Origin of the sequence: Acinetobacter sp. YH12231, from assembly GCF_013417755.1 — a bacterium.
In the GTDB taxonomy this organism is placed as follows: domain Bacteria; phylum Pseudomonadota; class Gammaproteobacteria; order Pseudomonadales; family Moraxellaceae; genus Acinetobacter; species Acinetobacter amyesii.
In genome coordinates, this window is record NZ_VPDJ01000019.1 from 1 (window position 1) to 57,671 (window position 57,671).

54 protein-coding genes, 1 tRNA gene and 3 pseudogenes (1 of these 58 running past the window's edge) are annotated in these 57,671 nt (G+C 39.7%); 33 read left to right on the top strand and 25 right to left on the bottom strand.

The genetic code is table 11. The features are described 5' to 3' along the window. The first annotated feature begins 281 nt into the window (after positions 1 to 281). Positions 282 to 839, top strand: a pseudogene (locus tag FTV11_RS12315) (GNAT family N-acetyltransferase). Positions 840 to 1,086: 247 nt separating this feature from the next. Here the strand turns inward: FTV11_RS12315 and FTV11_RS12320 are convergent. After that, positions 1,087 to 1,410, bottom strand: a complete 324-nt coding sequence (locus FTV11_RS12320; RefSeq protein WP_180007759.1) for a pyrimidine/purine nucleoside phosphorylase — start codon at positions 1,408 to 1,410, stop codon at positions 1,087 to 1,089. Between the two features lie 656 nt (positions 1,411 to 2,066). On the opposite strand from FTV11_RS12320, the gene FTV11_RS12325 reads away from it, so the two are divergent. The 14 genes from FTV11_RS12325 (at position 2,067) to FTV11_RS12390 (ending at position 20,917) form a co-directional block, all read left to right on the top strand. After that, positions 2,067 to 2,939, top strand: coding sequence for a MetQ/NlpA family ABC transporter substrate-binding protein (locus tag FTV11_RS12325; RefSeq protein ID WP_180007758.1), 873 nt, complete (start codon positions 2,067 to 2,069; stop codon positions 2,937 to 2,939). Between the two features lie 75 nt (positions 2,940 to 3,014). After that, positions 3,015 to 4,040 carry a methionine ABC transporter ATP-binding protein gene (locus FTV11_RS12330; RefSeq protein WP_168377623.1) on the top strand — a complete coding sequence of 342 codons (1,026 nt, stop codon included), beginning with the start codon at positions 3,015 to 3,017 and terminating at the stop codon, positions 4,038 to 4,040. Then, complete coding sequence (locus tag FTV11_RS12335; RefSeq protein ID WP_078188742.1) at positions 4,037 to 4,732, top strand: methionine ABC transporter permease; 696 nt, start codon at positions 4,037 to 4,039, stop codon at positions 4,730 to 4,732. The genes FTV11_RS12330 and FTV11_RS12335 overlap by 4 nt, the downstream gene beginning before the upstream one ends. A 365-nt stretch (positions 4,733 to 5,097) precedes the next feature. After that, positions 5,098 to 5,460 (top strand): hypothetical protein, encoded by a 363-nt coding sequence (locus FTV11_RS17170; protein ID WP_257223247.1) that lies wholly within the window; start codon positions 5,098 to 5,100, stop codon positions 5,458 to 5,460. Between the two features lie 273 nt (positions 5,461 to 5,733). Continuing rightward, complete coding sequence (gene dnaE / locus FTV11_RS12345; RefSeq protein WP_180027301.1) at positions 5,734 to 9,306, top strand: DNA polymerase III subunit alpha; 3,573 nt, start codon at positions 5,734 to 5,736, stop codon at positions 9,304 to 9,306. A gap of 51 nt (positions 9,307 to 9,357) precedes the next feature. Continuing rightward, complete coding sequence (locus FTV11_RS12350) at positions 9,358 to 10,200, top strand: RNA methyltransferase (RefSeq protein WP_180027302.1); 843 nt, start codon at positions 9,358 to 9,360, stop codon at positions 10,198 to 10,200. After that, positions 10,193 to 11,002: a serine O-acetyltransferase gene (cysE, locus tag FTV11_RS12355; RefSeq protein WP_111883774.1), complete on the top strand. Its 810-nt coding sequence runs from the start codon at positions 10,193 to 10,195 to the stop codon at positions 11,000 to 11,002. Before FTV11_RS12350 ends, cysE begins: the two co-directional genes overlap by 8 nt. A gap of 106 nt (positions 11,003 to 11,108) precedes the next feature. Beyond that, positions 11,109 to 12,023 (top strand): ABUW_2363 family tetratricopeptide repeat lipoprotein, encoded by a 915-nt coding sequence (locus FTV11_RS12360; RefSeq protein WP_180027303.1) that lies wholly within the window; start codon positions 11,109 to 11,111, stop codon positions 12,021 to 12,023. Between the two features lie 167 nt (positions 12,024 to 12,190). After that, positions 12,191 to 14,158, top strand: coding sequence for an esterase/lipase family protein (locus FTV11_RS12365; protein ID WP_373685425.1), 1,968 nt, complete (start codon positions 12,191 to 12,193; stop codon positions 14,156 to 14,158). A 248-nt stretch (positions 14,159 to 14,406) separates the two neighbouring features. Continuing rightward, complete coding sequence (locus FTV11_RS12370) at positions 14,407 to 15,633, top strand: diguanylate cyclase (protein WP_180074084.1); 1,227 nt, start codon at positions 14,407 to 14,409, stop codon at positions 15,631 to 15,633. 286 nt (positions 15,634 to 15,919) lie between these two features. Continuing rightward, positions 15,920 to 18,550, top strand: coding sequence for a DNA mismatch repair protein MutS (gene mutS, locus FTV11_RS12375; protein ID WP_180074085.1), 2,631 nt, complete (start codon positions 15,920 to 15,922; stop codon positions 18,548 to 18,550). A 385-nt stretch (positions 18,551 to 18,935) separates the two neighbouring features. Further along, entirely contained in the window at positions 18,936 to 19,259 is a 324-nt protein-coding gene (gene fdxA / locus FTV11_RS12380; RefSeq protein ID WP_004651686.1) for a ferredoxin FdxA, read from the top strand. A 138-nt stretch (positions 19,260 to 19,397) separates the two neighbouring features. Further along, the gene (locus FTV11_RS12385) at positions 19,398 to 20,120 is read left to right on the top strand and encodes a D-Ala-D-Ala carboxypeptidase family metallohydrolase (RefSeq protein WP_078188751.1); all 723 of its coding nucleotides are present in this window, start codon (positions 19,398 to 19,400) and stop codon (positions 20,118 to 20,120) included. A 131-nt stretch (positions 20,121 to 20,251) separates the two neighbouring features. Beyond that, positions 20,252 to 20,917 (top strand): O-methyltransferase, encoded by a 666-nt coding sequence (locus tag FTV11_RS12390; RefSeq protein ID WP_168377631.1) that lies wholly within the window; start codon positions 20,252 to 20,254, stop codon positions 20,915 to 20,917. 209 nt (positions 20,918 to 21,126) lie between these two features. Here FTV11_RS12390 and FTV11_RS12395 read toward each other — a convergent pair whose 3' ends face one another. From FTV11_RS12395 to FTV11_RS12430, 8 genes are all read right to left on the bottom strand, one after another. After that, positions 21,127 to 21,969 carry a universal stress protein gene (locus tag FTV11_RS12395; protein ID WP_078188753.1) on the bottom strand — a complete coding sequence of 281 codons (843 nt, stop codon included), beginning with the start codon at positions 21,967 to 21,969 and terminating at the stop codon, positions 21,127 to 21,129. A 130-nt stretch (positions 21,970 to 22,099) separates the two neighbouring features. Continuing rightward, positions 22,100 to 22,717 carry an acyltransferase gene (locus tag FTV11_RS12400; protein ID WP_180074086.1) on the bottom strand — a complete coding sequence of 206 codons (618 nt, stop codon included), beginning with the start codon at positions 22,715 to 22,717 and terminating at the stop codon, positions 22,100 to 22,102. Then, entirely contained in the window at positions 22,710 to 23,309 is a 600-nt protein-coding gene (locus tag FTV11_RS12405; protein WP_180048898.1) for a YigZ family protein, read from the bottom strand. Before FTV11_RS12405 ends, FTV11_RS12400 begins: the two co-directional genes overlap by 8 nt. Before the next feature lie 270 nt (positions 23,310 to 23,579). Then, entirely contained in the window at positions 23,580 to 24,323 is a 744-nt protein-coding gene (gene lptB, locus FTV11_RS12410; protein WP_078188759.1) for an LPS export ABC transporter ATP-binding protein, read from the bottom strand. Beyond that, the gene (gene lptA / locus FTV11_RS12415) at positions 24,323 to 24,889 is read right to left on the bottom strand and encodes a lipopolysaccharide transport periplasmic protein LptA (RefSeq protein WP_111883783.1); all 567 of its coding nucleotides are present in this window, start codon (positions 24,887 to 24,889) and stop codon (positions 24,323 to 24,325) included. The genes lptB and lptA overlap by 1 nt, the downstream gene beginning before the upstream one ends. Further along, positions 24,879 to 25,421, bottom strand: coding sequence for an LPS export ABC transporter periplasmic protein LptC (gene lptC, locus FTV11_RS12420; protein WP_180007749.1), 543 nt, complete (start codon positions 25,419 to 25,421; stop codon positions 24,879 to 24,881). Before lptC ends, lptA begins: the two co-directional genes overlap by 11 nt. Positions 25,422 to 25,456: 35 nt before the next feature. Then, positions 25,457 to 25,996 carry an HAD family hydrolase gene (locus FTV11_RS12425; protein ID WP_180074087.1) on the bottom strand — a complete coding sequence of 180 codons (540 nt, stop codon included), beginning with the start codon at positions 25,994 to 25,996 and terminating at the stop codon, positions 25,457 to 25,459. 4 nt (positions 25,997 to 26,000) lie between these two features. Further along, a complete protein-coding gene (locus FTV11_RS12430; protein ID WP_078188763.1) occupies positions 26,001 to 26,978 on the bottom strand; it encodes an SIS domain-containing protein in 978 nt (325 codons plus the stop codon). A 355-nt stretch (positions 26,979 to 27,333) separates the two neighbouring features. Between FTV11_RS12430 and cysS the strand changes: the two genes are divergently transcribed. The 3 genes from cysS to FTV11_RS12445 all read left to right on the top strand — a co-directional run bounded on the left by cysS (position 27,334) and on the right by FTV11_RS12445 (position 31,619). Further along, positions 27,334 to 28,755 (top strand): cysteine--tRNA ligase, encoded by a 1,422-nt coding sequence (gene cysS / locus FTV11_RS12435; RefSeq protein WP_180074088.1) that lies wholly within the window; start codon positions 27,334 to 27,336, stop codon positions 28,753 to 28,755. 62 nt (positions 28,756 to 28,817) lie between these two features. Then, positions 28,818 to 28,893, top strand: a tRNA-Gly gene (locus tag FTV11_RS12440). 626 nt (positions 28,894 to 29,519) lie between these two features. Next, positions 29,520 to 31,619: a TonB-dependent siderophore receptor gene (locus FTV11_RS12445; protein WP_180074089.1), complete on the top strand. Its 2,100-nt coding sequence runs from the start codon at positions 29,520 to 29,522 to the stop codon at positions 31,617 to 31,619. A gap of 87 nt (positions 31,620 to 31,706) precedes the next feature. Here FTV11_RS12445 and FTV11_RS12450 read toward each other — a convergent pair whose 3' ends face one another. Further along, positions 31,707 to 31,982, bottom strand: coding sequence for a hypothetical protein (locus FTV11_RS12450; protein ID WP_168377639.1), 276 nt, complete (start codon positions 31,980 to 31,982; stop codon positions 31,707 to 31,709). A 419-nt stretch (positions 31,983 to 32,401) separates the two neighbouring features. Here FTV11_RS12450 and FTV11_RS12455 point away from each other — a divergent pair, with 419 nt between their 5' ends. Then, the gene (locus FTV11_RS12455; RefSeq protein ID WP_180074090.1) at positions 32,402 to 33,109 is read left to right on the top strand and encodes a glutamine amidotransferase; all 708 of its coding nucleotides are present in this window, start codon (positions 32,402 to 32,404) and stop codon (positions 33,107 to 33,109) included. Between the two features lie 66 nt (positions 33,110 to 33,175). Beyond that, complete coding sequence (locus FTV11_RS12460) at positions 33,176 to 33,805, top strand: LysE family transporter (RefSeq protein ID WP_180027052.1); 630 nt, start codon at positions 33,176 to 33,178, stop codon at positions 33,803 to 33,805. An 81-nt stretch (positions 33,806 to 33,886) separates the two neighbouring features. Here the strand turns inward: FTV11_RS12460 and FTV11_RS12465 are convergent, their stop codons facing one another. After that, the gene (locus FTV11_RS12465; protein WP_180003836.1) at positions 33,887 to 34,483 is read right to left on the bottom strand and encodes a YceI family protein; all 597 of its coding nucleotides are present in this window, start codon (positions 34,481 to 34,483) and stop codon (positions 33,887 to 33,889) included. Positions 34,484 to 34,852: 369 nt separating this feature from the next. On the opposite strand from FTV11_RS12465, the gene FTV11_RS17175 reads away from it, so the two are divergent. Further along, on the top strand, positions 34,853 to 35,293 hold the full coding sequence (locus FTV11_RS17175) for a hypothetical protein (RefSeq protein ID WP_257223249.1): 441 nt from the start codon (positions 34,853 to 34,855) through the stop codon (positions 35,291 to 35,293). Positions 35,294 to 35,345: 52 nt separating this feature from the next. On the opposite strand, the gene FTV11_RS12475 is transcribed toward FTV11_RS17175, so the two are convergent. The 5 genes and pseudogenes from FTV11_RS12475 to FTV11_RS17335 all read right to left on the bottom strand — a co-directional run. Beyond that, complete coding sequence (locus FTV11_RS12475) at positions 35,346 to 35,789, bottom strand: N-acetyltransferase (protein WP_227591806.1); 444 nt, start codon at positions 35,787 to 35,789, stop codon at positions 35,346 to 35,348. A gap of 187 nt (positions 35,790 to 35,976) precedes the next feature. Further along, positions 35,977 to 36,192 (bottom strand): hypothetical protein, encoded by a 216-nt coding sequence (locus FTV11_RS12480; RefSeq protein WP_078188774.1) that lies wholly within the window; start codon positions 36,190 to 36,192, stop codon positions 35,977 to 35,979. 182 nt (positions 36,193 to 36,374) lie between these two features. Then, on the bottom strand, positions 36,375 to 38,363 hold the full coding sequence (gene tkt, locus FTV11_RS12485) for a transketolase (RefSeq protein WP_180027051.1): 1,989 nt from the start codon (positions 38,361 to 38,363) through the stop codon (positions 36,375 to 36,377). 460 nt (positions 38,364 to 38,823) lie between these two features. Then, a complete protein-coding gene (locus FTV11_RS12490) occupies positions 38,824 to 39,138 on the bottom strand; it encodes a pilin (RefSeq protein WP_257235079.1) in 315 nt (104 codons plus the stop codon). 14 nt (positions 39,139 to 39,152) lie between these two features. Beyond that, positions 39,153 to 39,249: pseudogene (locus FTV11_RS17335) on the bottom strand (prepilin-type N-terminal cleavage/methylation domain-containing protein); the annotation flags it as partial. 444 nt (positions 39,250 to 39,693) lie between these two features. Here FTV11_RS17335 and metK point away from each other — a divergent pair. The 5 genes from metK (at position 39,694) to FTV11_RS12515 (ending at position 44,161) form a co-directional block, all read left to right on the top strand. After that, a complete protein-coding gene (gene metK, locus FTV11_RS12495; protein ID WP_078188779.1) occupies positions 39,694 to 40,860 on the top strand; it encodes a methionine adenosyltransferase in 1,167 nt (388 codons plus the stop codon). Positions 40,861 to 41,029: 169 nt separating this feature from the next. Continuing rightward, the gene (locus tag FTV11_RS12500) at positions 41,030 to 41,470 is read left to right on the top strand and encodes an SMI1/KNR4 family protein (protein WP_180074091.1); all 441 of its coding nucleotides are present in this window, start codon (positions 41,030 to 41,032) and stop codon (positions 41,468 to 41,470) included. Between the two features lie 151 nt (positions 41,471 to 41,621). Beyond that, positions 41,622 to 41,966 carry a hypothetical protein gene (locus FTV11_RS12505; protein WP_078188782.1) on the top strand — a complete coding sequence of 115 codons (345 nt, stop codon included), beginning with the start codon at positions 41,622 to 41,624 and terminating at the stop codon, positions 41,964 to 41,966. Between the two features lie 146 nt (positions 41,967 to 42,112). Next, positions 42,113 to 42,814 carry a VIT family protein gene (locus tag FTV11_RS12510; protein ID WP_180027050.1) on the top strand — a complete coding sequence of 234 codons (702 nt, stop codon included), beginning with the start codon at positions 42,113 to 42,115 and terminating at the stop codon, positions 42,812 to 42,814. 135 nt (positions 42,815 to 42,949) lie between these two features. Then, the gene (locus FTV11_RS12515) at positions 42,950 to 44,161 is read left to right on the top strand and encodes a YeeE/YedE family protein (RefSeq protein WP_180074092.1); all 1,212 of its coding nucleotides are present in this window, start codon (positions 42,950 to 42,952) and stop codon (positions 44,159 to 44,161) included. 37 nt (positions 44,162 to 44,198) lie between these two features. On the opposite strand, the gene FTV11_RS12520 is transcribed toward FTV11_RS12515, so the two are convergent. From FTV11_RS12520 to FTV11_RS12530, 3 genes are all read right to left on the bottom strand, one after another. Then, the gene (locus FTV11_RS12520; protein ID WP_180074093.1) at positions 44,199 to 44,720 is read right to left on the bottom strand and encodes a hypothetical protein; all 522 of its coding nucleotides are present in this window, start codon (positions 44,718 to 44,720) and stop codon (positions 44,199 to 44,201) included. A gap of 65 nt (positions 44,721 to 44,785) precedes the next feature. Continuing rightward, positions 44,786 to 45,565 (bottom strand): TIGR03915 family putative DNA repair protein, encoded by a 780-nt coding sequence (locus FTV11_RS12525; RefSeq protein ID WP_180074094.1) that lies wholly within the window; start codon positions 45,563 to 45,565, stop codon positions 44,786 to 44,788. A 9-nt stretch (positions 45,566 to 45,574) separates the two neighbouring features. Next, entirely contained in the window at positions 45,575 to 46,834 is a 1,260-nt protein-coding gene (locus tag FTV11_RS12530; protein ID WP_180074095.1) for a putative DNA modification/repair radical SAM protein, read from the bottom strand. A 214-nt stretch (positions 46,835 to 47,048) separates the two neighbouring features. On the opposite strand from FTV11_RS12530, the gene FTV11_RS12535 reads away from it, so the two are divergent. Further along, positions 47,049 to 48,092, top strand: a complete 1,044-nt coding sequence (locus FTV11_RS12535) for a nitronate monooxygenase family protein (RefSeq protein ID WP_180003826.1) — start codon at positions 47,049 to 47,051, stop codon at positions 48,090 to 48,092. 219 nt (positions 48,093 to 48,311) lie between these two features. Here FTV11_RS12535 and dusB read toward each other — a convergent pair whose 3' ends face one another. Further along, positions 48,312 to 49,358, bottom strand: a complete 1,047-nt coding sequence (gene dusB / locus FTV11_RS12540; protein ID WP_180074096.1) for a tRNA dihydrouridine synthase DusB — start codon at positions 49,356 to 49,358, stop codon at positions 48,312 to 48,314. 103 nt (positions 49,359 to 49,461) lie between these two features. Between dusB and FTV11_RS17185 the strand changes: the two are divergent. After that, positions 49,462 to 49,817: pseudogene (locus FTV11_RS17185) on the top strand (site-specific integrase); the annotation flags it as partial. Positions 49,818 to 49,833: 16 nt separating this feature from the next. Here FTV11_RS17185 and FTV11_RS12545 read toward each other — a convergent pair. Continuing rightward, positions 49,834 to 50,181, bottom strand: a complete 348-nt coding sequence (locus tag FTV11_RS12545) for a hypothetical protein (protein ID WP_180074097.1) — start codon at positions 50,179 to 50,181, stop codon at positions 49,834 to 49,836. A 564-nt stretch (positions 50,182 to 50,745) separates the two neighbouring features. Between FTV11_RS12545 and FTV11_RS12550 the strand changes: the two genes are divergently transcribed. Further along, the gene (locus FTV11_RS12550; RefSeq protein WP_180074098.1) at positions 50,746 to 51,120 is read left to right on the top strand and encodes a hypothetical protein; all 375 of its coding nucleotides are present in this window, start codon (positions 50,746 to 50,748) and stop codon (positions 51,118 to 51,120) included. Between the two features lie 575 nt (positions 51,121 to 51,695). On the opposite strand, the gene FTV11_RS12555 is transcribed toward FTV11_RS12550, so the two are convergent. After that, on the bottom strand, positions 51,696 to 51,932 hold the full coding sequence (locus FTV11_RS12555; RefSeq protein WP_373685424.1) for an acyl-CoA thioesterase: 237 nt from the start codon (positions 51,930 to 51,932) through the stop codon (positions 51,696 to 51,698). 93 nt (positions 51,933 to 52,025) lie between these two features. Next, complete coding sequence (locus FTV11_RS12560; protein WP_168377709.1) at positions 52,026 to 52,208, bottom strand: hypothetical protein; 183 nt, start codon at positions 52,206 to 52,208, stop codon at positions 52,026 to 52,028. A 275-nt stretch (positions 52,209 to 52,483) separates the two neighbouring features. On the opposite strand from FTV11_RS12560, the gene FTV11_RS12565 reads away from it, so the two are divergent. The 3 genes from FTV11_RS12565 to FTV11_RS12575 all read left to right on the top strand — a co-directional run bounded on the left by FTV11_RS12565 (position 52,484) and on the right by FTV11_RS12575 (position 54,665). After that, positions 52,484 to 53,689: a DUF1615 domain-containing protein gene (locus FTV11_RS12565; RefSeq protein ID WP_180074099.1), complete on the top strand. Its 1,206-nt coding sequence runs from the start codon at positions 52,484 to 52,486 to the stop codon at positions 53,687 to 53,689. Beyond that, on the top strand, positions 53,656 to 54,285 hold the full coding sequence (locus tag FTV11_RS12570) for an HAD-IB family hydrolase (protein ID WP_180048883.1): 630 nt from the start codon (positions 53,656 to 53,658) through the stop codon (positions 54,283 to 54,285). Before FTV11_RS12565 ends, FTV11_RS12570 begins: the two co-directional genes overlap by 34 nt. 176 nt (positions 54,286 to 54,461) lie before the next feature. Next, a complete protein-coding gene (locus FTV11_RS12575; RefSeq protein WP_078188800.1) occupies positions 54,462 to 54,665 on the top strand; it encodes a hypothetical protein in 204 nt (67 codons plus the stop codon). 81 nt (positions 54,666 to 54,746) lie between these two features. Here the strand turns inward: FTV11_RS12575 and FTV11_RS12580 are convergent, their stop codons facing one another. Together FTV11_RS12580 and FTV11_RS12585 are read right to left on the bottom strand one after the other, a co-directional pair. Continuing rightward, positions 54,747 to 55,841: an acyl-CoA desaturase gene (locus FTV11_RS12580; RefSeq protein ID WP_168377711.1), complete on the bottom strand. Its 1,095-nt coding sequence runs from the start codon at positions 55,839 to 55,841 to the stop codon at positions 54,747 to 54,749. An 11-nt stretch (positions 55,842 to 55,852) separates the two neighbouring features. Further along, positions 55,853 to 56,920, bottom strand: coding sequence for a ferredoxin reductase (locus FTV11_RS12585; protein ID WP_180074100.1), 1,068 nt, complete (start codon positions 56,918 to 56,920; stop codon positions 55,853 to 55,855). A gap of 144 nt (positions 56,921 to 57,064) precedes the next feature. Here FTV11_RS12585 and fabR point away from each other — a divergent pair, with 144 nt between their 5' ends. Next, positions 57,065 to 57,671, top strand: partial view of an HTH-type transcriptional repressor FabR gene (gene fabR / locus FTV11_RS12590; RefSeq protein WP_078188804.1) — the 5' portion only. The gene runs 92 nt beyond the window's last position; 607 of the gene's 699 nt are visible here — the first part of the coding sequence; the start codon lies at positions 57,065 to 57,067; the stop codon falls past the right edge of the window.

Below are 57,671 nucleotides of genomic sequence, written 5' to 3' on the forward strand. Positions count from 1 at the left end.
AATGGCTTTTATGGCTTCAGCTTTAAATTCTGCGGTGTAAGTCTTCTGTTTCTTGCTCATGGTAAACTCCTAATGAGTATGTATAGTTTACCAAGTTAAACCCTCCTGTTTTTTAAGCACACATCAGTTGTCTATTTACCAATATATTTACTGCTTATAGAAATGAACGTGCACATAGTGAAGTTGATAAGCCTTATTCACAACAAATACGTGAATTTTTATTGATTAATGAACTATATTTATTAGAAAGCAAAGCAATTAAAAGATAAAGATGAATTAGCATGAATCAGTTTATCGCAACGCCTCGCCTCATCCTCCGCCAATAGAAAGACTCCGACACTGCCCCATTTATCCAAATGTGTGCAGATGACGACGTCATGCGTTATTTTCTAAAAAAACTCGATGCTTCAGAAGCCACCACATTTATGCAGCGCCTACGCGATGCAATAGAAACACGTGGTTGGGGTTTATATGCCGTTGAGTTGAAAGCCACAGGCGAATTTATTGGTTTTATCGGCTTACACGTACACCCACCTGAGTTTGAAATAGTCGATGCACCTGAAATCGGCTGGCGACTACTACCGCAATATTGGCATCAAGGTTATGCCACCGATGGAGCAAAAGCTGTACTCAAACATGCTTTTAGAAACTTAAGACTAGATAAAGTTATTTCCTTCACTGCAAGTTTGAACACACCATCAGAACGTGTGATGCAACGCATTGGTATACAAAAAATCCGTGAATTTAATCATCCACGTGTAGCTGCGGATCACCCATTAAACCGTCATGTACTCTATGAAATACAGCGTAGTGACTATTTACACATTCCATTTTGCTAATTGAATATTTATTCACAGCAAAACCAAAGCACATTAACTCTGCCAAACAGTGGTTATAGATGATGTTAAAAAGCTTAATTTTAGTCACCGCAGGATTTCGTATAAGACAGCAAAATCATTCATGTAATCATATAAAAAACCCCGCTAAGTGCGGGGTTTAAACTCTAAACATAACAATTGCTATGACTTAGAAATAAAAAATCATAAGTTGGAAAGCTGAAGCAACTGCAAACCTGTCTAAGCATGCTTAATCAAAATGGCATACATAATCAACGACATCAGTACATTGCACTTTAAAAATAGAATCTTGTGGAACAATAAAGCTTTCGCCAGACGTATATTGAACAAACTCGCCCTGCTCCCCAATTTGCACGACACACTGCCCAGATGTGATTTCAACACGCTCTTTCACATGTGCCTCAAACGTCATGGGTTGGTTTGATGGCAAAAATACACCGATGGTTTTTTGACTACCATCTTCCATTTTTAAAACATGGCTCACCGATCTACCGCCATCATAATGAACCGTAGGCTTTTTTACAACTGAGACGAAATCAAACTGATTTGACATAGCGTGCCTCACATAGTAATTTATTATGATCAATTATTAAGCAGTTTATATTAAACAATGTAGCGGATTCAATATTCCTCAGATTTAGATCTAAGATTTTGAAAAACCATGAATCAGAGTTGAACTTCAAATATATCAATAAAGATTTCAATGCAGATTAGATTGAAGCTCTCCGTTATTTTCACATATGAATGTTACAAATTTTGTGAATGACAGGACTTATTTCATTTTTATCATATTTTCAGCAATACATTTTAAAATTTGTTATATAGACCTAAACATATACAAATGACGTACTTAAATAGTTTAATTATAAATAATATATTGTTTTTACTTATTAAATTATTTAATTAAACATATTCCATTTACATTTTTGCTGCTAAGCATAACTTTTTAAATCACTATATTGAATAATAAAAAATTGATATGATGCCTAGCGAAATATAGAGATTTACTTTATTAAATCTTTTGTTTACAGCAGCTTGCAATGGCTATCTTTTCCCATTTGGAAATAGACTCAGATCTAATTGTATAAGTCTGTGTAGCATTTTAAATTATTAAGCATCTATCAGCCTGTCTGATAAAAGACTTAAGTAAATCTCTCCATAATATGATTTGTGAATTTATTAATTTTATAAATTTACTCGGGTGAATATATGAAAAAGCTCCTAGGATTAGTTCTCGGTTTATCTGTTGGCCTTTCAGGCTGTGGTAAACAAGAAGCTCCTGCAACTGACGCCGCACAACAAAAAGACACTGCAGAAGTGCAAACCGTTACCATGGCTTCGACTGGTTCAGATGCTGATATTTGGCGCTATATTGCTACGCTTCCTGAAACTAAAGAAGCTGGCATTAAACTTGAAGTGAAAAACTTTACTGACTATGTGTCTATGAACACTGCTGTAGCGAACAAAGAAATTGATGTTAATGCATTCCAGTCATATGCCTATATGGTTGCGTTTAACGACAACAATAAAGATAAAATTGCACCGCTTTCGACAACTTATTTAGAACCAATGGGTATCTATTCAAGCAAAGTTAAAAAACTTGAAGAGTTTAAAACAGGTGCAACCATTGCGATTCCAAATGATGGCGCAAACGAATCACGTGCATTGTTACTACTTCAATCTGCTGGCTTAATCAAACTTAAAGCTGATTTTGACGATGTAAAAGGTACACCTGCTGACGTCACTGAAAATGCGAAGAAAATCGTAATCAAGCCAATCCAAATGGCGACTGCGGTTCGTGTTAAAGACGAAGTTGATGCGATTGTTTTGGGTAATACCCTTGCAATGGAAGGTGGTTTAAACGTACTGAAAGATGCGGTTTACTATGAGCCAATCGATCAAAGTACAAAAATGAACGTGAATATTCTTGCTGTTGCTGCTGACCGTCAAAATGACCCAGTTCTACAAAAAGTGGGCGCGCTTTACCACACTCCAGCAGTTAAAGCTTACATCGATGAACATTTTGGTGGTACTAAAATTGATGTAAACAAACCAACTAGCTACCTCACTGAAGCAAAATAGTAATATAATTTCTTCAAATAAACAGGCAAAGTTTACTTTGCCTGTTTTTTCATTTTTGAACCCTTTTTTGACGCTATGATCCAATTTAAAAATATCTCCAAGCATTTTGAGCTAAAAGGCCAAACCGTTACAGCACTGGATCAGATTAATCTGGACATTCCAGATGGCTGTATTTTCGGTTTAATTGGCTACAGTGGTGCAGGCAAAAGTACCTTAATCCGTTTAATTAATTTGCTAGAACGTCCGAGTGAAGGGCAAATTATTATTCATGATAAAGACTTTACTGCTTTAAATTCGGCAGAGCTGCGTCAAGAAAGAACCAATATTGGCATGATCTTCCAGCACTTCAATTTACTGCAAACCAAAACAGTTGCAGAAAATATTGAAATGCCGCTTAAACTTTTAGGTGTGTCTAAAGCTGAACGCCAAAAACGTTTAGAAGAGTTGCTCGAATTTATTGACTTAAAACATAAGAAAAATGCTTATCCAGATGAGCTCTCTGGTGGTCAAAAACAACGTGTCGGGATTGCCCGTGCGCTTGCCAATCATCCTAAAATTTTACTGTGTGATGAAGCAACATCTGCTCTCGATCCGCAAACCACCAAATCGGTATTGGCGTTATTAAAGAAAATCAATCAAGAACAAGGCATTACCATTGTCATGGTCACCCATGAAATGGATGTGATTGAATCCGTTTGTGATTATGTTGCGGTAATGGAACAAGGGAAAGTCATCGAACATGGCTCAACTTTAGAGATTTTTAGTCAGCCAAAACACAATACAACGAAAAACTTTATTCAAACTGTATTACAGCAACAGCTCCCTGTTAATATTTTAAATAATTTAGAAAATCAAAATCATAACAGTATTTATTGTTTAAAATTCCTCGGCAGTTCGGCACAAGAAACTGTGATTCAGGCGGTAATTAAACAGTTTGATATTAGCCTGAATATTTTGTTTGCCAATATGACTGAAATTAATGGTGCGGTGATTGGACAAATGTTCGTTCAGCTATTAGGTGATACAGCATTGATTCAACAAGCGGTGGCGTTCTTAGAACAACATGGTGTTGAAGTCACTCAAGCAGGAGTTCAGCAATGAGAGATTTAATTGTTCAATGGCTGACTCAAATTACAGCACCCTTTTGGAAAAGTTCTTTGTCTATGGATCAGTTCGTCACTGCCCTACAAGAAACTTTTCACATGGTGTTCTTTGCCATGCTCTTCGGCTGTATTTGGGGTTTTATCCAGGCCGTGATCTTATATGTCTCACGTCCACAAGGCATTTTGCCTAACCGTGTCATCTACCATGGTTTGAACCCGATAGTGAATGCGCTGCGTTCATTGCCATTTATTATCCTCTTGATTGCGGTCATTCCTTTGACCAAAGTCATTGTAGGGACATCAATTGGGACTTGGGCTGCGATTGTTCCGCTCACAATCTATGTTGGTCCTTACATTGGTCGTCTGATTGAAACATCGTTGCTCGAAGTAAATGACGGCATTATTGAGTCTGCTCAAGCAATGGGTGCATCTCCGCTGCAAATCATTACTAAATTTGTCCTACCAGAGTCTCGTAGCTCTTTAATTTTAAACTTAACGACTGCAACCATTAGCTTAATTGGTGCAACAGCCATGGCGGGTGCAGTAGGTGCAGGCGGTATCGGTGATCTTGCCATTTCTTATGGTTATCAACGTTTTGATAGTAGCGTGGTCATCATGACCGTGATTGTCTTGTTGATTTTGGTGCAAATTGTTCAAAGTCTGGGAGACTGGTTATCAAAACTGCGCTAAGCCTGCATAATTCATATATTTAAGCTCTCTTCGGAGGGCTTTTTAATGTTTAAGATTTGGTTTTTTTTTAAGCTAAAATTAAACCAAAATTTTTTTTAGTTTTAAATTATTTTGACGGCAAATTAGCAACACCATAAAATTTAAAATATAACCTTCAATATTACGTTTACAAAAACTTGATTGAGTACAAAATATCAAAAGAACAGGATTTTATATTCCCCATGCAAACAATACTGCTAACACAAATTTTACGCTTAACTTTTTTCACAACGTGGATATTGATCACTTCAGCAGCATCTGCATCCATTGCTGATTATGACTATGTCACTAGTATTAAGGTAAATGATGTTGACTTAGCCTGACCCTTGCCTGCATCAAAAGCAAATGCATTAATCAGCAAAAATCCAGTAAAGCTTAAATATGAATATTCAGAATGTGCCGGCAATACTGAATTTCATGTCACATCAAAAGGTAAATTTCTAAAATTTGAAATTTATGCTGAGGACAATTCTCAAGTTAAAAATGATTCATTCTATAAAAATAAAAGCAGCTTCGCCCAACTTGGACAAACCAAAGGGAATGTTTGGATGGAATGGGATAAATCCACTCAAATACGCGTTAAAATTCAAATTGGGTCAAAACATCGGATAAGCCAATATGACTATCAACAATTTGTAAAAGACTTTACCAAAAGTGCAAAATTAGCCAATCCAAATGAAGTGGCTTAAGTGATTTTACTCTCACCGACTCATGCAAAATCCGTGCTGAAAGAGCCGCATAACTATGATTTACCCTATATTGGCAATCTAGCCTTCAACTTTAAAAATAGCAAATTAATAGCTTTTTCAGTTAATCAAGGTATTGCTTGCTAAACCGTGATTGTCATACAGCGTTTATTGCTTAAACAGTGAATTTATAAATCTGCATAAAGCCATGCAATAAACGCAAGTTTGATCTCAGAGCATGCTAAAATCAGCAGCTGTTTTCGCAGGGACTCATCTATGCACTTTGTACATCTTGGTATTTTTACAGAATTTTCCATTACTGAATCTATTGTACGTATACCTGATCTTGTAAAAGCTGCAGCTGCAGATGAAATGCCCGCTCTGGCCATTACTGACCTTTCAAATCTACATGCTGCTGTAAAATTCTATAAAAAGTGCTTAGATAAAGGCATTAAACCCATATTTGGTTCAACCATTCGTTTGAATGATGCTGAACACAAAGCTACTCTTCTAGCGATGACCAATAAAGGTTGGCGCAGTCTAACAGAGTTGGTTTCTGAAGGTTATATTTCAGGTCAACAGCTTGATATTCCTTGCGTAAAAAAAGATTGGATTTTAAATCAACACCAAGACTTGATTGTTTTACTGGGTATGCAAAGTGATGTCGGCAAAATGCTTTGCTCGTCCAACCCGCAAAAAGCTGAACCTCTGTTAGCTGAATGGGTCGAAAAATTTGGCAATCGTGTTTATCTAGCGATTACACGGACTGAGCGCTCGGGTGAAGAAGACTTTATTCACGAAGCAGTAAAACTTGCGAAGAAATTTAACATTGGTGTGGTTGCTCATAACGATGTGCATTTTATACGTAAAGAAGATTTCGAGGCACATGAAGCACGTGTTTGTATTGCCGATGGTTATGTCCTTGGTGACAATCGTCGCCCTAAAAATTATAGCCCTGAACAATATTTCAAAACTGCAGCGGAAATGACTGAGCTCTTTTCAGACATTCCAACGGCTATTGAAAACACCTATCACATTGCACGACGCTGTAATGTGTCATTACGTTTAGGCTTCCATGACCTTCCCGATTATCCAATCCCTGAAGGTCATACCATTGACACCTATTTTGAACATTTATCAAAAGAAGGTTTAGAAGAACGTTTAGCGCATTTGTACCCTGTCGAACAACGTGGTGACGACTGGCCAGAAATTCGTAAGCCTTATGATGAACGTTTGGCTTATGAAGTTGGGATCATCCTGACCATGCAATTCCCAGGTTATTTCCTAATTGTCATGGACTTTATTCAATGGTCTAAAGGTAATGGCGTCCCTGTTGGTCCAGGCCGTGGTTCGGGTGCAGGTTCCTTGGTTGCCTATAGTTTAAAAATTACTGACCTAGACCCACTACGTTATGACCTACTGTTCGAACGTTTCTTAAACCCTGAACGTGTATCAATGCCCGACTTTGACGTCGATTTCTGTATTGCAGGTCGTGACCGTGTTATTGACTATGTTGCACGCACCTATGGTCGAGATGCGGTCTCTCAGATTGCAACTTTCGGGACCATGGCGGCAAAAGGTGCAATTCGTGACGTAGCCCGTGTCTTGGGTAAATCTTATGGTTTGGCTGACCGTATTTCTAAAATGATTCCGACCAAGCCTTTAGGTTTAAGTTTGGAAGAATCCATTGAGGCCGAACCACAGCTAAAAGATATTGTCACCAACCCATCGAATCCAGATAACGACGATGCAGCCGAAATTTGGGAAATGGCACTCAAACTTGAAGGCATTACCCGTAACACAGGTAAACATGCCGGTGGTGTGGTTATTGCACCAACTAAGTTAACTGACTATTCGGCTGTCCTATGTGATGCAGATGGAACTAACCGTGTAGCCCAATTCGATAAAGACGATGTGGAAGCTGCAGGTCTAGTTAAATTCGACTTCTTGGGCTTACGTAACTTAACGGTAATTGAAGATGCCATTAAGCACATTAATGCCCGTCCAGATATCACTACACCTGTCGACATTTCCTTGATTCCTTTGGATGACAAACCTGCCTATGCTGTGTTCGCAGATGCAAATACCACAGCAGTCTTCCAGTTTGAATCCGTCGGCATGAAAAAAATGCTGAAAGAGGCACGTCCAAGTAAGTTCGAAGAAATTATTGCTTTCGTGTCTTTATACCGTCCAGGCCCGATGGATCTGATTCCTGACTTTATTTACCGTATGCATGGTGGCGAGTTTGAATACTTACATCCATTACTAGAAAGTGTCCTTGAACCGACATACGGCATTATGGTGTATCAGGAACAGGTAATGCAGGCAGCGCAGTTCTGTGCTGGCTATAGCTTGGGTGGCGCGGATTTACTTCGTCGTGCCATGGGTAAAAAGAAAGTCGAAGAAATGATTAAGCACCGTCAGATCTTTACTGAAGGTGCTGCAACCAAAGGCATTGATGCGGATACGGCCAACCATATCTTCGACTATATGGAAAAATTCGCAGGCTATGGTTTTAACAAATCCCATGCCGCAGCCTATGCCCTTGTTGCATATCAAACCGCTTGGTTAAAAGCACATTTCCCTGCTGAATTTATGTCAGCGGTGATGACCTCGGAAATGCAGAACACTGACAACGTGGTGTTCTTGATCGATGACTGTCGAATTAACGGTCTTGAAGTTTTACCGCCATCAGTCAATATGTCTTTGTACAACTTCCATGCCAGTGATCCCGAAACGATCGTATACGGTTTAGGTGCGATCAAAGGTGTCGGTGAAGCTGCCATGCAGTCTGTGATTGACTCACGTATCCAAGATGGTCCATATAAAGACCTGTTTGACTTCTGTCATCGTATTGACCTGAAAAAAATCAATAAGCGTACCCTTGAAGCATTGATTCGTGGCGGCGCACTGGATTGTTTAGGTTTAGAACGTGCTGACTTGATGGCACAGCTCCCTGAGGCCGTTCAAGCGGCGGATCAAGCACGTACCAACCGCGAAACAGGCATGATGGACCTGTTTGGCGAAGTAGAAGAAGTTCAGCGTAAACCAGCCAAACCAGTCAAACCTTGGTCTGATGAAGTTCGTCTTAAAGGCGAAAAAGACACACTCGGCCTATATTTAACAGGTCACCCGATTGATGTGTATCGCCCAGAGTTAAAAGCCTTTATTTCACAGCGTATTAATGAACTTACGCCTACACGACGTGGTGTCACTACAGTATTTGCAGGCCTAGTAGTCGATGTTGCCAACTTCCCAAACCGCATGATGGTAACGCTAGATGATGGTACTGCACGTATTGAAGTGTCTGCGAATCACGAACGTTTTAACCGCTTCAAAGACGTGATTCAAAACGAAAAAGTGGTGGTAATTGAAGGTGAAATTTATGAACGTGAAGGTTTTGATCGCCCAATGGGTCGTCTAACTAAAGCCTTCAGTCTGAATGAAATCCGTCAAAAACGTGCCAATGCGATTCAAATCAAATTAACGCCGGAACATTTTAGTAAAACGCTCTCACGCGATATCCAAAATATTCTGCTGCCTTTCTGCAATGTCGATATGTGTACGCATATTCCCGTGCAGTTATATATTGACTACCCATATGCGACGGCTGACATTCATTTGGGCTTAAACTGGAAAGTTGCCCCGCTAGATGAGCTACTGTCTAAGCTGCGTGACTACTTTGGTAAAGAATCTTTGCATGTTGAATATCATGTCAAATCCAAAGCAGCCAAAGCGGTGAGTTATGAACAAGCTTCTATTCCTGCGCAAGTTCCTCCACCGCCAGATGGGATGAGCATGGATGATGCCATGGATTTATACCAAGCAGAAGCCAATCAATTTTCTTAAAGTTTAAACGCTGTTTGAACTGCTTTTTTAAATAAACATATTGGAAATATCATGAATCAAACTGACAATGCTGCGGTTTCAGCACATCTCTCCCATGTGCGTATTGTCATGGTGAATACAACATTACCCGCAAATATTGGTAGTGCATTACGTGCCATGAAAACCATGGGACTTTCAAAGCTGGTCTTAGTTGCACCTAAGACTTACCCGCATCCTGACATTAATGCTTTGGCTGCCGGTGCTGTCGATTTAATTGATCAAATTGAAATCGTTGAATCATTAGAAGATGCCATTAAAGATTGTCATATTGTCTTTGGGACCAGTGCGCGTAGTCGTACCATCCCATGGCCATTACTTGACGCTCGCCCTGCTGCTGAAATGTCTCTCAAAGCGGTCTGTGAACAACAACAAGAAATTGCCGTGGTATTTGGCCGTGAAGACCGTGGTTTGACCAATGAAGAATTGGCAATGGCCAACTACCATGTCACTATTCCAGTAAATACTGAATATGGCGTCTTAAACGTTGCTCAAGCGATTCAAGTCATTTGCTATGAAATGCGCATGGCCGCCCTTGCACATACCGAGTTAACTGCAAATCCTGATGCCAACATGCATGTTACCAATAACATCGATATGGAATGGGACGAACCTTTGGTGACCCATGAAATGATGGAACAGTTCTACCCGCATATTGAAAAAATGCTGGCAGAGATTGAATTTATGGATCCAAAAAATCCAAGATTATTACCTTTACGCTTGCGTCGCCTATTTGGACGTATACAATTAGATCGTATGGAATACCACTTATTACGTGGCATCTTTAGCCGAGTACAGGCATTAAATAACGGAACATGGAAAAAATCTACAGACAATGAGGATCAATCTAATGCTTAAGCAGCTCAAAGAAGATATACAGGCTGTATTCGCGCGCGATCCTGCTGCACGAAATACGCTCGAAGTCTTAACGACTTATCCAGGAATTCATGCCTTAATCATGCATCGTATGGCACATGAACTTTGGAAAAAAGAGTGTAAAGGCTCAGCTCGTCTATTGTCTTCTTTTAGCCGCTTTGCCACAGGCATTGAGATTCATCCGGGTGCGAAAATCGGTCGTCGTTTCTTTATTGACCACGGTATGGGTGTGGTGATTGGTGAAACAGCTGAAATTGGTGATGATGTCACCCTCTACCATGGTGTGACCTTAGGTGGCACGACTTGGAACAAAGGCAAACGTCACCCAACTTTGGAAGATGGTGTAGTGGTTGGCGCTGGTGCAAAGATCTTGGGCCCATTTACGGTGGGTAAAAATGCCAAAGTCGGTTCAAATGCCGTCGTGACTAAAGAAGTTCCTGCAAATACTACTGCTGTGGGCAATCCAGCACGCTTTATCACCAAAGATAAACCAAAAGATGAAGCGGAAACACGTCGTCGCGACTATGCAGAAAGTATTGGTTTTCAGCCTTATGCTGCAACCCAAGACCAAACTGACCCGATGTTAGAAGGTATGCGTGTATTGTTAGATCGTATTCAGCACAATGAAAAACGTATGAATAATTTGTGTCAGCGTTTGTCTCTCCTTGACCCAACGTTCAAAAAGCAACAGCTTAATGAACAACCTTTTAGTCAGGAAGAACTTAAAATCATTGAAGATGTGCGCCGCGAATGCGAAGCTCAAAGTAGTCAATCTAAGGCTTAACCAAAAGCAATCAGAATAAATTGCCTTTAACTTGCATGTTGTTCAGAGTTTTTTTAGACTGACCAACATGCTTTTTTGTATAAAATAAATTTAATGGATGAATAATATGACGCTTAAGCCCTTGGCAGTTGCTTGTATTGCTTTAACCCTTGCCGCTTGTGGAAGCGCCCCAACTAAAAATAATGCTCCTAAAGATGCCATGATTTTTGTAGAGCCTGAACTGACTCCACCTTTCTACGCACTCAACCCATTTAACTACGATGCACCACCTCCTTTTGAATTAAATTTACAAAAAGCTGCAGCACAGCCTGTGACTAAGATGGTGGTAACTAGCCCAACCGACCCATCTAAGCAATTAACCCTTGAAGAAAACCGCCTGATTATCCCCACTGTTGACAGCAAAGAACGTTCGATGAAATTTGCTGCTTTAGCAGGTGACAATGAAATCGACATTACTGAAATTGATGATTTCTTACAGCTTGTTGAAGGTAAAGCACGTCACTATCCACCACGTTTTGTTCAACGCCAAGAACGCAAAGGGTTTGAGCTTAAACTCAAGGAAGTTACGCAAAAATTAGATACGCTTGCGTCTAAAGACAACGCCTCTTTTGATATTTTAGTTCGTGCATTTAAAGCCAGTGTGATGGCACGTAACCTTGATTTGGGTTCTGTGTACACAACTAAATCATTAACTTACGCACAACGTATTTTAAAAATCAACCAAGATGATGCAGAAGCAAACTTCTGGTTCGGTTTCGGTTTATCTGAAGGTGGCGGTCAACGTGAAGCGATTCCATACCTAGACAAAGCGATGAAAGCGGGTGTTCAAGAAGCGTATCTTTCTGCAGCAAATAACTACATTGCGATGGAACAAAAAAAGAACGCAATTCAGGTCTTAAAGAACTATAAAGTGAAATACCCACAAGAAGGCGAAGTCGCTGACCGCTTAATTCAAGAAATTGAAAAGCAAGGCCGTTGGAATGTTTGGCAAGTTCTAAATCCACCTAAAGCTACATCTTAATTGTAACGATTTAGAAAATTCTTTTGAAAAAAGACCGTTTTAACGGTCTTTTTTCATTTAAGGCGAATTGAAAATCCTGACAATTATCGTATGATTTGAAAATATTCAACCCAATGTGCGACCCCTTTATGCAGCTAAATACTAAAACAATACTGCTCCTTGGAATCATGAGTACCAGCGTACTGAGTGGATGTCAGGTCGTCAGTGTCAAAAACCAAAAACTCAACGTTTCTATTGCCAATGAACGTGAAAGTATTATTTCTCGAAACAAACTCAGCGAAGCCAGTTTAAATGTCTTGTCGATGACAGGTCGTGAAGCCAAAGCGTGTATAGAAGACCCGAAAGCCTGTGTTGATGAACTACAACAGATCCCTCAAATTCAAGATGAACAATTATTGTCTACGGCAAGTGAATTATATTTAGCCAAAGCCATCGAATATGAGTCTTCTTCAGCCTGTAAAATAGGTTTACTGAGTAGCCACAAATCAGAAGAAAAACAAAAAATTGAGCAAGACACGTATAACAAATGTTTAGATCAACAGCTGACACTATTGGATAAGAGTATCCGCTATAGCTATGCCTATATGTTTAAAACCAAACGTGCGCCTGCTGACCGTATTTTTGATAACCGCCAAGTTCAAATCCGAGATTTCTATAATCAAGGGATTGCCAAACTGGTCAGCAGTTATGCACTACGTTATAAACCTCAAGAAGTCACCCAACAGATCAAAGTCGGACAAACCACCTATCATATTGACTTCAGCCATTACCCAGAACTCAAAAATCGTAAAATTGAACAATTGATGTCAACCTATAACCTCAACTTCTCAGGTTTACGTTCAATTACCCGTCGTGATGGTTTTGGTTCCGAATTTCTTGTGGTTTTACCCGAAGAACATACGGTTGAAACAGGAAAAGCCAAATACATTATCAACCCAATAGATTTTAAATATCCGTCTGGTTCAAACCCTAATATCCATCAAGCGCGCTATTTAGCTGCAACCTTAACGGCTGAACCTCTAAGCACCACAACTTCAGTTGATCAAATTTTGAATCAGCATGAGTTTCAAATTAAGGCTTACGACCCGTACAAATATGAACAGGTCAATATTGCCAATAAAAACTATGCCCTTGCAGCCAATTTTTCTGCACCTTATGGTCTTTGGTTAGCACAAAACAACTTGGGCAAGGCAGCGTATTTATCCCTAATTGACCGTGATGAAAAACTCACGATGCCACATCTATACATGCTTGAACCATATAATCCTGACAAAAAAGTCATCGTCTTGGTACATGGTCTTGCTAGTAGCCCTGAAGCATGGATTCGTCTCACCAACGATATTATGGGCGATTCTGTGCTACGTGAGCATTATCAAGTGTGGCAAGTGTTCTATTCAACCAACATGCCGATTATTGAAAGTCGCTTCCAAATATATTCCATATTGACCCAGACCTTTAACAAAGTCGACGCCAATGCTGCAGCTAAAAAAGATGCGGTTTTAGTTGGTCATAGTATGGGCGGAATTATTGCTCGACTACTGGTTAGCCAAGCCGATACCACACAATCTGCTTTGAAAATGATGAACTCACGTCAATTAAATCAGTACCGCAATATTCCAGTCGTGAAGCAGCGTATGGTGATTGACGATATTCCAAATTTCAGCCGTGCGATTTTCTTGGCTGCACCGCATCGTGGTACTGAATATGCAGATCGTTGGTTTACCAAAGCTGCTCGAAAAATCATTAAACTTCCTGGCGCTTTCTTATCGGCTATGGGTGATGTATTAACTCAAGAAGAAGACCTGAAAGATTTATTCCGTGAAATCGACCACGGCTTAATCCAAAATGGACCAAGTGACTTAAGCCACCAATCCAAATTTATTGCGCTCACTGAAGATATTCAGCCGCGTAAAGGTTTGAAGTTTCACTCAATTATGGGAAATAACACCAACAGCCAAGATAAAAATGTAATATCGGATGATGTCGTGCCATACACCAGTGCGCATTTAGAGGGTGCTGTTTCAGAAAAGATCATTAAAGGTGGTCATTCAATTCAAGAAACCCCAGAAGCTGTACTCGAACTGCGCCGTATACTACGACTGCATTTGATTGAACTTGGCCTCTATAAACCATAATGCAATACAGCATTTAATTCGATCTACATATTTTAAAACCGATCTCAAGATCGGTTTTTTTATTTCTGCATTTACTTGAATATGCCAATATTCACATAATTATTATATAAGCCTTTATTTTTTAATCATTTTAAAACTCAAAATCACTTGTTAAATTTTATACAAATCTTATATTAGAGATAAATACGGGTTAAATATAGACAAAATGTTGTGCGCATATCCTAAATTTTTTATGAGCATATCGAATTATGAAATTAAAAGGCTCAAAGTTACTTCATCGGGATGAAATTGAGGGTTTAATCAAAACTAGATTAAATAAAGTTTATTTTACGCCAAATTTAGAATCCATTTATCAGCCGCTCTACCGTGATGAAGCGGCGAAAGAATTTCGTTTTCGCGGAATCATTATTTTTCTCCTATATGCCCTGTTATGTTCAGGGATTTATCAAGTAATCCCTGCGGGTCATGACGCAGTTTTATGGATTTCTCTGTACATTTGGGTGGGGATTATCATTTTGAGTGCATGGGTTTTATCTTTTATTCCGCGTTTGAACCCTTATTTTGATGCTTATACTTGTTTAGGCTCGATGTGCGCTGTTGCGATCACATTTATCATCATTACCATGATTGGTAATTATCACAATGATGCGCTATTACATGCTGCCATGATGTATGCCGTGGTCATCATCTATGCCTTTGTTGGTATGCGTTTTTATACTGCCATGGTTGCGGGCTGGTGCGGTGGCTTGATTGGATACATCATTACCAAAGCTTTTGATTATCAAATCGACTGGACGTTTTTAAATCGTACCTATACTTATAGTAGCTTTCTGGGTATGGCGATTGCCTATGTAATTGACCGTCAACACCGTGAAAACTTCTTACAAAATTGCATTATTGAACTGCATCAAAATGAGATGCAAAAACAATCTGAACAATTGAAAAAAATGACAGAGCATGACCCATTGACTGGGCTTGCAAACCGTCGTCAGTTATCTGAAGCATTAGAACAGCAATGGCGTTATGCCCTACGTCATCAACAACCGTTAAGCATCATGATGATCGATATCGATTTTTTTAAAAATTATAATGATCATTTAGGACATCAGGCGGGTGACATCTGCCTGACCCAAATTGCAGAGGTCTTATCTCAAATTACCAATCGAAGTGGTGAGTTAGCTGCGCGCTACGGTGGAGAAGAGTTTTTACTCCTCTTTCCAATGTTAACTGAAGCTGAGATTGAGCCTTTGGCAGCCGATTTATTACACCGTATTCAATCTCTCGAACTTCCACATCCAGCCAGCCATATTTCAAAATTTGTGACGATTAGCATCGGTACGGCAACGATCATTCCATCTGAATCTGATCAAATTCAAAAATTTATATTGGCTGCCGATCAAGCGATTTACCTTGCAAAAGGCAGCGGTCGCAACCAATATCGATTAGCTCAGGCTGAAGCGCAGCTAGATGTTTGAGTCAGTCTATCGCTTTGTGAATTTATCCATTGTTGAATTTACACACAGACTTTTTAGCGTTTATAAATAATATTTTGACTGCTTTTTTTACATGCAGACAAACCTTTTCTGGCATTTTCCTGTCACTTTTTTTGCTAGAATCAGCAACACGATTTGTTAACGTACACCTGTGGTTTTGAATGAAGAGACAAAATAAATATAAGGACTTTTTCTAAATCCAATTTTCATCAAAACAGTGTTTTTCGTTTAGCAGCGCACAAATTTTTATTTTAAGGTATTTCGTTTCATGCAAGCTGATAATTCCAAAGTTGACCTTTCAACCCTGACCCCGATGATGCAACAGTACATGTCAGTCAAAATGCAAAATCCGCATTCACTGATGTTTTATCGGATGGGTGATTTTTATGAGCTCTTTTTTGAAGATGCGCATAAAGCAGCAAAACTCTTAGGAATTACACTGACACATCGTGGTAAAGCCAATGGTGAGCCTATTCCAATGGCAGGTGTCCCATACCATGCTGCTGAAGGCTATTTAGCCCGCCTTGTAAAAAAAGGTGAAACGGTGGTGATCTGCGAACAAATTGGTGAAGTAACTGGCAAAGGGCCGGTAGAGCGCGGTATTGTCCGTATTATTACCCCAGGGACATTAACGGACGATGCACTGATTGCTTCTCATCAAAGTTCTAATTTAGTCGCAATCTGCTTACAACAAAATCAAATCGGGATTGCTTTACTGGACCTCAGTGCAGGTATTTTTAAAGTTCAACAAATGGACTATCAGCTGGAACAATTGGCAATCGAACTTTCACGTTTAATGCCGAGCGAAATTTTGATTGATGAAGATCTCATTGACCCAAATATTGTCGAGCAAATTAAACGTCAATTAGACTGCCCTGTTACCAAGCGTCCAAACGTCGACTTCAATTTAAATAACGCGCAAAAAACGCTGTGTGACCAATTTGCAGTAGCCACACTTTCAGGTTTTGGTATTGACCATTTGCCTTTGGCGAAAGCTGCCGCTGCGGCTTTGATTCACTATGCAAAAGTCACTCAAAAAACCGCTTTACCACATATCCGCAGCATTCAGCTCGAACAAAGTAGTGATTTTGTAGCGCTCGACCCCGTCACTCGTCGTAACTTAGAACTGATTGATCCTTTATTTGAACATGGTACTTCCCTGTTCCAACTAATCAATGATTGCCAAACTGCGATGGGTGGCCGTCTATTAAGTCGTACCTTAATGCAGCCTTTACGAGATACAGCTTTATTGGATGCACGTTTAGATGCATCACAAGCGATGCTGCAAGGCTATCATGAGTCTCCGATCCGCTTAGTTCTCAAAGAAATTGGCGATATTGAACGTGTGCTATCTCGTGTAGCGCTCGGCAGTGCTCGACCACGAGACCTAGTTCAGTTACGTCAAACTTGTGCACAAATTCCCTATCTCCGACATGCACTTGAACCGATCATTGGGGCACATCAATCTAAGCTCATTGCTCAGTTAAATGATGAAATGGGTGATTTTCACGGCTTACATGAGCGTCTCATGTCTGCCATCGTAGAAAACCCGCCAGTGCTTTTACGTGATGGAAATGTGATTGCCGAGGGTTTCGACACTGAACTTGATGAACTACGTAAAATTCGTGACCATGCGGGACAATTCCTCATTGATCTCGAAATCAAAGAGCGTGAACAAACCGGAATTTCAACCTTAAAAATTGGTTATAACCGAGTTAGTGGTTACTATATTGAACTAACTCGCGCACAAGCTGAACAAGCACCTGATCATTATATTCGCCGCCAAACCCTTAAAAATGCTGAACGCTACATTACCCCTGAGTTGAAATCTTTTGAAGATAAGGTGCTTTCGAGTGAGTCACGTGCATTAGCGCGCGAAAAAATGCTCTTTGAGCTATTACTTGATGAGTTACGTGCAGATATTGGCAACTTACAAATGATGAGCGCCGCTATAGCGCAAATTGATTTACTGGCTAATTTTGCCCATCAAGCTCGATTACGAAATTGGTCACGTCCTGAATATAGCCCTGAAGTTGGGATCAAAATCAAAGCCGGACGTCACCCAGTTGTGGAATCTCTGAGCAAATCAGCATTTACTCCAAATGATACTAGTTTGGACTTTAATCACCGCATGGCGATTATCACAGGGCCAAATATGGGCGGTAAATCGACCTTTATGCGCCAAACTGCCTTAATCAGCTTATTAGCCTACTGTGGTAGCTTTGTCCCTGCCCAATCTGCCGTATTAGGGCCGATCGATCGGATATTTACCCGTATAGGATCTGCCGACGACTTGTCTACAGGCAAATCAACCTTCATGGTGGAAATGACTGAAACCTCACAGATTCTACATCATGCGACCAATCAATCATTGGTACTGATGGATGAAGTCGGACGTGGTACGAGTACCTATGATGGCTTATCTTTGGCGTGGGCATGTGTGCTCGATCTCACCCGTCGCATTAAATGTTTATGCCTATTTGCAACGCATTATTTTGAGCTCACCGAGTTAGGCAAAGACGCCAATATAGATAACTATCATGTGACTGCTCGTGAGCTAAATGGCAACCTGATCTTACTGCATAAAGTTCAACAAGGCCCGGCGAGTCAAAGTCATGGTCTACAGGTGGCAAAGCTTGCAGGTATTCCTGCAGCTGTGATCAAAGAAGCGCAAAATCGCCTTCGTATATTAGAAACTCAGCAAAAACAGCAACTCAATACGGCTGTACAAACCGATCTATTCTCGGCACTCGCAGAGCCTGAAGTCATTGAACGCGTAGTTGAAGTTGAAAAAACATCGCCCGTACTTGATGCCTTAGCAGATATTGATATCGATAACTTAAGTCCACGTGAAGCATTACAACAGCTTTACGCTTTAAAGGATTTACTTAAGATCTAAATTGAGCAGAAGCGATAGATGAGATATGCAAAGAACACCAATGAAGGTGTTCTTTGCATTGACACCATTCAAACGCGTAAATTAGTGAATGTTTGCTATCTACTACTGCGGCTATTCAGCAATAAATTGATAAAAAATTAATGTTCTAAAATGTTTCATGCTTAAAATGCACATAAAAATATTGTTCGATAAACAGATGTAATTTAATTAGTTTTTGAGTATGATTCTCATTCATTGTGAAATTTACATAAATTGTTCAGTTTTTAGTGATTTTAACAGCACTGCATATAATAATTATCAATAAAAGGAATTGTTAGTTACCCTATTTTTTGCCTAAAATACACCATTAGTTTATTAGAACCATATTTTTTAGGTAGCTGTCGCCATGACCTTTGTTGTCACTGAAAACTGTATTAAATGTAAATATCAAGACTGCGTAGAAGTTTGCCCTGTTGACTGTTTCTATGAAGGTCCAAACTTCCTTGTTATTAATCCAGATGAATGTATCGACTGTGCGCTATGTGAACCTGAGTGTCCAGCTAACGCGATTTTCTCTGAAGATGAGTTACCTGAAGGTCAAGAAGTATTTATCGAACTTAATACTGAACTTTCTCAAAAATGGCCGAACATCACTCAAATTGGTGATCAACCTGCCGACCGTGAAGAATGGAACGGTAAAGCTGATAAATTACAATATCTTGAAAAGTAATTTTACGCTTTCATGAAAAGATCAGCACATGCTGATCTTTTTTTATACTTAAAGCACACATTTCATTGCAAATTATTCAAATTTTCTCAATCAAATTGGATTAAAATAGAACGAGTTTATAAATAATTGATTTCTATAATGAAGCATTTACTCAAGGGATTATTGTCCGTTGCAATATTCCCTCTTGTTTTCATTGGTTGTACAACTACACCACAAAAACAAGGTCACACTATTACAACTCCCGACGGTAAACGTATTTACATACCTCAAGAAAAAGTGACGACCATCAGACAAGCCCCGCCTAAAGTGGTGCCTTATGCCTACAATTCGTGGGTCGCGTCTGTCGATAATTTACGTCGCGTTCGAGACTATGAAGTCTTTTTAGAGAAAAATGGTGTAGGCAATATCATTCCATCATTTGAGTTGATGCGTACTGCACGTGACTGGCAAAAATGTGGTCGCTCAGAATATATGGTACCTAACCGTGAATTATGGCAAAACCAAATTGCAACCTTACGTGTCTTTAAATATTTAGTAGCTGCCAATATCTTAACGGACTTTGAAGTGACATCGGTTTATCGTGATTTGCCTTTGAACCAGTGTGCCGGTGGTGCAAGTTCATCTCGTCACTTATACAACTCGGCGATTGATTTCCGTATTGGACCTGCGTATCCACAGCCCGAAGACTATAGTTATATTGAAAATACCAAGTTCCGTTTATGCCAATTTTGGTCACAACATGGGCAAAGCCTCAATATGGGCCTAGGTCTATATGCCAGCGGACAAATTCATATTGATACTCAAGGCTACCGTACTTGGGGGCCTGATCACTCAAGTCGTTCATCAATGTGTAATTACTAAAACATTACATTGTCATACCAAGACCTCTTCGGAGGTCTTTTTTGTGCATAAAATATACAAATACAGAACAATAAATTGCGATGTTAGTGGAAAGGTTTAAAATGCTTGCATCAATCACGAGGTGCGACAACATGCAACAAATGTGGACAGACATTGATGCTTACATCGATTCACATTTAATTCCTGAAGATCCAATACTGACTCAAACACTTCAACATACAGATGAACGTGGCTTTCCAGATCATCTTGCTGTAGCGGCCAATCAAGGCATGCTGCTACAAATGTTAATCCAAATGAACAAGTGTAAACGTGTTTTAGAACTTGGAACTTTTGCAGCCTACAGCACCATGTGGTTAGCACGTGCCTTACCTGAAGATGGTTACATTCTGACCATTGAAGGTCGTGATACACATGCTGCCCTGGGTCAAGAAAATATTGATAATGCAAAGCTTGCACAAACGATTGAACTAAAATGTGGTCGCGCGGCAGATATTTTACGTGCCCTTCCTGAAGATACTGAAGCTTTTGACTTTATTTTTGTCGATGCAGACAAACAGAGCTACCCTGAATATTTAGAATTAAGCCTAAATTTATCTCATTCAGGTACAGTGATTGTTTTAGACAATGTGATTCGTGCAGGTGAGATTCTGAATGCCGAAAACCACAAGCCAAGTATTGAAGGTATCCGAGATATGTTCAAAGCCATGCAAAATCATCCGAAAATTTTATCCTGCACGGCACTTCAAACTGTAGGTTGTAAAGGTCATGATGGTTTTGCGATTGCAATCGTTAAATAATCTAAATCGAGGTGTTTTTTAGCCACCTCGAATAAAGGTATAAAAAATAATCAATACAATATTTTATTTTTAAAACAACTACTTACAAACACTACACACAGAGTTATCCACAATTTATGAGGATAACTCTGATTATTTTTAACACAACAACTTATTATTTATTTACTCGCATTTGTCCGTCTATTAAATCACCTATTTGTTGTTTCATCTTATTTTACAACCAACAGTGGAACACTCGAATTTCTGAAAATACTGGTGGTAATACTGCCCAAGAAGAACTGATGGATTTTACTGTGACTAAATGCCCCCAGTACGATTAACTGGATACCATGCTCTTGTTGATAGTCCAGAATATTTTCCGAAACATCGCCATAGCGGTATTCCGTCACCACATCGAGCCCCGCATTGGTTAAATAATTTTTTGGATCATCCAAGATTTGTGGGTGATCTCCAACATAGACCAAATGACATTGTAAAAGTTTGAGTAGGTCACTTTGTGCCACACGCTTCATTAACTCAACACATTTAGGCGAATATTCATAGGCAAAAATAAAACGAGTCGGTGGTTTAAACGTTGGCCCTACAGTCATAACTGTACAACTTGCACCACGTATAAAGTTTTCAACATTACTACCAAGCGGCTTATTGCGCTCTGCTGAACGTTCACCCACGCGACCAATTAAAACAATATCGTCATCTTGCAACACATTAAAACTTTGCTCTAAGAAGTCGCCCTTTTCCTGAATATGGGTGGTTTGAATACCATGCTTATCTTGGATCATTTCAGAAATGTGTTTGAGCAAGTTATTACTATAATCTAACGCTAAATCACTTTGTTTTTGTTCTAACTCCGCGAGTTCTTTCAAGAGCATAGCATTACTTTCAAACCCAATCACTCCACTGATTTCACCTAAGTGATAACTTGCCGGATAGTAATCAAGTATTTGCAGTAAAACCAACTCACGGTGAGTTTGTTTAGCAACCCAAGCAGCAGCATCAGCTAGTGCATTAATGCATGGAGAAGAGTCGATACAGGCGATAACTCGTTTCATGATTAGCCCTCGTTTTATTATTGCTTGGCTATAAAATGTTGTTTGTTATTTTTAACTTATCACAACTCTGTTTCACTGTGCATGCATTTGTGTAAGCATAAAAACGATTTATGACCTATTTGGCGATTATTTATTCACGATATCGAATGAGTTTTGCAGGATTTCCCGCAATGATTGCACGCGCTTCGACATTTTTCGTCACCATACTGTTCATGCCGACCACAGCCTGCTCAGCAATGTGAATGCCATCCTTGATTCCAACATGCGCACCTAGCCAAACATCACGCTCTATCTCAATCCCTTGTGATCGTACAGCTTGCTGATAGATCGGTTGATTGACATCCATTCCATGATCAAAAGCGTATAAATGGCAATATGCCGCCATACGAACCTGATCGTGAATTTTGATACCCACTCGCCCACCATCTAAAATACAGTGATGATTGATCGCCACTTCATTGCCAATTTCAATTGGGCCATGCAGGGTGCAATCTGCAGCGATAAAGCTGTTATCTCCAATGACAATCTTACGTCCTGGTTCGGCAAAAATATGAGCCAATGGCGATATAAAACAGTTTTTACCAATTTCAACAGTTTCCATCGATTTGAGATAGCCTTGATATTCGTGTTGCCAAGCTTCAGCCCAACCACGATTTTTCGGTTTGAGTGACCAATACAACCAAGGCATATAATTCAGACGATGCTTATGTTGCTCTCGATATTTCAATAATGGATCTATTTCATTCACCTTCAGCAGCCTCGATGATATGCAATTGTTCACGTCCGCGAGTTATATCCTGAATTTTTAACTGTAGCGGTTGGATTTGATGAATTTGCAATGATGTAAGTACATTTACGCCCTGCGCTGTATAGTCTTCCTGAAATTCAATTTGCTGCTGATTGAGTTCATATTGGAAAATTGCCCATTCATTAAACTGACAACTAAATTGCACTTTTTTCTTCTCAATAAGTTCAATTTTTTCAGCCTGCAACAGGCATTGACCTGCACAGCCACCATAGGCACGTACCAATCCCCCTGTCCCGAGCTTAATTCCACCATACCAACGATTAACCAAGACCAACACGTTGGTTAGGTCATTCCCTTCTATGGTTGCTAGAATGGGCCGACCTGCTGTGCCTGAAGGCTCACCATCATCATTAAAACGTACGGTATGTCCAATTTTCCATGCCCAACACTGATGTGTTGTTGAGATATCTTTATTGGCTTCGAGAAATTCTTTAACGGCTTGTTCATTTTCCACAGGAACTGCGATGGCTTGAAAACGACTTTTTTTAATGTCTTCTTCATATTCAAACTGTGCGGCGAGTGTAAATGGCATAACGTCTTTAGATCCTCTATCAACGGATATTATAGCGTTTTTTGAAAGACTTACATCCACAAAAAAGCCCCCCAATACTGGAGGCTTGATTGAAGACCATTCATCTTTCGTAATCGCATGATTTTTGCAGGTCGTATTTTTAGTTTAAAGTATACTGAATTCTTGTTAATTTTTTAGATTAATCGCTCAGTTTTTGTCATTTCAGACAATAACATAAACCCGCTGAATGAAACTAGCGCCATTCAACGGGAAATTTCTTATTTTATTCAATTAAACGGTAAAATCATCACCAAGATAAACTTTACGTACTGTTTCATCCGCAAGCACTTCTTCAGGAGTACCCTCTGCAATCACTGAACCTTCGCTCACGATATAGGCATGCTCACAAATCGCAAGAGTTTCACGCACATTATGGTCGGTAATTAATACACCAATACCACGATCTTTCAATGTTCGGATAATGTCTTTGATATCCCCCACTGAAATAGGATCAACCCCTGCAAAAGGTTCATCAAGCAACATAAATTTAGGGTCTGCCGCTAACGCACGCGCGATTTCCGCACGACGACGCTCACCACCCGACACACTCATACCAAGAGAATCTTTAATATGAGTGATTTTAAAGTCGGCAAGCAATTCCGTTAAACGTTGCTGACGTTGTTGCTTATTCAGATCTTTACGGGTTTCTAAAATCGACATGATATTTTCAGAAATGGTTAATTTTCTAAAAATAGATGCTTCTTGAGGTAGATAACCAATACCTTTACGTGCGCGCTCATGCATTGCCAAGTCAGACAAATCAAGATCATCTAAATGAATCTCACCTTTATCCATACGCACTAGGCCAACAACCATATAGAAACTTGTGGTTTTACCTGCACCATTTGGACCAAGTAAACCCACAATTTGACCACTTTGCATGCTAAAGGATACATCCTTTACCACCCAACGTTTACTATAGTTTTTGGCTAAATGTTTAATACATAAAGTTTGAACTTGCGAGGTTTGCTCCATTAATCACGTGCTCCTGGGAAGGACTTAGTGCTTGACGGTGGAATCACGATTTGAACACGACCTGAAGAAGATCCAGATTTATTTGGCGTACCTTCAGCAACGATATCGCCTTTATTCATACTGTATTTCAGGCTATTACCCCGAATACTTGCACCATCTTGTTGTAACAAAGCACCACCCGTCATGGTGATAATACCCGTTTCAGCATTATAGACGATTTTCTGAGCTTGGCCTTTTGCATAGCCTTTGGCAGGGTCAGTTTTTTGTTGGAAATGTGCTGGCCCACCCGTTGCTGTAATCGTACTGATCTCTTTTTTGCTGTTTAAGTTCGCAACGATTGAGTTTGCCTGAAGCTTCATCGAACCCTGTTCAATGATGACATTACCGGTATACGTCGTAATCCCGGTCTTTTCATTAAATGTTGCACGATCAGCAACCAGTGAAATTGGTTGATTACGGTCTGAAGGCAAAGCAAAAGCTGCAACTGAACATAACGCCAGTGAACCGAGTAGCGCTGTACGTTTTAGGAAAGTTTTTGCAGTTTTTCGATTAAAATTATGGTTCATACTTTCCTCGAATATTAAAAAATTCGTATTGACCGTCGTTTAAATTTGCTTTTAAACCTTGGCTGACAAATTCGGCTTGTGGTGAAATCACCGTTACAGTCTTGTCCGTTTCTATTTCACGCTGTTTTGGAAAAGCAGTTAGTTCCTCAGTACGAAACTCCATTTGCCCTTCACGCATCAATTTTGTTGCAACCACATTGTCACTCAGTACGATTTTTTGGTTATCATCCATACCATTGGCTTGTTTGGCAAAGAACGTGGCATCGACAGCACCATCCTGATAGGTCGATGCTTTCAGATTCACCAAATGAGAAGTTTGCTTTTGCAAATCCTGCTCAAGTCGATCGACTTGCGCACGAATATGCAATTTTCCCTGCTCATCAGTCTGCGTCAGGTTAATGTTTTCAGCTGAGTAAGTCATACTTTTCGAAGAGTCCGCCTGAAGCTTATTACCCTTTCCACCGAAATAGTAAAAACCACCGCTTACTGCAGCAATGACCACAGCTGTCACGTATAAAACTTTAGTATCCATAAGCGGAGATTCAATCCAGTGACTGCATCAATTTATTAATAAGGTGCACTTGCATATTTTTCAAGTAGTTCCTGGTATACACCTTTAGAAACTAAAAGCATATCGCAGATTTCACGAACAGCACCACGTCCACCCATCGCCTGAGTTACAAGATCTGCACGACGACGTACTTCTAAATGTCCATTCGGTACGGTCACTTTCATCCCTGCAATAGCAAAGGCTGAAAGATCGGGCCAATCATCACCCATATATAGGCAATCTGAAGGATCAATACCAAACTGTGCACAGGCTTCAGTCAAGGCAACACCTTTGTCTTCACGTCCTTGAAAAACCAAGTCCACACCTAAGTCAGACATGCGTTTTTCAACAATATTACTTTTACGGCCAGTAATAATAATGACTTTGATACCCGCTTTTTGCACCAACTTCATGCCCAAGCCATCACGAATATCAAAGGATTTGATTTCATCGCCACAATTGGTCAACGTTACAAATCCATCACTTAAAATTCCATCAACATCCAGTACTAGTGCTTCTATGTGACGCGCTTGTTCTAGCAATACATACGATGCCATTTTCTTAATTTACCCCAGCCTGAATCAGATCATGCATGCTGATAATCCCAATCACTTTATTGGTATCATCAACGACTACAAATTGTGTAATTTTCTTTTCGTTCATACGTTCTAAAGCATGTACCGCGCGTTCTTCTTGTGAAATGGTCAAAGGATTTTTAATCATCACTTCTGAGACTTTCATATTCACATCAAAGCCTTGCTGTTTATCAATCAAACGACGTAAGTCACCGTCGGTAAAGATACCCAATAAGGTATCGTTTTCATCGACAATCGTGGTGAGACCCAAACGTTTATTTGAAATTTCATACAGAACTTTATTCATTGGTGTCTCTGGCGACACTTTTGGTAAGTCTTCACCTGTATGCATAAGATGTTTTACATGCAATAACAAACGTTTACCCAACGCTCCAGCAGGATGAGAACGTGCGAAATCATCTGAAGTAAAGCCACGTGCATCCAATAATGCAACTGCAAGTGCATCACCTAAGGCTAATGTTGCAGTGGTACTGGAGGTCGGCGCTAGACCCAAAGGGCATGCTTCTTGAATATTCCCCAAGGTCAATGCGACATCGGCATTTTGTGGCATTGGGCCTTTATTGTCGCCACTCATGGTAATTAGAGGAATGCCCAAATGTTTGATCAATGGCATCAGCATCATAATTTCATCACTCTTACCTGAGTTTGAAATTGCAATGAGCACATCACCTTTAACCAACATGCCCAAATCACCATGTCCAGCTTCACCCGGATGCATGAAGAAAGATGGCGTACCAGTCGAGGCAAATGTAGCGGCCATTTTACGACCGATATGACCCGATTTGCCCATACCAGTAATCACTAAACGCCCTTTGCACTGTAAAATGATTTCGCAGGCTTGGCTAAAACGATCATCTATTTGCGTCGCTAATACTTGTAAAGCATGCTCTTCAATACGCAAAGTTTCTAATGCGACTTTCTGAAAATCGACTTGATTCGGCATATTTGGTGGATTCAAAGTTGTTATACCTTAAGCCGTGAGAGGTGCGCTCTCACTTTCAAAATAAAAAATTTTCACAATTTTATCATATCTATGCAAATAGCACGTTTCCAAATGTATAAGAATTCATGAATTATGCAGAAAAGATGCATTTCTTCATTTTTATCTTCCGGACAGATAAATTGAATTCAGCACTCGAATGAGATTCAGACCGAATCCAATTAACCTTCTACGCTATTTTTAGCAACGCAAAGACATCAAGCATTAAAAAATATCTGCTTTTTTGGGTTTTAACTTTATGAATAAAAATGCTTAGGTTAAGATGAGCCATCTTTTGGTAGAAACAATTTGAAGACCTATGCAACCTTTTGTTCTATATAACTCAGAGCAACGTAAAAAAGTAGAATTCGTACCTCGTAAAGAAGGACATATCGACATGTATGTCTGTGGAATGACCGTGTATGACTACTGTCATATTGGTCATGCTCGAGTTATGGTTGCATTCGACTACATTATCCGTTTCCTGCGCAGTCAGGGCTGGAACGTTAAATACGTTCGCAACATTACCGATATTGACGACAAAATCATTGCCCGTGCCAATGAAAATGGCGAAAGCATTACTGCTTTAACCGATCGCTTTATCAAGGCCATGAACGAAGATGCTGCCAATTTAGGTTGTGCAGCACCTGATGAAGCACCACGTGCAACAGACTATATCGATCAAATGCAGAATATGATTGGTAACTTGGTTAACAAAGGTACAGCATATCCATCTGCAAATGGCGATGTTTATTTTGAAGTTGAAAAGTTTGCCAAATATGGTCGTCTTTCGGGTCGTAAACTTGACGATATGCAGGCTGGTGCTTCTGAACGCGTTGATGTAGAAGTAGAAAAGAAACATCCTTTTGACTTCGTGCTTTGGAAACATGCCAAAGAAAATGAACCTTCTTGGGCTTCACCTTGGGGCTATGGTCGTCCGGGCTGGCATATTGAATGTTCAGCGATGTCGACCTGCTGCTTAGGCAACCATTTTGATATTCATGGTGGCGGTTCAGACTTAACTTTCCCGCATCATGAAAATGAAATTGCGCAATCTGAGGCATCTACTGGCGAACAGTATGTTAATTACTGGATGCATGTCGGCTTTATTAATGTCGATGGCGAAAAAATGTCGAAGTCTTTAGGTAACTTCTTCACTATTCGTGATGTGATGGATAAATTCCACCCTGAAGTGATTCGCTTCTTTATTGTGTCATCACATTACCGTAGCCCAGTAAACTTCTCTGACACTGCTTTAAAAGAAGCGAAAAATACCCTTTCCCGTTTCTATCATTCATTTAAAGCTTATCAGCAAGTCTATGGTGAAAAAACCGTAGAAACTTTGGATGATGCTTTAGTTGAGCGCTTTAATGCCGCTATGCGTGATGATTTCAACACCGCAGAAGCAATTGCGGTATTGTTTGAAGTCAACAAAGAATTGAACCGTGCCGTAAAAGATGAAAATGCTGAACAAGCGGCTGTGTATTATTCGACATTGCGTCACTTAACCAATATTTTAGGTTTGGTTCAGCATAATGTTGATGAATTCTTAAAATCAGATATTGGTCAGGAAGCTCTAGGTCTCTCTGAAGAGCAAATTGAAGATTTAATTCAACAACGTAAAGATGCGAAAAAGGCCAAAGAATTTGCCAAAGCAGATGAAATTCGTCAATCTTTATTAGATCAAGGTGTTGTCCTTGAAGATACTCGTCAAGGTACTATTTGGCGCCGTGCTGATTAATTAAGCAAACAGAAGCATAGAGAGTTGACAGTTGTGTGAAATTCTCTATAATTCACCTCATTGCGGGAATAGCTCAGTTGGTAGAGCATAACCTTGCCAAGGTTGGGGTCGGGAGTTCGAGTCTCCTTTCCCGCTCCAGAATACGAAAAACCCTCATCGAAAGATGAGGGTTTTTTTATGTCTAAATCTTTCTTCAATGGCTTATTTTTAGATTTATTTACTCATGTTATGCACATAAAAGTCATTTCGCATTTTTAAAATAATATTTACGTCTATTCGACGAAGTCTTACATTTAGGGATTAAATACAGGGATTAGCCTTCGGCTGGGGGTACTTTACGAAACGTTGTTTCTCATTCGGCAAAATGAGAAGCGTGCTTCGCAAGGAGACCATTTTGCGGTGCAATGCACCTCACCAACAAAACTCGTTCACTACCGTCAAATTATTCAACGTATCGCAAAAACATTTTGATTAGAAGTCGTCCTGTCTCAAACAATTGCGGATGACATTACCGCGTATCTTTATTATTTGAAGCAAAGTACGCTTCTGATGTTACTGCGTCACATCAGTGATTTATTATATTGTAGCGGCGTTAATAGGCCTGGATTATCTTCCAACGATTAAGGCTTTCTTTATTGCCGCACAACCTTTCACCTGCCTGTTAAAAACTAATCTAACGAAATGCTCATCTCGGCTATTTTCCTCAATTTTTCTCCATAATTTTCCGTTATTCTTTGCCAAAATTACATTTGGACAACCAAATAATGTACGGCGCGCACACCACACTCAAACTGACCAGCTTAAGTTACGCATTACTTACAATCTCAACATCAATTTGGGCCGCAGATACTGTTCAAAATCCGCAAGAATCTGTAGCAGTTCAGCAAATGGAAGCTTTAACATTTGAAGTTCCGACAGCAAGCACTAAGCCCAAAGACCCAGATATCAGTGCTGTCGCAAAAACTATTATAAGCCGTGATGAAATGTTGAAATTTGGCGATCAGTCCATCAATGATGCGCTGCGTCGTGCTGCAGGATTTCAACTCCCTGGTGCTGGCGGTGGTCCACGTGGTGGTGCAGGTGCTGGCGGCATGCGTTTCCGTGGTGGTGGTGCACCCGTGTTCTTAATCAATGGTGAACCTGTACAAGGTGGTCCTCGTGGTGGCATGTCAGTTGTTGATAGCATTACGCCCGAAATGATCGAACGCCTTGAAATCACCAAACAACCGAGCGTCGCTCAAGGCTCTGTTGCTTCATCTGCAGTCATCAATATTATTTTAAAAGAACCATTGAATGGCACGCGTTTGAGTGGATCTGTACGTGCTGGTTATGGCCTGACGAAGTCAAATACACGTGAAGAAGAACGCACCAATTTAAACTTTCAAATGGATGGCCGCTCAAACCCTTGGATCTATAGTTTATCTGGGAGCCAAATGTGGAATGATTCAGATACGCTCACCCGTACACAAGATGCAACAGGAACGAAAACTCAAAAACGCATCACCAATCGTACGTCGCAAATGCTAACCCCACGTGTTGAATATCAGCTTGATGATCAACAAAAACTGGTCGCTGAAATGTTTTATCGCAACAATGAAAGCGAAGGCACAAGTGGCTCCCAAGTCCAAAAAGATAAAAATAACAGCATTCGTCTCAACACACGATATGAGCGTAAAGACCAAGGAAATTCAGACAAAATTCGCTTATCAATCGAGCAGCAAAATGAAACGGAATTAACAGAGTATAGAAATTCTCAATCATATATTGATGAACAAATTAATGAATATGGTGTGGCCTATGACGGTGTCCGCAAGTTCGACTCAAAACGCCAAATAAAATTTGGTACCGACCTACGTAGCAATGAACTTGAAAGCAATATTGCAGAGACCTTAGATGAACAATTGTATGCTGCCTATGTTGAAGGAAGTTGGAAATATACGCCGCGCCAAACCTTAACTCTAGGTGTACGCCAAGAGTGGATTGATCGTTCCGGTTTAGAGGATTATCAAGATCAGCATTTGAGTCCTGTATTAGCACACCGTTTTGACTTTAATGAGCAATGGTCACTCCAAACCAACTTGAGTCAGGCTTTTAAAAACCCACGTATCAATCAATTGATGCCGACTGTTTCAGTTTCTACAGATAGCGATGCAGGGACACTAAACAACCCTGACCGTGGGGGTAATCCTGACTTACGACCTGAAACCATCAATGCTTACGAAACAACCATAGGCTATAACACCCCTGCTGGCGGCGTAAATATCACTGCATATTATCGAGAAATTAATGACTATATCGAAAAATCGATCCTGTCAGAAAATGCTACAGGCGGTCGTTGCGAAACAGGAAATACCGATTGCCGTTTTGTCGAACGTCCATATAACCAAGATAGTGCAACTACTTATGGTGTGGAAATTGCTGGACGTTATGCACTGAAGCAAACGGAGAATGGTCATTCATTTATGTTGAATGCTCAGCTTTCAACTGTACGTGCAAAAATTGAAGAAACTGACGGCTCTGATCGTTTGGCAAGCGATGTTGCACCTTATACCGCAAGTGCTGGCTTATCTTATAACTATCAACCGTGGCGTATTGCAACAAGTGTGAACCTCAATTACACCCCTGAATATACACGTGCACTGAGCAACGAACCGTACAATCGCACCAGCAATGAACGTGTTAACATGGATGTGAGTTTTACTAAACGCTTTGATCAAAATTGGTCTGCATCGGTCAATGCACGTAATATTTTCAGCTCAGATTATAAAGAAGTGTTAAAAGAACAAAGTTCTGGCGCGCTATACCAATCTCGTATCAATGAAGCAATTCCAAGCTTTATGTTTACCTTAGAAAAGAAATTCTAAACCGTTCCTAAGAGACTTCTAAGAGATTTAAAATAAAAAACCGATACGGACAACGAATCGGTTTTTTTATGCGTACACGACCGCAAACTAGCGCTCAATTGCCTTCAACATTTTCGCAATTTTTAGGGTATGTTCCTTCCGCCCTTTTTTCTCTAAGACCTTTTGCTCAACCCACCATAAATATTCAAAAATTTCTGATTCACTAGAATCCTCTTGAATTAATTTAAAAATATTGGGCAAATAATCATCATATTCATCACGTAAAGCAGGAATACGGCGAATCCCTAACGGGTCCCATTCCTTCAATAAAATTTTATGTATCGCATGCAAGAGACTGGCATCTCGATTATGTTTTGACTGCATACAAGTTCCCTGGCTTATATTTTTTTACTTTTAAAATCAGTTATCTAATTATGTGATGATATTAAAAGAAAAATGAACTGTTGTTTGTCGAAGATTTCATCATACGCATCTCTAAACGCTTTTCCATTGGTTTTTCATCTTTTTTTTATACTAAACCAAAGCTTTATCAAAATATCATGCACTTTTTCTCATAAATTTTGCCAATAAAGCCTTTCGAGAATCCCTTACTTCACAGTACAAAGGTTTTAAATGCTAAGTTCAACGAACGAACCTAATCATTCAAAGAAAAAAACAATATGCTTCAGCCAACTTCTATATTTATCTCTTTTCGCAATTGTGAAAAATTTACAGTTTTCCTTTTTAATCTCCGACAATTCAAGCTACATTCTATTTTGAAATTTTAATCCTGAAAAATCCCTATGAGTACTGCATTAAACGAAACCATTTACGTCATTCAACACCTTGCATTTGAAGATTTGGGTTCATTGGAAGATGTATTTTACCAATTGGGTTATCGGGTGAGATACTTCGAAGCTGGTGTCGATGACCTGAGTAAAGCTATGCAACATACAGGGCTTACCATCATTTTGGGCGGCCCGATCGGAGTTTATGAAACTAATGACTACCCTTTCCTACAAAAAGAACTAGACTTACTTAAAGTACGTTTAGAGAGTAATTTACCGACTTTAGGCATTTGCTTAGGTGCTCAGCTAATTGCGCATGCATTGGGAGCGAAAGTTTATGCAGGTCATAGCAAAGAAATCGGTTGGAGTGCCTTAGAGCTTGATGCCATTACTAACAATATTTTAGCGCCATTAGATCAAGTGCCTGTACTGCATTGGCATGGTGATACCTTTGATTTACCTACAAATGCACAGTTACTCGCCAGCTCAGCAATTTACCCAAATCAAGCGTTTAGCTATGGGCCCAATATTTTAGCCCTACAGTTTCATATTGAAGCAGAAGCACAGGCCATGGAAAAATGGCTGATTGGGCATACATGTGAATTACATAAAGCACAAATTAACATTCCAAATTTGCGCATGCAAAGCCAACAACAAGCACCTCATTTAGAACGTGTTGCTCCCCTTATTTTGCAACAATTTTTACAACAGCTTGAGCTTTAAAACAGCTATTAATTTAAAGCTAAATGGCTTATAACGGTTGCACTTCAAAACGTATAAGCCATTAGAATGACTCCCTTACTCAGCATTGCGCTCATCCACTTTTTTGCTCTCATCAGCCCAGGCCCAGACTTCTTTTTTGTCACTCAAAGTGCTATTCGACAATCCAGATCACATGCATTATTTGCCGCATTAGGTATATCACTCAGTATTTTAGTTTGGTCAATTTGTGCAATAAGTGGCTTACATTTTCTATTTCAAAAAATGGCTTGGTTACAACAATGCCTCATGATTTTGGGTGGCCTATATCTTTTATATTTAGGCACTCAGTTATTAAAGTCTGCGTGGAGTAAAGATCTAGGTACGCGTACAAAGCCAACCGAGCAAGCAGTACAGAAAAAATCGCCTTTGACGCTGTTATTCCAAGGTTTCTTGACCAATATGGCCAATCCTAAAGCATTGGTTTATTTCAGTAGTGTATTTTCTATTGGGATCAGTGCAAAGGTCAGTATTTTTGATCAAAGCTCTTTATTGGCTTTAGTCTTTATTGAAAGTTTGATTTGGTTTGCATTGGTTGCGGTCTTATTCTCAGCGCCTAAAATGACCCTTTACTATCAAAAATTTAGTAAAAAAATTGACGCAATTACCGGTGGAATTTTTATCAGTTTTGGCTGCCTGTTACTGATCAATCGCGATTGATCAAGCACCAATTAAATATCTGCCAAACATAAAAAAGCACCCAAATGGGTGCTTTCCTAACTTAGCTGAGGGAGCTAAATCTTATTTCGCTGCTGCCTTTGCTGTAGACACAGCCGCTTCAGTCGTAATATTTACCGTAATTTTGTCGCCTACATTCGGTACATATGCACCGACACCAAATGCTGAACGATCAAAAGAAGTCGTTGCATTGAAACCAATCGTTTCCGCCTTAGTCATTGGGTGAACGGCTTGCTTGTTCAATACAGCGTCCAATACCACTGGTTTAGTCACATTTTTAACTGTTAAATCACCCGTGATTTTGTATTTAGTTTTGCTGATCGCTTGAACTTTTGTACTTTTAAACGTGATATTTGGATACTTTTCAGCATCAAAGAAATCAGCTGTTTTTAAATGATCATCTAATGCTTTGACATTGGTATTTAAGCTTGATAATGGAATCGTCACGTTCACAGACGAATTTGCAGGTTTTGCATGATCGACATTAATTGTCCCTTGAATGTCACTAAAGTTTGCAGAAGGCGTTGAGAAACCAAAATGATTCCAAGTAAATACTGTTGCTGTATGAGTAGGATCAATTTGATAGGCAACAGGTTTTGCCATAGAAATTGTTGTAACTGATGCTACCGCCAAACCGATTGTTAATGCTTTAAAGTTCATGTTTTTATCTCACTTTCGAATACCATTAAGTCTATAGGTTTTTAGCCGTATTACAGCTTTAAAGATAAAACGTTTTGTTGCATGTTTAGAACGATAGTTTTGTAAAATCTGTAGCAGCATCTACAACCACTCTCAATTATTAAATTTCCCATATATTTCAAATAATTAATAATTTAATTGATCCATGAGTTATTTATCCTAAATTTAGGAAACATCAACCTATCTGAGTCGTAGGTTTTCTAAACAAATCCACTTAAGATTTTTAGACATCATAAAAATCTGAGTACCCAAAAATGACAGAACAATCGCTGGCTATTGAAAAAGCCTTAAACACAAAAAACTCCCAAAGATGTCGTTTTGGCATTTCTTATGAATACTTCAAAAGAACTCGTCGAAAATGCAACTCAGCTGTTGGTTGCAGAAGATGCGGCGTATGTTTCCCTAAACTTCAGCAACCCAGAACTGAAACAAATTGAGCCGTGGGCTGGGTCTGGCACAGGCAGAGCCATCTATATTTATACCTTTGCCAACGTCGGGACCTACTGGAATATCGACGACTTTCAAATCACCGATATGATCGCTGAAGATGAAACTGTAGCTGTATTTGGTCAATTCACCTACACCTCAGTCTATGCAAAAAATACTTTCACCTCGCCTTTTTCAATTAAAGCCAAAGTTCAAAACGGTTTAATCAGCTTTTTCCAATTTATGGAAGATACCTATGCCTCTGCATCATCATTCCGCGTAGGTGGAGAATGGATCATTCAGCAAGATGCTGACTCAGCTAAAAACTTTAAAGTTTCAGCTTAATACTGAGATGCGCAAAAGCTGCTGTTGATTTGGAATAGCTTTTTACATTGAGTTAATGACAGCGGTATTGGATAAATCCGGTTTTTCTCGCGATTTGATCATACAGCTTTTGCGCAGTTTCATTGTCCTGATGCGTAAGCCAATACACACGGTCACACTGCCGCTGATCACAATATTCTTTCACTTTCGCGATCAGCGCCTTGCCAATACCCTGCCCGCGATATTCTTCAAGCGTATATAAATCTTGCAAATAGGCATAAGGCTGCAATGTCCAGCAGCTCTCATGTTCTATGACATGCACGATCCCAACCACTTGATGTTCAATTACGGCTGCAAAGCCATACATATGTTCGCACTCAGCAGCATGTAACCTTTGCCATGTTCGCTCGGTCACTGCATCCGCCACCTGACTTTTATAAAATTCTAAATACAGCTCCCAGAGCGGCTGCCATTGGCTTTTTGAAATTTCAGTTAAATTTTTAATTTGTATTTGCACGTTCAATGGCTTTTTTAAATAATCACTGGATTTTTATAACTGAAATAAAGCTTTTTGTGTTGAAAACACTGTATTTTATGCGCTCTTTTTAAACATGATGAGTCTTGAAAGAACGTTTTCTTATCTGTTTTATAAATACGATAGGCAAATAAAAAGCCCGAAGATTCGGACTTTTTAACCATTCAGCTTATAGCTTTTCAACCAAGATCCGATCTACCTGCTTTAAACCTGTATGCTTTTCATGGTTCTTACGGCGAATCTTAATCACTTTGTCTTCTTGCAAATCTTGCAACATCAACTCTACTGCAACCATGGCTTCAAGCTCTAAGTCTGTGCCAATCCATTTCTGTTCACCAGCATCCATCAGTACAATTTCATCATTTATCTGATCATAAAGGCTCATCGTTTCCTCACTTGGGGCAACATTGCACCCGTGGCTGAATACTGCATGAATGAATTAATTTTAAACCAATGCTTTAATTCATTCGTTACAAATCGTTATTTCACAATTTAAAATAAATTTAATCTCTGCAATAAAAAACGCCCCTTCTCTGGGGCGTCTTTATTACGGTTAATCTTTACAGATTAAGCGGTAATTTCTTTCACAGCAGCAACAACAGCATCAGCAGTAATACCAAAGTGTTGATACAAGTCTTTTGCTGGAGCAGATTCACCGTAAGTCGTCATACCGATTACACGACCATCAAGACCAACAAATTTCCACCAGTAGTCCACATGCGCAGCTTCAACAGCAACACGCGCACGGATCGCAGCAGGAAGAACCGCTTCACGGTAAGCAGCGTCTTGTTTTACGAATTCTTCAGCACATGGCATAGAAACAACACGTACGCCTTCAAGCTGTGCGTAAGCATCCATTGCCAATGAAACTTCTGAACCAGTCGCAATGATGATTGCTTTCAATTCGCCTTTTTCTTTTGCAAGTACATAACCGCCTTTCGCAACGTCAGCAATTTGATCTGCTGTACGAGTTTGGAATGGCAAGTTTTGACGAGAGAAGATTAACGCTGTAGGGCCTTCGCTACGTAACAATGCAGATTTCCAAGAAATAGACGCTTCTACAGTGTCACATGGACGCCAAGTGTTTAGGTTTGGTGTTCCGCGTAAAGATGCAATTTGCTCTACAGGTTGGTGTGTAGGACCATCTTCACCTAGACCAATTGAGTCATGGGTATACACATGAATTACACGCTGTTTCATCAATGCAGACATACGTACTGCATTACGCGCATATTCCATGAACATCAGGAATGTTGCTACATAAGGAACGAAACCGCCATGCAGCGCTACACCGTTCGCAATTGCAGTCATACCGAATTCACGTACACCGTAATGAACGTAGTTACCCGCTGGGTTAGATTCAACGCCTTCTGCGCCTTTCCATAAAGTCAGGTTAGAACCTGCAAGGTCAGCAGAACCACCTAGAATTTCTGGAAGCTGTGGTGCAAATGCTTGAATGGCATTTTGGCTCGCTTTACGAGTAGCGATTGTTTCAGCTTTTGCATTTACTTCTGCAATATAAGCATCCGCTTTTACAGCGAAGTCAGCAGGTAATTCACCAGAAAGACGACGTTTGAGTTCAGCCGCTTCTGTTGGATATTTAGCAGCATAAGCCGCAAATGTGTCGTTCCAAGCAGATTCAGAAGTAGTACCTTTCGCTTTTGCATCCCAAGCTGCATATACATCAGCAGGAATTTCGAATGGACCTTCTGTCCAGCCCAAAGCTTCACGAGTTAAAGCGATTTCATCATTACCAAGCGGCGCACCGTGGCAATCTTCTTTACCTTGTTTGTTTGGCGAACCTAAACCAATAATGGTTTTACAGATAATTAAAGTTGGTTTGGTAGTTTCAGCTTTTGCTTCAACAGTTGCTGCGCGGATTGCGTCTGCATCATGACCATCAACTTTAAGCACTTGCCAACCGTATGCCAAGAAACGCTGTTCTGTGTCGTCAGAGAACCAACCTTCCACTTCACCGTCAATTGAGATGCCGTTGTCATCGTAGTAAACAACCAATTTACCTAGACCCAAAGTACCAGCCAATGAACATGCTTCGTGAGAAACACCTTCCATTAAACAGCCATCACCTAAGAAACAGTAAGTGTTGTGATCTACAACTGTGATGTCTTCTTTGTTGAATTGAGCCGCTAAAGTTTTTTCAGCAAGTGCAAAACCTACAGCGTTTGCAATACCTTGACCCAATGGACCCGTAGTTGTTTCGATACCCGGTGCATAGCCCAATTCTGGGTGACCTGGAGTTTTAGAATGCAATTGACGGAAAGATTTTAAATCTTCAATAGACAGGTCATAACCTGTTAAGTGCAATAGCGCATATTGCAACATAGAGCCATGGCCGTTTGACAATACGAAACGGTCACGGTTTGCCCATTGTGGGTTTGCAGGGTTGTGGTTGAGGAATTCACGCCATACCACATCAGCAATATCTGCCATCCCCATTGGAGCACCTGGATGTCCTGAATTTGCTTTTTGCACAGCATCCATTGCCAATACACGAATTGCGTTTGCAATACGACGTTCGTTAAGCGGGGTTGTCATAGGTCAGAGTCCAAACAAATGGTTTAAAAGAGTAAGATGAATAAGAATTCAAAGATGAGCATATTGTCTTAAAAAAAGCGGAATGGGTAAAGCCTCAGGGGCAAATTTTCGCTAATTATTCCTGCACCACCTGTATTTTGGGCGCTTATTGCTCAATTTCAAGCCTATGCATGTCGTTTATTTTGTATACAGTGACGCTTTTATATGGCGAATCAATGACAGCGCAATGCATATTTAGAGTTTTGTAAAGAAAGCAAATGCTTTATAACTGATAAAAGTCCAATACATCGAATGGAAAATGTGAATATAAATAGCAGCCAAAGCTTGTCCAGATAAATGACCATTTGAAATTTGATTTCATATAAAATACACCCACTACGGTTTGGGTAACTCAAACGTCGTACTCATCCTTATGAAATCAGTACTTATCCAGTATGTTCAAGACCGTACATACGGCACTTTAGATACCACGACATGTAGCAGGTAAATTTCGCTGCGAAATATCATCCGATTGACAATTCCAAGCACCATTTAAACCATCTGGAATACTAAAATAGATCTGCTTTGAGCGAAGAGCAAAATTGACATCTGTTGATTTAAACGTAAAAACCACTGAACACGTTCCTGCCACATCAGTAATTTCACTACTCGCAATATACTTGGTACTGATACTTTCATTTAGCGCTGTATTCAAATCTACACAGCTTTGTTCCGCTGAATAATTTTCAATCAGTTTTAATTTATAGGGTGAAATCATTGTTAATACTTCAGCCACTTGCGCCCGAGCAACATAGCCATTGTAAGATACAGTAGCAATTGCAGCCAAAATACCGATGATTGCCACAACGATCATAATTTCAATGAGTGTAAAACCAGACTGTTTCATTACGTTTCCCCATTCAACGTAATGACAAATAGGCAATTTGCATACCAAGTCTCAAAAGTCCGTATTTATTGTGTTTTATTTTTCAAATTAAACGAATAATTGTCGTTTACAGTCATATTCTGACAGTTCATGACATTCATCAATGATAAATCTCAGGATATTGATTTGATTTTTTCTTATAATTGATTCACTTAAAATGCCAATTTAGGCATTTTAACGCCTAATCACATTGTTGCTTGTGCCAAAGCCCAATATCTCTGTTTTATCTCATCATAAAAATTTAAATTGAGAAATCCATAGCTCATATCAATTTTTTAGATGCCTATATCAATTAAAAAGTCATTGAAATGAATTAATTTCATCCAATTTGGTCATGTTAAGCTAGTCCTAAACGCTTTCTCGATGTAACATATTGCGTCTTTAAATTTAACTGTGATAGGACTTATGCGCGAGTACGCTGTATTTACCTCGGAATCTGTAAGCGAAGGCCATCCGGATAAAATGGCTGACCAAATCAGTGATGCTATTTTGGATGCAATCTTAAAAGAAGACCCATATGCACGGGTTGCTTGTGAAACGCTTGTAAAAACGGGTGCGGTTGTACTTGCCGGTGAAATCACAACAACTGCAAATGTTGACTTTGAAGCGATTGTTCGTAATACCGTAAATGGTATCGGATACCATCATTCAGATCTTGGCTTTGATGGTTCAACTTGTGCCGTGATCAACATGATCGGTAAACAATCACCTGAAATTGCTCAAGGTGTAGACCGTCAAAAACCAGAAGATCAAGGTGCGGGCGACCAAGGTTTAATGTTTGGTTATGCAAGCCGTGAAACTGATGTGCTTATGCCAGCACCGATTTCATATGCGCATCGCTTAATGGAAAAACAAGCTGAACTACGTAAACAAGGCAAACTTGCTTGGTTACGTCCTGATGCAAAAAGCCAAGTAACATTTGCTTATGAAAATGGCATGCCAGTTCGCTTAGACGCAGTTGTACTTTCAACTCAGCACGATCCAAAAATTACCCAAGCTCAATTAAAAGAAGCGGTAATTGAAGAAATCGTGAAAAAAGTGATTCCTGCTGAAATGTTCCATGCAGACACTAAATTCCACATCAACCCAACAGGTATGTTCGTCATTGGCGGCCCTGTAGGCGACTGTGGTTTAACAGGCCGTAAAATCATTGTAGATACTTACGGTGGTATGGCTCGTCACGGTGGTGGTGCGTTCTCTGGTAAAGATCCATCAAAAGTGGACCGTTCTGCTGCTTATGCAGGCCGTTATGTTGCTAAAAACATTGTGGCTGCCGGCCTAGCTGACAAATGTGAAATTCAAGTGTCATATGCGATTGGTGTTGCAGAACCAACATCTATCTCGATCAACACTTTCAATACTGCAAAAGTATCTGAAGATTTGATTATTGCACTTGTACGTGAACACTTTGACTTACGTCCATACGGTATTACTCGTATGTTGAACTTGATCCAACCGATGTACCAACAAACTGCTGCATATGGTCACTTCGGTCGTGAAGGTTCTGATACCGCATTTACATGGGAAAAAACTGACAAAGTAGAAGCGCTTAAAGCATCTGCTGGTCTTTAATCTTAATAGATTAATTTCTCAAAAAAGCCTGCATTGATTGCAGGCTTTTTTATGCCCCATATGTCCATAACTAAAACATCTAGGATAAAAATAACTAGTGTAAAAAATATTGACTAAAATTTACGCCTAGCCTATTCATATAACACCAAAATAATTTAAGAACAATATCATGCCCTTTCCATTAGACTTAAAATTTATTACTGCAACTGAAGAACAATTAGGATTTAAGTTTCCAGAAAAATATAAAGCCAAAATGCAAATTGAAAATGGTGGCGAATTCGGCATTAGCTTTTCAAGCGCGGATGAATTTAAAGATGGTGATGACATCGAAGCTTGGTGGCTTTTTCCCTTCCAAGACACCAGCGATGTGAAAAGAATAAAACGTACGATGAATCATCTAGCCGTAGAACATCAATCCATCAGTGAAATAGAAGACTTCCCTGAAAAAAGCATTGCTATTGCACATAACGGCGATGGCGATTATTTATTGATGCGTACGGTAGACGATACACAATTGGGGGAAGAAATATATTTATGGCGCCATGAAGACAGTGAATTTATCTATCTACTTGTGACTTCAATTGAAGAATTATTTAGTCAAAATCCTTAACGCCATAAGCAGATATAAAGCCTTTTAAACTACAAAATAAGCTGGATAAAATTACACTAAATCAACAATTTTTGATCAAATATCGAATATTTTTTCAGCTAATATAAATTCAGCCCATGCTACGGGCATAACAACAAAAGGAAAGATCAAAATGAATAAATTACTTGTTGCTTTAGGTTTGGCTGCAACTGTTGCACTTGTTGGCTGTAATAAAGACAAAGCGCCAGAAACAGGTGCAACAACTGGTGAACACCTAGAAAACGCTGCTGACCAAGCAGGCCATGACATCGCTGATGCAACTTCAGAAGCAGCAACTGCGACAGCTACTGCTGTAGATAATGCTGCAACTGCAACTGCGACAGCAGCTGATAATGCAGCAGAAAATGCTGAAGCTGCTGCACACAATGCAAAAGAAGCAGCTAAAGACGCGACTGCTGCAACAGCAGGTGCTGTTGAGCAAGGTGCAGCAAACGTGAAAGAAAAAGCTCAACAATAAGCATTCTTTAAAAAAAGCACCTTCGGGTGCTTTTTTTATATTTGTCTTTTGCTCAGCGTGTTGTTTCAATCCATTTTTAACTTGAAATTTAACTGACGTCAGGTCAATCTTATGACGTCATATATATAACAAATTTAGAGAAAAGAATGTCTTATTCACATCATACCGAAAAACATTTTATGGAACGTACTGGTTGGCTACGTGCATCTGTACTCGGTGCAAATGATGGCATTATTTCCGTCACCAGTTTAATTATGGGCATGGCAGCAAGTGGTGCTTCTAGCCATACCTTACTCATTACCTGTATTGCAGGACTCATCTCTGGTGCAACATCTATGGCTGCGGGTGAATATATCTCTGTGAAATCTCAAGAAGACGTCGAAAAAGCAGATCTTCACATGGAACATAAAGAATTACAACGTAACCCAGATATGGAGCTTAAAGAGCTGACTCAAATTTATGTAAATCGTGGGTTAGAGCCGAACCTAGCACATGAAGTTGCAGTCCAATTGACGGCCCATGATGCACTAGAGGCCCATGCACGAGATGAAATTGGAATCCATGACAATACCGCAGCAAAACCCGTTCAAGCAGCACTATCATCGGCTTTAGCATTTTCAATTGGTGCACTATTTCCGATGGTTGCGATCTTGATCAGTGCTGACATGCATATTGAAAAAACTGTTATGGCCGTTGGTGTGATTTCCCTAGCACTCCTTGGTGCATTAGCCAGTTATGCAGCAGGTACTTCTATGTTGAAAGGCAGTCTACGTGTTGCGCTTTGGGGCATTGCAGCCATGCTATTTTCTAGCTGGATTGGTTCTTTATTTAATGTAAATCCAGTTTAATGTTTCTTTTATCAGTTTTACAAATATATGAAATCAATTATACACAGTAATGGTTGTGTGATTTTTCAACAATATTTACTTTTACAATATATAAAAACCGTAAAATAAAGCTACATTTTTTAAGCTTTTTTCTCCATGTCTGTTATTGCTGCGCCAGCTAATCGATCCAATGTATCGATTTGGGTGGCTTTTGTTTTATTAATTTTAGGTACCATTGGTGCTTATCTGGTTGTGGGCGTTAACCAAGCATTGCTATTTTTAATTGGTGGTGCTTTGGGTATGACGCTTTATCATGCGTCTTTTGGTTTCACCTCGAGTTGGCGTGTCTTCATTAAAGAGCGTCGTGGTCGTGGCTTGCGTGCACAAATGATCATGTTGGCTTTGGCTGTACTGCTCTTCTTCCCTGCTTTAGGTGCGGGTGAATTATTTGGCAACCCAGTCAAAGGTAACGTTAATCCTGTTTCAATGTCCGTGATGATCGGTGCCTTTATTTTTGGTATTGGTATGCAACTTGGCGGCGGCTGTGCATCGGGTACCCTGTACACTGTGGGCGCAGGTAGTGCACGCATGATTGTAACGCTGATCTTCTTCTGTACAGGTTCATTGATTGCAACTTCACATATTCAATGGTGGTTTGACCTTCCCCACTTTGAGCCGATTTCTTTAGTCAAAAGCTTTGGTGTAGTCCCTGCACTGGTTTTAAACTTTGTGCTCTTTGCAATCATTGCCGCAGCAACAATTTACTTTGAAAAGAAACGCCATGGTCAGCTTGAAGTTGAACCGCAAGCCAAGCAACACGGCTGGAAACGTTTTCTACGTGGTCCATGGCCATTGGTTTGGGGCGGAATTATCCTGACTTTACTAAACTTTGCCACACTCGCACTTGCAGGCCGTCCTTGGGGCGTGACCTCTGCCTTAGCCGTTTGGGCCGCAAAATCAGCAAGTGTCATGGGGATCGATGTTGCATCTTGGGCATATTGGCAGCAACCTGCAAATGCCAAAGCACTCACCGAATCATTATGGTTTGATATCACGTCGATGATGAATTTCGGCATCATGCTCGGTGCCTTACTCGCAGCAAGCCTAGCTGGTAAATTTGCACCAAACTTTAATATCCCAAAACGTTCACTGCTAGCGGCTGTGATCGGTGGTTTGATGTTGGGTTACGGCGCACGTTTAGCATACGGCTGTAACATTGGTGCGTATTTCAGCGGTATTGCTTCAGGTAGTTTACACGGTTGGTTATGGTTAGTATTTGCCTTCATTGGGAACGGTATCGGCGTCAAACTACGTCCAATCTTCTTCCCCGGCGAACGTCCACAACCTGAAAAACTAACAGGTTGCTAATTTAAGTAAATAAAAGCCCCTCATTGAGGGGCTTTTTTTAATCTGTCAGAGCTGCTTTTAGATTACAACCATATTGCATAGTTTCTTGTGCCTGCTTATACGTGGTATAGCGATTGATAATAAAATCATAAAATTGGTCTGCATTCGCAAATACCTGACTCAAATCTTCATTTGCGGCATTTGGTAGTTTAACGTCTTTCACCAAGGCCAAGTTGACATGTCCGAGATGGTACATTTCAGCAAAATAATGATTCATTACTTCGCAATAGGCAATTTTGGAGCTTTTTAAAGCAGTATTGGCAACAAAATGCTGATTTAAAGTTTTTAAGTTCTGAACATCTAAAGCGGATTGATCTGAAAAAGCCATACTTTCTACTTTTTTTAGTTGGCTAAAATCTGCTGCTAGAGTTTGATTTAATTGTTCAAAGCGTCGTTGTAATCCAGCAGTATCAGCAACTTGATAACTTTTCGGATCGGATGTTTTCTTTTCTTGCTTATTTGCAGAACACGCCGTGAGCGTCATTGCCGTCAGAACGGTCGTAACAAGAAATAATTTCATCAAGGTCTCACCTAAACAATCAAAAATGCAATCATTATGCCCGAAAATAGCCGAATGATTCGCACTTAAATCGCTTTCTCATTCATATAACGCCAATAACGACGTGGCACATACTGCACATGTAATTTCATATTACGTCGGGCTTCAATATTGACACTGCTAAAATAATCTTTCCAAAGCTGATCATATAAAACTTCATCATCATCCAGTTCGATATTGAAAGATTGACTATGGCCTGACTGTATTTGCCCATCTATGGTTGTGGCATCCATATCCACTTGATGCACCTGCTGTAGATCATGGTAAATGCCATAGTTGCGTTTTTCATCGTAAATCAGCCAACGTTGATCTTGATAGCGTGATTTGAAATGCCGTTCGATCAAAGGCAATACATTAAAATCAGGTGAGACTAAACTAATAAACAAACCATCCTGACATTTTTTAAAACGCACAAAAGCTTCCATACGATGTTTTTCACGTCCCACTTGCTTCGCCCATTGACTCAGACCCAATACGTCTGCATGACCATAATTCTTTGATACATCTCGCTGCTGCTGAAACACATACACTGCAAAATTAAAGCAATGCTGAAAAGCCTGCTGCTGCTCGGATAAAAATGCATAATAAAACTGTTTCAACGCACGATCAGATGCTTTAAGCTTTAATCCTTGCCATACCCGCTGTGCTTGTTCATCGTGACTAGCCACATCAATGACTTCGGCGAAAAGACCTGCCTGCACTTGCCCATCTGTACAAATCTGAATGTCAAATTGCTTAAATTGAAAGGCCCGAAAAACACAACTTAACAATCCTGTCATGGTGCCATCAAAGACATAAATACTCACGACTGTATCCTAAAAACCGAAGTTCAATTGTGGAGAAATTTGCTGCGTATATTTCGACTGGCCACTTTGCAAAATCTGCTGTCTTATTTGATGAGGCTGTTGTTCACGAATAAATTTAGGTGAATCTTCACAGCGTATAAAATGTTGTGCTCTGTTGTAGGAAATACCCATACGTTTTAATTGGTCGATATGAATTTTACCAAAACGTCGTGCTTGAACAATTTTTTGAGCAGAACGCACACCGATGCCCGGCACACGTAAGATCATTTGATATTCAGCACGATTGATATCCACGGGAAATTGCTCGGGATGACGCAGTGCCCACGCTAATTTAGGGTCAATATCCAATTCTAAATTTGGATGCTCTTCATCGACCAATTCCGTCGCTTCAAACCCATAAAAACGCATTAACCAGTCACTTTGATACAGCCGATTTTCTCGTAATAAAGGTGGCGCAGACCCCACAGCTGGCAGCGCACGCTCCTCTTCATTAATTGGAATATAGCCCGAGTAATACACACGCTTGAGCTTAAACTCTTTGTAATGACGGTCTGCCATCAGTATGACATCACGGTCAGACTCTTGATGTGCGCCCACCACCATTTGCGTCGTTTGTCCTGCGGGTACAAATTTGGGGACTGTACGTATTATTTTTCGTTCATCTTTGAATTGAATCAAACGATCTCGCACAATACCTAAGTCTTTTTGGACTTCGACATGACTTTTTTCAGGTGCAAATTTTTTTAAACCATCTTCTGTCGGCATTTCCAAATTAATGCTCATACGGTCAACATATAAACCTGCTTCGGTAATGATTTCCTGAGATGCCCCCGGAATGGTCTTCAGATGAATATAACCATTAAAATTTTCTTCTAAACGCAGCTTTTTCACCACTTGCAACATGCGCTCCATGGTGTAATCCGCTGATTTAAAAATCCCCGAACTTAAAAATAGCCCCTCAATATAGTTCCGACGATAAAAATTCATAGTCAAATCGACCACTTCCTGTACCGTAAATGCTGCGCGCTTTACGTCGTTACTTCGACGGGACACACAATATGCGCAGTCAAAAATACAGACATTGGAAAATAGAATTTTTAATAACGAAACGCAGCGACCATCTTCGGTATAGCTATGGCAAATACCGTTTCCAGTATTACCCAGACCTTTGTCTTTATTTTGGCGCTTACTACCACTCGAAGAACATGAGACATCATATTTGGCAGCATCGGCTAAAATTTGCAGTTTTTCACGGATACGTTCAGACATGGGAGAATTATAAAATTTAAAGTGAACACAGCATTATTTTAAAAGGATCCACCTCAAAAGTCGGGTCATACATCATTACTACGACACGAGGTGTCGCTTAATTTCAAGTACAACTTTCGTTTAAGAATAAGACCATTTTGATAAGAAATAACGAATATTATTTGCTTAATTTCACTCGCTTGGGCAAAGTAATTAGAGTGATTGGAGTATGCACATGACTTTATTAGAAAAACTTGGCATCAAACACCCTATATTTCTTGCCCCAATGGCAGGTGTTTCTACACCTGAGCTTGCTGCAGAGGTGTCAAATCAAGGTGGACTTGGTTCACTGGGTTTAGGTGCAAGCAGTGTTGAGAATGCACGTCAGCAAATATTACAAACTCAAGAACTTACTGACCAACCTTTTCAGGTGAATTTCTTTTGTCATGACACTGTAGAACTCGATGAACAAGTTGCTGCTAAATGGATCATGCAATTTAAGTCACGCTTTGCCCAATATAATGCAGAAGCTCCAGAAGCACTCAACTGTATTTATCCAAGCTTTAAAGACAATGACCATTTTCTAAACCTCTTACTGGAAACGCGCCCTAAAGCGGTAAGCTTCCATTTTGGTATTCCACATCCACATCAAATCCAAGCCTTGAAACAAGCGGGTATTTTGACTCTAGTTTCTGCAACCAACTTAGCAGAAGCTAAACTGATCGAAGCTGCAGGCATTGATATCGTGATTGCTCAAGGTATTGAAGCTGGTGGTCACCGCGGCATTTTCAATGAAAACTTTGATAGTAGCGTTAAGACACGTGACTTGGTTCAGCTCTTGAAACGCCATATTCAATGCCCCGTTGTTGCGGCTGGTGGTATTATGAATGGACATCAGGCCTATCAAATTATGGAGTTGGGTGCAGATGCTGTTCAATTGGGCACTGCTTTTGTGCAATGCAAAACATCAAATGCAAATGAAGCTTATCGCAAAGCATTATTTGATGCACCCATCACGCAGATTACATCAAGTATTTCAGGCCGCCCTGCTCGCGGCATTATCAATAACTGGCACACAGATATTGACACACCGACTCGCCCGACCGTCCCGGCTTACCCATATAGCTATGATTTAGGCAAACAATTACATGCCGCTGCTAGCAAGCATGGTGTACATGAATATGGTGCTTTTTGGGCGGGAACCAATGTCTCTCAAATACGTGAATTGGAAGCACCTGACTTGATCAATCAATTGGTTTTAGAAATGCGCTTTAACTAAGGCCTCGCTCAACGCGACATTCAAACATGAATGCTTACAAAAAAGCCCTCAACATTGAGGGCTTTTTATATGTAATTTAGGCCATCATCGATGCACAATTCAAGAATTGTTTCAGATCATTTGAATCAAGTTAGTTAAATCTATTTCAAATCAATCTAACTAACTTAAAGCAGCCTACTTTGCATCAAATTGTGCAGATCCATTTCGTTTGGCTTTAAATTATTTGGTTTCAAGCAAGTTGACCTGATCAACTTGAACATCACTCATGATCTGACCATGATCAAGTAAGTGATTAAAATAGTTCTCGACGACTTTATATTGATCTGCTGTAGATTCAACTTTATACATATTTTGGCGGAATTCATTACTAGAGCGTAGACCCTTGGTGTACCAAGCAATATGTTTGCGTGAAATTCGACAACCTGAATATTCGCCATAAAAACCATATAATTCAGACAAGTGTCCAAGCAATACGTCACGGACTTCCATAATACTTGGCGCCGCCATATGCTCACCTGTCGTCAGGTAATGTCCTATTTCACGGAATATCCATGGGCGACCTTGAGCTGCACGACCAATCATGACTGCATCAGCACTAGTATAATCCAGTACATATTTGGCTTTTTCAGGTGTATCAATATCACCATTGGCAATCACAGGAATATTGATCAACGATTTCACATCTTTAATTAAGCTATATCGCGCCGTATTCAGATACATATCTTCACGTGTACGACCATGAAGTGCCAATGCAGCAATGCCAGCTTCTTCGGCACGTTTCGCAACGCGCATAATGTTTTCATGACCATTGAGATAGCCCAAGCGGGTTTTTAAAGTCACGGGTACATCAACTGCATCAACCACAGCATCTAAAATGCGAGCCACTAAGTCTTCATCTTTGAGTAGTGCAGAACCTGCCAACTTATTACAGACTTTCTTCGCCGGACATCCCATATTAATGTCGACAATTTGCGCACCATTTGCCACTTGATAGCGAGCGGCTTCAGCCAGTTCAGCTGGATCTGACCCTGCAATTTGAGCAGAAATAGGCGCTATTTCACCATCAAAATTGGCACGATAAAGACTCTTTTTACTCATGCGTAACGTCTTATCTGCCGTCATCATTTCACTAACAGCATGACCTGCACCAAAGTATTTGCAAAGTGTACGAAATGGGCGATCTGTAACCCCTGCCATAGGTGCCACCCACAGTTTTCTCTCGATGGGACGATCGAATAATTCTTGAATGACATTGTTTTTACTCAAAATCTTTTAACCTCGTTTAACTTCGTTTAGTCGCTTCGTATTGACTTTTAATGCTCTTTAGTTGCAACCTATTTGCACCACGAAATTTCAATGTTGCAAATTTATAGGTACAGTCACTAAGCGACAAACAAAAGACGGTACAACTCGGTATAGAGCTCAAGTCCGCGTACAACTTCAAGGCTACCCAGAATTCAAGCAATCCAAAACATTTAGCTAAAAGTCTTTGGCTGATGAGTGGATTAAACGCGCAGAGGCAGAAATTGAATTGCACCCTGAAAAAATGTTGAACCCTGAGGTGCAACTTAAGCAAAAACACTCAGAGAATTCATATTTCAGTATTTGGATGAGGCGGACAGTTTTGCTAGGACAAAAACAGGAGCACTACAGCATATCGCTAGTTTAGATATTTCTGAAAAGAATATCTATTATTTAACGCGACAAGACTTTTCTGATTACGCCGCTTCTTATAAAAGTATTAATCTTTCTGAACCCCAGCATTCTCTGCATTAAATTCTAATGATATTTTCTCATATAGTTTACTTTCAGCTGCTTCTAAGCGAGCTTTTGCGTCAGCTAATGCTTTCGGGTAATAAAGATAGCTTTTCATATCTTTATCACAGCTATCCAGTTTTTTCTCACAATCACTATCATTCCTTTTGGCTTCTCTAGACTCTCTGATTATTCTGTTGTAATTATTTTTGGCTTCGTACCATTTAAATTCAATTACATTATTAGCATTTGATGGTTCATCTTTAGCATAGCAATTCACTGATGCTAGGAAGCAAATTGTTAGTCCGTTAATAATTTTGGTTAGATAATGCACTATTTATACTCATTAAATTGGATGTTATTGTAAATAGTAACGTAATCTAACCCACCTGCCATAGGTGCCACCCACAGTTTTCTCTCGATGGGACGATCGAACAATTCTTGAATGACAGGATGTTGACTCAATGTTTTAACCTCTAGCTATATTTAGCAAATGATGCCCGAACCGCATTCGAAATCTTCGAAGCCACATTCAACAATGCTAAATTCAAATCTATGTTCGCAAAATCTGTTGAGCGTAAAAACGTTTCATGGCAATGATTATGCAATTGAATGATGACAATGAATATCAACATTGCTCAACGATTGAATTGAGGAATTTGAAGCTTCGGAATTGGACGGCAAATTTGCAATGCGATAGTTTAGTAATTCCAAACAAAAATTTCTACGCTTTTGCTTAAGAGTCGTTGAAACTTATGCATCAGCCATGTAGTTAACACACTATCGATTCAACATCAGACTTTCAGCAGATCTGCCTGTACAGGTGTTACTATAGAGGGATACTGCTAAAATCATTGAAAACTTAAATCTATAAATTCACATCAGTGAGTTGAACTTTATGAAAAAATTGAAAATTCTCTCTTTTATATTTTTCGCTACTTTTTTGACTGCCTGCCAACAACCCAATGACGAGGTGGCTGCAGCTGAAAGCCAAAACGCTGATTTAACAACGGAACAAGCGACTCAACAATTTGAGCAGTCAGATGCGCAAATCAGTCAATACCTTGATGTTTTAGATGCCCCAAGCACATCTATCAAGGAAAAAACACAAGTCTTATGTCATGACTACCCTCATGAATATAAAACCAACTATATGCCTGCCATGCTCAAACTCGCAGCCCAAGACTATACTCAAGATAAAATGTTGAATGATTTGAAGATTGCACAGGACTATTACAAAGAAAAACTCAAAATTGAATGCCCTGCTGAATAACCTCCTTTTCATCATGGCGTCATAATTGTGCGATAAATTGTAATTAAGCGAAAAGTGGGTAAGTTTCGCTGTAATAACAACGTAAAATATACTTCCCGATTTATTCGGGTTTTTCTTTTTAAAGCTTTCAAATAATAAACGGCAATTGAATGGCACATATTATTTTGTGATAGACTTCAAAATACTGATTTATTTTAATAATTTTTTCGTTGAAATTCACAATTTGGACACAGAACAATCTATTTTAATTACACGTTTCTCATGATTAATACATTAAGTTGTTTTTCCAAAAATAGACTGAAGATTGAATCACGAAAACTTTAAACAAAGTACTTTTCGCTACACTTATCTCTGCTGCTGCTGCAACTACATTTGCTGCTGAAGAACAAAAAGTTGAAGCTGCTGCATCTGAAGCTCAAACAACTGAAGTTGCTCAAGACGCAACTGAAGCGGCTCCTGCTTCTGAAACTGTTGCAAAATAATTGAGCAAAAATTTAAAAGCCCACAGATTGTGGGTTTTTAAATTCACAGGCATTTTTTAAGTCTTTCGCAGCTGTCAATGAATTTGACTTCAATTATTTAAAATATAAACGTTGAATTTGACGTGCCCGCCGGTTTAAACCCAATACTTTTTTTCTTTGTAAAATGTCTTCTTCACTAAATCCCAAGCGCTGGATTAATTCAGACATAGCTAAATCTGCATGTTCGATCAACACGGCATCTTGTTCAGTTGACCAAACCACGGTTGATACCGTTAATTTGTGCTGGCGTTTTAACTTTCTCATTTGCTCAGTATAAAAGACTTTAGACATATCGACAAAAAAGCCCACCCGATGTGAGCTTTTTGCAAAGACTGTGTATTCATCATCTATTGGATTGAAAAATAGATTTACTGAACGATGATGTTAAAGATTTTCATCCTTCGTGATCATCACTGAGGTTAAAATTGGAACAGCAAAACAAGGTAATAAGAGTAAGATCCAATATTCCACCATCGGTTTAGCCACAACAAAGTTAATAATGATTGCCCCCAATACCATAACTAACGCAATCAAACCCAAGAAACGACTGAAAAATTTAGCTGGCATAATAATTCCCTTAAAAAATTATGGATTTCAGCTAGTATATACCTTCATTTTTATAATCTGTTGAAAATGATATTGGAATATTCATCTATTTAGCTCAAAAAGCATTCTTTTTCCAATCATCCTGACAGAACTGCTTGTTTTTACACGCGTAGATCTCCATAAATAGATTGACAGTCCCCTATGAGGCATATACATATTTATTCATTACTTATGTATTTTGCATAGTATACTGCTCCTGCTTTGTCGCCCCCATATGGCTGAGTTTATTGGAAAATATGAACAAAACTTTTTCGACCACATTATGCTTTAAATCCCTTTCTGTACTGGCTTTATCCATTGGCTTGGCTGCCTGTGGTAATGGTTCATGGTGGAGCAAAGATGAACCCACTATGGAAGCAGAACAGATTAAAAAAGCCATTCCACCTCGCGTGAATGAACGTCTTTCATGGGCCAATGATATCTATGACATTAGTGATCAGCTCGGTATTCCGACCACGAAAGAAAATGTCTGTACGATTGTTGCTGTGGTCGATCAAGAGTCCAATTTTGTTGCTGACCCACATGTGCCGGGACTCGGTGAAAAAGCCGTTAAAGAAGTTCAAGATCGTCTTGAAGAAAAGTTTAAAGATAAATTGGGTGATGGCATCGGTGGTACAGTCGCTGGCTATTTCCAAGATGTGTTAAAAAATCAGCCAAGTCCAGAAGATAACTATTTGAGCCAAATGCGCCGTGTTCAAACTGAACGTGAACTAGACGAACTATATCGTGAAATTTTTGACTATATGTCTAAACATTATCACGTGAGTGCATTAACAGGCGCAGCGAAACTGGTTGGACAAGATATTGGTGAAAAGCTCAACCCAATTACCACTTTGGGTTCGATGCAAGTCCATATAGGCTATGCCAAAGACCACAAACGCCAAGGTGGAAATATTGCTGCACTGCGTACAGACATGTATAGCCAATATGGCGGTTTGTATTATGGCATCCACCGTTTAATGATGTATCCAGCTGAATATGACAAACCAATTTATCGTTTTGCAGATTATAACTCGGGTCGTTATTCGAGTCGTAATGCGGCATTCCAAAGCATGTTAAATGACTTAACCCCTGCTGAGCTCGGCTTAGATGGTGACCTCTTGCTTTATAATAAAGATGGTTCTCCACATTCAGCAAAAAGCCAGTCTGAAACCGCGCTGATTGCCGTTTTTGCAGAAAACAATGTGATCGCGACGCCACGTCAAATTCGTTCAGATCTTAAAAAAGAAAAAGATCAGGACTTTGAAGATACTTTGACGTATAAAGCGGTCAAAAAGTTGTACCAAGAAAAGACTGGTAAAGAACCGTTTTATGCCATGATGCCTGAAGTCGTAATTTCTGGGCCGAAATTAAGCCGTGATTACAATACCAATTGGTTTGCCACACGAGTCGATGGACGTTATCAAACATGCATGCGCCGCATCAAAAACCTAAAACTCTAGCCTTATTCGATTTTGACGGAACCCTGTGTAATAAAGACAGTTTTACAGGGTTCATCTTCTATTCCCTGCCTAAACGGCATATCGTGCGCCAAGGGATTAAAATTCTTCCTTGGATTCAAGGCTATTATCTCAAGCTATATCCTGCCCATGCAATGCGTCCTCGCCTATATGCCGCAATGTTTAGCCAAGCCAATCATGAGCAGGTTTTAAATCAAGCAGCACAATATGCTGAACATTTGATGGCGGAACTCAATCCTTCGCTATATGAACAATTACAGCAACACCAAAAACGCGGTCATGAAGTCGTATTGGTTTCTGCATCCGTCGATTTATATCTTAAACCTGTCGCCGAAAAGCTCGGGGTCAAACTGATTTGCACCGAAACAGCAGCCAATGACCAAATACTGACTGGTTTGTATCAAACCTTAGACTGTAGTGGTGAGCAAAAGAAAATTCGAGTTTTGGAACAATTTAACCTTCAAGACTATGAGCATGTTTATGCCTATGGAAATAGCGATGAAGACCTCGCTATGTTTGAACTGGCCACCCACCATTTCATGAATGGACAGGATAAGTGCCTACCTGAACTCGACTAAAGTCGAGTGATTTAGTTTGGTTTATTAATCAAAGTTAACAATCACAAACTTAAATTTAAGTCGCTCTAATATATGGGTAAATTTTGAAAATTCTGCTTTTATTTTGACTTTATAGTGTGCTATTTTTCTCATTAATTAGAAATAATGCGGTCAAATATTAAAAGCGGGAAAAGAATATGAATCAATTCAATCCACCGAAATATGTCAAAGGCCTCCATATTAAATTTGGCGAAAATCCATTTGTACTCCTTGCTCAATTTGCCTTCTCAGCCACTCGCCAGATGTGGACGAAAGAAGAAATTGAATTGGTCATTCGTATGGCTAAAAAAGGAAATTATATGAATTTGATTAAGATCCTCAAATTACATATCAAAAAGTAAAATAGATATTTCCCCAAAGTTAATATAAAAAAGCCATGCAATTGCATGGCTTTTTTTCCCGTAAATTTAGTGTAGCGTTTATTACTTTTTAAATGGAAATGCATATTTCACAATACGTTTTAGTACACTGCCGTACTGTTTCACTAAGCTTGCGTTGTTATAGTTCAAACCATATTTTTCACATACGGCCTGTACTTTTGGCGCCATTTTACGATAACGACGCGCAGGAACATCAGGGTATAAATGGTGTTCGATCTGATGGCTTAAATGCCCTGTCAAAATGTGAAATGCTTCTGAACCGGTAAGATTTGAAGAACCACGAATTTGACGCATGTACCAATGTCCACGACTTTCATTTTCAAGTACTTTTTTCGGGAAAACTTCAACATCTTTGGTGAAGTGACCACAGAAAATAATACTAAACGTCCAGATATTACGAAGACCATTTGCCACTAGGTTCCCTGTGAGCACAGGTAATGCTGCCGGCCCTGCAATAAGCGGGAAGAACACATAGTCTTTAAATAATTGCTTGCCGATTTTGGCTTGCATTGGCTTCCATTCTTCTTTGGTCTGCTGCTTTGTTTTGCGACCTTTAAAGTATTTACCCAATTCAAGGTTTTGAATGGCAACACCCCATTGGAACAATAAGCAAAATGGAATGCTATAAATCGGTTGTAATAGATAGCCCGGCTTCCAACGCTGTTCTGGGAACAAACGAACGAGACCATAACCAATATCATCATCCATACCTTTAATGTTGGTATAGGTATGATGTTTAAAATTGTGAGTTTGGCGCCAGTTATCTGCTGTCCCTACGATATCCCATTCGTAGGTCTGACCATTGAATTTAGGATCATTCATCCAGTCATATTGACCGTGCATGACATTATGACCCAATTCCATGTTTTCCATGATTTTGGCAAAACCTAAAAGACCTGTGCCCAAAATCCACGCTGGTGGGAACCAACCTGCAAACAATAAAGCACGACCCGCCATAGATGAATAACGAACTGTCGAATACACACGGCGAATGTATTTCGCGTCTTTTTCACCTAAGTCATCTAAAACTTCTTGCTTAATCGCATCAAGCTCACGCGCAAGTTCGTCTAATTGCGATTGGGTTAACTCACGGTTTTTGGGATTTTTAAAATATTCAATTTTTACAGGCATGTTCATATTTTTCTACCTTATAAATCAATAACAAGATCTGACTGTGCTGAGTTCACACAAATTTTGAGTAAATTACCCGGCTCTGTATTTTGGCTACCATTGACCATATTTTTAGTCGAACCTTCCACTTTATTGCAGGCACATTTATTACAAATGCCCATACGGCAACCGTGATTTAGTTTGATATTTTGCTGCTCAAGACTGGCTAAAATTGATTGGCCTTTTGGAATACTGACGGTTTTATTGGATTGTGTAAGTGTGACATTCACAAAGCCAATCTCATCCGTTGCAATTGGGCTCATGCTAAATGCTTCACTCATAAAGCATTGTGCATGATCAAATAACGCTTCGGCCTGAGTGACGAAACCCGATGGACCACATGCAAACACAGTACTGTGCTCAATGTCGTCAATTTGAGCAGCGTGAGCGGCATTTAATCGTGGATCAGCAACTTCTTCTTGGGTAAAGAAAATTTGAAATTTAAAGTTTGGATATTGATTTGCCAAAGCTTCGAAGCGTAATTTGAATGCGGCATCATCGTGATACTTAACCCAATACATTAACTGAATTGGTTGCTCCGCAATTTTCTTGGTTTTGCTCATCGTTTTCAACAAACTTAACATTGGCGTAATACCACTACCCGCAGCCAATAGTAGCAACGGCGCAGAATTTGACACCAAAGTCATATCACCAAAAGGCTGACCAAATTCTAAGATATCACCCACTTGCGCTTGTTCTACGAGCCAAGTACTCACAATACCCGTATTCACTTTTTTTACGCTAAGTAATACGTGTTGATCATCCAACTGAGTCAAACTATAAGTACGTTCGTAACGGATACCATTTACGCAAGCAAAAACAGGATGATGCTGACCAGCTTCGCCAATTTTAAACAAACGGTTCACCTGTATGGTTAGGCTAACCATCTCATTTGCTGCATTTTCTTTTTGTACAATTTTGCCGAGTGCTTGATTACCAGACCATAACGGATTAAATTTCTGCAACCAGAAATTTACCGCATTGACGTCTACAACACTGTCTTTGATTGCGTTTAAAGGCTTTTTCGCTTTTTCGAGTACATGCATAATCAAATACAACTCATGGGAGGTTTTTAATTATTATACACATGTATATATATTTGTATATACGCTTGTGCATTTAATCGACATTTTCACAAAAGCTATTAGCAGACGCTATAATATGTTAATGTTTTTAATCTATTAAAAAATATGACTCAGTCTGCACAGACGAATATGGTTAACATGTACCAGGAAGATTTACATTCTGAAGCTGAAACTCCACTTACAGTTCGCACTGTAGGTCGTAAAGCAACAATTACCAAGGAAGAACTGTTTCAGGCAGCGCTTAATTTAATTGGTCCACAAAAAAGTATTTCATCACTGAGTTTGCGTGAAGTTGCACGTGAAGCTGGCATTGCTCCAAATAGTTTCTATCGTCATTTCAAAGATATTGATGAATTAGCCATTGAGTTGATTGATCGAGCTGGCGGTGTGTTACGTCAAATTTTGCATGAAGCACGCCTTCAGGCATCACGCCAAAGCAGTATTATTCGTAGTTCAGTTGAAGTATTTATTCAGCAGCTAGATGCCGATGAAGGCAACTTAAGCCTGTTGCTTCGTGAAGGCTATACTGGTTCGCATTCTTATAAAAATGCAGTTGAGCGTCAACTCAACTATTTCCAACAAGAATTAAGAGAAGATTTAATCGTCCTAGAGCGTTTAAATCAGAGCAAGTTGGCTCATCCTGACATCGTGGCACGTGGTATTACCCAATTGGTGTTTAACATGGGTGCGAAAGTCATTGATCTACCGACAG

Bases quoted from the DNA above. Each gene is read 5' to 3' on its own strand.
- FTV11_RS12320 (WP_180007759.1), bottom strand. From the start codon at position 1,410: ATGTCAAATCAGTTTGATTTCGTCTCAGTTGTAAAAAAGCCTACGGTT.
- FTV11_RS12325 (WP_180007758.1), top strand. From the start codon at position 2,067: ATGAAAAAGCTCCTAGGATTAGTTCTCGGTTTATCTGTTGGCCTTTCA.
- FTV11_RS12330 (WP_168377623.1), top strand. From the start codon at position 3,015: ATGATCCAATTTAAAAATATCTCCAAGCATTTTGAGCTAAAAGGCCAA.
- FTV11_RS12335 (WP_078188742.1), top strand. From the start codon at position 4,037: ATGAGAGATTTAATTGTTCAATGGCTGACTCAAATTACAGCACCCTTT.
- dnaE (WP_180027301.1), top strand. From the start codon at position 5,734: ATGCACTTTGTACATCTTGGTATTTTTACAGAATTTTCCATTACTGAA.
- FTV11_RS12350 (WP_180027302.1), top strand. From the start codon at position 9,358: ATGAATCAAACTGACAATGCTGCGGTTTCAGCACATCTCTCCCATGTG.
- cysE (WP_111883774.1), top strand. From the start codon at position 10,193: ATGCTTAAGCAGCTCAAAGAAGATATACAGGCTGTATTCGCGCGCGAT.
- FTV11_RS12360 (WP_180027303.1), top strand. From the start codon at position 11,109: ATGACGCTTAAGCCCTTGGCAGTTGCTTGTATTGCTTTAACCCTTGCC.
- FTV11_RS12365 (WP_373685425.1), top strand. From the start codon at position 12,191: ATGAGTACCAGCGTACTGAGTGGATGTCAGGTCGTCAGTGTCAAAAAC.
- FTV11_RS12370 (WP_180074084.1), top strand. From the start codon at position 14,407: ATGAAATTAAAAGGCTCAAAGTTACTTCATCGGGATGAAATTGAGGGT.
- mutS (WP_180074085.1), top strand. From the start codon at position 15,920: ATGCAAGCTGATAATTCCAAAGTTGACCTTTCAACCCTGACCCCGATG.
- fdxA (WP_004651686.1), top strand. From the start codon at position 18,936: ATGACCTTTGTTGTCACTGAAAACTGTATTAAATGTAAATATCAAGAC.
- FTV11_RS12385 (WP_078188751.1), top strand. From the start codon at position 19,398: ATGAAGCATTTACTCAAGGGATTATTGTCCGTTGCAATATTCCCTCTT.
- FTV11_RS12390 (WP_168377631.1), top strand. From the start codon at position 20,252: ATGCAACAAATGTGGACAGACATTGATGCTTACATCGATTCACATTTA.
- FTV11_RS12395 (WP_078188753.1), bottom strand. From the start codon at position 21,969: ATGAAACGAGTTATCGCCTGTATCGACTCTTCTCCATGCATTAATGCA.
- FTV11_RS12405 (WP_180048898.1), bottom strand. From the start codon at position 23,309: ATGCCATTTACACTCGCCGCACAGTTTGAATATGAAGAAGACATTAAA.
- lptB (WP_078188759.1), bottom strand. From the start codon at position 24,323: ATGGAGCAAACCTCGCAAGTTCAAACTTTATGTATTAAACATTTAGCC.
- lptA (WP_111883783.1), bottom strand. From the start codon at position 24,889: ATGAACCATAATTTTAATCGAAAAACTGCAAAAACTTTCCTAAAACGT.
- lptC (WP_180007749.1), bottom strand. From the start codon at position 25,421: ATGGATACTAAAGTTTTATACGTGACAGCTGTGGTCATTGCTGCAGTA.
- FTV11_RS12425 (WP_180074087.1), bottom strand. From the start codon at position 25,996: ATGGCATCGTATGTATTGCTAGAACAAGCGCGTCACATAGAAGCACTA.
- FTV11_RS12430 (WP_078188763.1), bottom strand. From the start codon at position 26,978: ATGCCGAATCAAGTCGATTTTCAGAAAGTCGCATTAGAAACTTTGCGT.
- cysS (WP_180074088.1), top strand. From the start codon at position 27,334: ATGCAACCTTTTGTTCTATATAACTCAGAGCAACGTAAAAAAGTAGAA.
- FTV11_RS12445 (WP_180074089.1), top strand. From the start codon at position 29,520: ATGTACGGCGCGCACACCACACTCAAACTGACCAGCTTAAGTTACGCA.
- FTV11_RS12450 (WP_168377639.1), bottom strand. From the start codon at position 31,982: ATGCAGTCAAAACATAATCGAGATGCCAGTCTCTTGCATGCGATACAT.
- FTV11_RS12455 (WP_180074090.1), top strand. From the start codon at position 32,402: ATGAGTACTGCATTAAACGAAACCATTTACGTCATTCAACACCTTGCA.
- FTV11_RS12460 (WP_180027052.1), top strand. From the start codon at position 33,176: ATGACTCCCTTACTCAGCATTGCGCTCATCCACTTTTTTGCTCTCATC.
- FTV11_RS12465 (WP_180003836.1), bottom strand. From the start codon at position 34,483: ATGAACTTTAAAGCATTAACAATCGGTTTGGCGGTAGCATCAGTTACA.
- FTV11_RS17175 (WP_257223249.1), top strand. From the start codon at position 34,853: ATGAATACTTCAAAAGAACTCGTCGAAAATGCAACTCAGCTGTTGGTT.
- FTV11_RS12480 (WP_078188774.1), bottom strand. From the start codon at position 36,192: ATGAGCCTTTATGATCAGATAAATGATGAAATTGTACTGATGGATGCT.
- tkt (WP_180027051.1), bottom strand. From the start codon at position 38,363: ATGACAACCCCGCTTAACGAACGTCGTATTGCAAACGCAATTCGTGTA.
- metK (WP_078188779.1), top strand. From the start codon at position 39,694: ATGCGCGAGTACGCTGTATTTACCTCGGAATCTGTAAGCGAAGGCCAT.
- FTV11_RS12500 (WP_180074091.1), top strand. From the start codon at position 41,030: ATGCCCTTTCCATTAGACTTAAAATTTATTACTGCAACTGAAGAACAA.
- FTV11_RS12505 (WP_078188782.1), top strand. From the start codon at position 41,622: ATGAATAAATTACTTGTTGCTTTAGGTTTGGCTGCAACTGTTGCACTT.
- FTV11_RS12510 (WP_180027050.1), top strand. From the start codon at position 42,113: ATGTCTTATTCACATCATACCGAAAAACATTTTATGGAACGTACTGGT.
- FTV11_RS12515 (WP_180074092.1), top strand. From the start codon at position 42,950: ATGTCTGTTATTGCTGCGCCAGCTAATCGATCCAATGTATCGATTTGG.
- FTV11_RS12520 (WP_180074093.1), bottom strand. From the start codon at position 44,720: ATGAAATTATTTCTTGTTACGACCGTTCTGACGGCAATGACGCTCACG.
- FTV11_RS12530 (WP_180074095.1), bottom strand. From the start codon at position 46,834: ATGTCTGAACGTATCCGTGAAAAACTGCAAATTTTAGCCGATGCTGCC.
- FTV11_RS12535 (WP_180003826.1), top strand. From the start codon at position 47,049: ATGACTTTATTAGAAAAACTTGGCATCAAACACCCTATATTTCTTGCC.
- FTV11_RS12550 (WP_180074098.1), top strand. From the start codon at position 50,746: ATGAAAAAATTGAAAATTCTCTCTTTTATATTTTTCGCTACTTTTTTG.
- FTV11_RS12555 (WP_373685424.1), bottom strand. From the start codon at position 51,932: ATGTCTAAAGTCTTTTATACTGAGCAAATGAGAAAGTTAAAACGCCAG.
- FTV11_RS12560 (WP_168377709.1), bottom strand. From the start codon at position 52,208: ATGCCAGCTAAATTTTTCAGTCGTTTCTTGGGTTTGATTGCGTTAGTT.
- FTV11_RS12565 (WP_180074099.1), top strand. From the start codon at position 52,484: ATGAACAAAACTTTTTCGACCACATTATGCTTTAAATCCCTTTCTGTA.
- FTV11_RS12570 (WP_180048883.1), top strand. From the start codon at position 53,656: ATGCATGCGCCGCATCAAAAACCTAAAACTCTAGCCTTATTCGATTTT.
- FTV11_RS12575 (WP_078188800.1), top strand. From the start codon at position 54,462: ATGAATCAATTCAATCCACCGAAATATGTCAAAGGCCTCCATATTAAA.
- FTV11_RS12580 (WP_168377711.1), bottom strand. From the start codon at position 55,841: ATGAACATGCCTGTAAAAATTGAATATTTTAAAAATCCCAAAAACCGT.
- FTV11_RS12585 (WP_180074100.1), bottom strand. From the start codon at position 56,920: ATGCATGTACTCGAAAAAGCGAAAAAGCCTTTAAACGCAATCAAAGAC.